This window comes from Niallia sp. XMNu-256 (assembly GCF_036670015.1).
In the GTDB taxonomy this organism is placed as follows: domain Bacteria; phylum Bacillota; class Bacilli; order Bacillales; family Cytobacillaceae; genus Bacillus_BD.
Window position 1 is genome coordinate 794556 of the sequence record NZ_CP137636.1, and the last position, 55640, is coordinate 850195.

Consider the following 55640-nt stretch of genomic DNA (forward strand, 5'->3'; position numbering starts at 1 on the left):
AATCATCCATATGACGATTGAAGCTCTGTTGGATGTTGGAAATGCTATGATTGATGGTTTTATTATGCGTGATCCTGGAAGTTATGAGGATATTATCGATATTCTAGAGGATGAAAAAGTCATTACAAGAGAGATGAGTGTAGGCTATAAACGAATTATTGCCTATCGAAAAAACTTGCAACAATTTTATACAAATATCAACCACTCCGAATTAGTAGGTGCATTTGACAAGGAGCTTCCGGTTTTAAAGTCATTTACTTCCCATGTTAGAAAATATTTAGAAAGTGCAATGGGAGTTGTTACGGCATTTATGCCAAATTAATGGAGTCTGTCATATAAAGAAAGGTGAGTATCTTGTTATTAAATACTAAAAGTACAAAAGAACAAATTTTATCCCTTTTAAAAGTAAATGGCAGTATGACCATTTTAGAGATGGCACATGAATTAGAGATCACTGAAATGGCAGTAAGAAGACATATCCAAACGTTAGAGAGAGACAAGCTGATACGTTCAGAAATGAAAAAACAAACGATGGGAAGACCATCAAAGGTCTATCAATTAGCACAGCAAGGTGAAGACTACTTTCCAAAAAAATATAAAGAGTTTAGTCTAGAACTCCTTCAAGGATTAAAGGAGGCAGGACAGGAACAGTTACTTCAAGAGATCTTAGTTAAAAATAGAGAGAAACATTACGAACAATATAAATCAGAGTTTGAAGGCAAAACGTTCTCAGAAAAATTAAATCAATTAGAAAAGATGCAAGAACATGATGGTTATATGCCAAAATTAGAGAATCAGGATGGTACGATCCATTTTAAAGAATTAAACTGTCCGCTAGTTGAGGTTGCGAAAGAATTCCCACAAATCTGCCAAGCAGAACGAGAGTCCATTGAGAGGTTTTTAGGTGCAGAATTAACAGGCATCACTTCAATGGCAGAAGGGCATAGTTGCTGTCATTACACAATTCAAGAAAAGAATAACTAGCACCCTAAAAAGGAGCCGTACTTGATTTGTATGACTCCTTTTTACTATTTTTCGATTACTAAGACAAGGTTGGAATGAATAATATGAAACAGTATAAAGGATACTTAATTGATTTGGATGGGACGATGTATCGGGGAAAGGATGTTATTCAAGAGGCAGCGGATTTTGTCAATAAATTGCATTTACATCATCTGCCTTACTTATTTGTAACAAATAACTCTTCTAGGACACCCTTACAGGTAGCGGAAAAGCTAAAAAGCTTTGGGATTGCTGCTGAAGCAGACCAAGTCTTTACAACGAGCCAGGCAACGGCCAACTACATTTATGAACAAAAACAGGATGCAAGTATTTATCTAATTGGAGAAGAGGGAATCCAACAGGCCATTTTAGAAAAAGGCTTTAAAATGAGTCCTGAACAAGCAGATTATGTAGTGATAGGCATCGATCGATTCATTACTTATGAAAAGCTAGCAAACGCTTGTTTAGCTGTTCGAAACGGGGCTGTTTTTATTTCGACGAATAGTGATATTGCGATACCATCGGAAAGAGGCTTAGTACCTGGAAATGGTGCTTTTACATCTGTGATCGAGGTTTCAACGCAAACCAAACCAATATTTATTGGAAAACCAGAGTCAATCATTATGGAGCAAGCTCTAAAAGTACTTGGAACAAAAAAGGAAGAAACACTAATGATCGGTGATAATTATGATACTGACATTATGGCTGGTATGAATGCAGGTATAGATACTTTACTTGTCCATACAGGAGTCACTACGAAGGAATTATTAAAAGGTTATAGACGACAGCCTACCTATGTGCTAGACAGTTTAGTCCAGTTGGAATTATAGCAAAAAGCACGCCTTTATTGAGCGTGCTTTCTTTACTAAAATTATTCTACATTTTCTATACGATGCGCTAATCTGCTCGAAGCAGCAGCTGCAATTGCCCCTACAATATCATCAAGAAAGGTATGACATTTTCCAGATGATTTGTCATTTAAATCTTTAAGGATGCCAGGTTTTAATTTATCAATGTAACCATAATTTGTGAAGCCAATTGAACCATAAACATTCACAATTGAAAAGGCGAGAACTTCATCCACTCCATACAACCCTTCATCAGTATCGATAATCGTTTGCAGCGGTTCGTCAAGTAATTTTTTCTCCGCTAACATATCCATTTGAATGCCAGTTATGATCGCATTTTGTACTTCTCTTTTAGAAATGACTCGCTCGACATTATGCAAACAATCTTCCATTTTTAACTCATCATGGTAATCCTTTTGTAGGAAATAAACAAGCTCGGCAATATCGGTAGTCTTAACGCCTCTTTCACCTAACCACCTTCTTGCTGTTTGTTCAGTTAAATCTACTTTTTTATTTTCGTTACTCATCTCATTCACCTATTTTCTTAAAAATATTTGTTTCAGCCTCTTTTTCTAGGGTTTCAACATTTTCTCCACCTATTCAGTATTCAAGAATGTCTCAAATTTATTAGGGTTATGACATAGATATAAAATATGAACATTACAAAAAGATTGAATATTGATTGGGAAGGAGGGTATTAAGCAATATTTTACCAATAATTTTGTTATCTGACCAAGATTTCAACTTAAAAAGGGGTGTTTGGGCATGTTTCAAAAAATTTTGAAGCAGCATTTTGGAATTGATGCAATTGAGAGTTCTGCTGTTGGACGTTATCAATCGTGTAAGAATGACCATCAACGATTTGTATTAGTACCAGTCAATCAGAAGGATGATAAAGAATTATTAGAGTTGGAGCAAATTGCAAATCATTTTATAAATGCAGGTGATTCATCTGTGGGGATATTTTTACCAACAAAAGAAAATCAACGAATTTTAGAAATTGAATCAAGTAAATATTGTGTTTTATACTGGGATGAAAAGCAGCAACGCTCCTCAACACGGATAGGTAGAAGGTTAGCAAAATTCCATTATCGGGGAAGAATGATTTCGTTTCCTGTTCAAAAAATAAGTAGAATTGGCCAATGGAAAAGTCTTTGGGAAAAACGAATCGATCAGATGGAAATGTTCTGGAAAGAGAGGATGCAACATGAGCCTGATCATGAATTTGATCGTATGTTTTTTGAGTCCTTTCCCTATTATATGGCAATGACTGAAAATGCGATTCAATATTTAGTCGACACAGAACTTGATGATGAACCACGTGAATCTGACTATGGGACCATTTGTCATATACGCTTTTCATCACAGACTTGGGGCAGTCAAGTGATGATGAAAGATCCATTTGACTGGGTGCTAGATCATTGCAGCAGAGACTTAGCTGAATGGACGAGAGAACAATATTTTAACCAATTTCAAACCTATGAGCATGAAGTTCAACGGTTTTATAGCGAATATCAAACGGTAAATCGACTAAGCTCTTTTTCTTGGAGGTTATTATACGCTAGAATCCTATTTCCCTTACACTATGTGGATTGTATTGAGGAGTATTATTCCACCCCATCAGAACAGAAAAAGCATGTATTATCAGATCGATTAGAAAAATTTCTACAAAGATCCAATGACCATGAACAATTTTTAAGATCATTTTTTCAAATGGTTAATGTCCCTGTACGACACCAAAACATTCCGAGAATTGATTGGCTTTAGTTTTTTGATTTTTGAAAGGAGAAGATCTAGTGGTTTTCTCCTTTTTATTAATTAAATTATTATAAGAATATAATTTGAAAGAGGGTTAAATTTAATCATATATAAGATTATATGGTAAAATGGGAAAATAAAGAAAAGAAAAATTTATAAATATCTTTCGCAAGAGACAACGCTTACATAGGAAATTATCCCTTGTAAAACCGTCTTATTAACACTATAATGTCTACTATAGAAATACAATTGTTCATTTAAAGAGTACATTTTTCAGAGGGAGAGGTAGTCATGAAAGAAATCTCGATCGGTTTATTAGGGTTAGGTACGGTTGGTTCAGGTGTAGTAAAAATCATTGAGAACCATCAGGATAAATTGATGCATCAGGTAGGATGCCCGGTTAAAGTTAAAAAAGTTTTAGTGAGAGATATTAAAAAGTATAGTGAAAATGGTTTTCAGGCATCCCTATTAACAACAGATGTTGATGAAATATTAAATGATCCGGAAATAGATATTATTGTTGAAGTCATGGGCGGTATTGAGCAAACGAGGGAATACTTGTTACAAGCATTTCATAATAAAAAACATGTCGTTACAGCTAACAAGGATTTAATGGCACTTCATGGAGGAGAACTATTAAAAACGGCATCTGAAAATAATTGTGATTTATTTTTTGAAGCAAGTGTTGCCGGTGGAATTCCAATTTTAAGAAGTATAACAGAGGGATTATCTTCTGATAAAATTGTAAATATTATGGGGATTGTGAATGGAACAACGAACTTTATCCTTACTAAAATGAGTCAAAATGGTGCTGCTTATGAAGAAGTATTAAAGCAAGCACAGGAACTTGGCTTTGCTGAAGCGGATCCAACTTCTGACGTGGAAGGTTTGGATGCAGCTAGAAAAATGGTAATCCTTGCAACATTAGGCTTCTCTATGGAAGTTAACTTAGAAGATGTTTCTGTCCAAGGAATTACAGGGGTAACGGAAGAGGATATCCAATATGGAAAGCAACTGGGATATACAATGAAACTCATCGGAATTGCCAAACTTGATGGCGATAAAGTAGAGGTGAGTGTTCAACCGACCTTCTTAGCTGATACACATCCATTGGCATCTGTTCAAAATGAATATAATGCTGTTTATGTTTGCGGGGAAGCAGTTGGTGAAACGATGTTTTACGGTCCTGGAGCAGGAAGCTTACCGACTGCCACTTCGATTGTAGCTGACTTAGTAGCAGTGATGAAGAATATTCGATCAGGCGTAAACGGAATAAGCAATATCGCTCCACAATATCCAAAGCAGTTAAAAACAGCTGACGAAATGTTTTCAAAGTATTTCTTACGCTTGCATGTTGCCGATGAAGCGGGTGTATTTGCAAAAATAACTTCTCTGTTTGCAGAGCATGGCATTAGTTTTGAAAAAATACTTCAATTGCCTGTTGTCAAACGCGAAGTGGCTGAGATCGTACTAGTGACCCACCATGCTTCGAAACAGGCTTATGAGGATGTATTAGTTCAATTAAATGATTTATCATCTGTTAAACAAATCAAAAGCTCGTATCGAGTAGAGAGAGGTTCTATTCAATAAAGTGAAACTTCATTAGTGGGGAGTTTCTTTCATCCCCCCACTTATCTTTTATTATTACTCAGAATTTAGAGCAAGGGTCTTACTATTCGTTAAGCTGATAAAAAACTATGGGTTTAAAGAGATAGAACGGATGTAGGTTAGATCTAGTCAGTAAAGGGACCTCATGATGAAAGGGAAGTAAGTGATTTTATAAAGGGAGCGTTTAAGTATGAGCACCAGTGACATGTTTATGATAAAGGTACCTGCCAGTACGGCCAATTTAGGCCCTGGTTTTGATTCGATTGGAATGGCACTAAACCTTTATTTAACCCTTGAAGTGGAATTAGCTGATAAATGGGAAGTAATCCCTTTATCGGAGGAAATGGAGATTTTTCCAAAAGATGAGAATAATTTTATTATAAAAATCGCTACAGAAACTGCAGTTAAATACGGAAAGATATTGCCACCAGCAAGGGTGAAGGTAAAAAGTGACATTCCATTAGCAAGAGGGTTAGGCTCAAGTGCATCAGCAATAGTTGCAGGCATTGAGCTGGCAGATTCGCTTTGTCAGTTAAATCTATCTAGACAAGAAAAATTTGAAATTGCCTCTGAAGTGGAAGGACATCCAGATAATGCCGGAGCTTCTGTTTTTGGTGGGCTGTTAATTGCTTGTCAGTCAAGTGATTCTGTTGATGCGATTGTTGAACATAACGTAGATTTTGAAATTGTTGCAGTTGTTCCAAGAGAAGAGTTACTCACGAAAACAGCAAGAGGAGTGCTACCTGAAGAGCTTTCATTTGGTCAAGCTGTGTCGGCAGGCGCTGTGTCTAATGTGTTAGTAGCGGCTTTATTAAAAAAGAACTATCGGTTGGCTGGAAAAATGATGAAGAAAGATCTTTATCATCAACCATACAGAAGAGAGCTGGTTCCACATATGGCAATAATTGAAGAAAAAGCACCCGCATTCGGAGCTTTTGGCGTTGCTTTAAGTGGTGCAGGCCCAACAATCCTTTGCTTTGTAGAACCTGGTAAAAGTCAGTCTGTTATTTCCGGACTTCAAGAGACACTATCAGATATGGATTATTTATCATTAAAAGTAGATCAAGCAGGAAGTAAAGTTTTTTCAATGAGTGGAATTTAATAAGGTGAAAAGTCTATCAGTAGGGGGTTCCTTCCATCCCCACTGATGGAAAGTCCGAGGACACAGCTTGCTGGTCACGTAGACGTTGCTGTAGGCGTATGTCATTATTTTGGAGCTAAACGGGAGTTGCCTCTCACTTATCTTCTATTATTGCAATCAGAATCTTAAGGTGTGGCTCTTACTGCCTATTTGCTGATTAAAAAAAGCGACCTTAGTGAAAAAAGGTCGCTTACCAAATTAGAATACTTGTTCTACTTCAACTATACCAGGAACTTCTTCAACAAGAGCACGCTCAATTCCAGCCTTTAAAGTAATTGTTGAACTAGGGCAGGTACCGCAAGCACCAAGCAAACGTAATTTAACAATTCCGTCCTCTACATCGATTAATTCACAATCTCCTCCATCACGAAGAAGGAATGGGCGTAATTTATCTAGTACCTCTTGAACTTGCTGAACCAATTGTTGTTGTTCTGACATATTATCGACTCCTTTCATATACACTATTATACTGAGATGAGAATGAAAAAGCTACAAATGAGAATCGAAAACCAAACAATTCCAGTAAATCTTTATTTGTTAGCCACGATGGTATTTATACATCCATAGAATACCAGACTTTAGTAGGCGGGCTACTCGTCCAGTTACCGCTTTTTCATTGACAAGGCCGAAGCCATGTTTTTTACCTAATGAGCCTAGGATCCCTTTTAATTTAATAACTGGTAGTGTTTCTGGAAGTTCTTCTCGATTCCAACGTTTTAATAGAATTTGAACAATTTGCTCACCTTGTCCTTCTGCGAGTTGTGCACTTGGTGCATGTGGAAGGCTAGCACAGTCTCCTACTACATACACATGTTCATTATTTGGAATATTATGGTGTTTCGTTAACACAACTCTTCCTTGTTTATCCTTTTCAACATCCATTTCCCGGACAATTCGATTTGGCTGAACTCCAGCTGTCCACACAATGGCGTCACTAGAAATTGGCTCATCATGATTATATAGTAGATTTTCTTCAACTCTTGTAATATTGGAGTTGCTGACAATATCTACTCCATTATTATCAAACCAGTTTTGTACATAGGTACTTAGTTTAACAGGGAAGGCGGATAAAATATAATTGCCACGGTCAAATAATTTAACTTTTAGATCAGGGCGACTTTCAACAAGTTCAGATGCAAGTTCTACGCCACTTAAGCCGGCACCAACGATGGAAACAATTGAACCAGGGGCCAGGTTATTTAATGCTTGATACGTACTTCGAGACTTTTCAATTGTCTGGATGCTGTAAGTAAACTTATCTGCACCCGGTACATTATGATACTTATCTTCACAACCAAGACCAATAATCAGGTCATCGTACGTGACATCTGCTTCATTTTCAAGGACAATCTTTTTCCCTTCAAGGTCAATCTTTACAATTTCCGCATAGATGATTTTTAACTTAGGATTTTCTGGGAATGGTACTCGTACATCTTGGTCTGAAATCGTTCCTGCAGCAAGTGCATAAAATTCCGTTTTTAGACTGTGATATGGTGCACGATCAATTAGAGTAACAGAAACATCATCAGGTAATTGAGGCAGCAAACGATCTAGAATTCTAATACCGCCATATCCGCCACCAAGTATAACCAGATTCTTCATTTATCATTTCCCCTTTTTTCGTTCATCCTTACTACGTTCTATGGAATATAATTGATGAACGATATTCTTTTAGTGAATGTAATACAAATGGATTGTGTATGGATGTTTATTTATATTAATATTATTTTATTGTGATTAACATTTTTTAAAGCGCTCTCAAAATTATATTGTAATAATAAGTTATCGCTTATAAATGTCCGCATATAAGCAAAGTATAACGAAATTGTGACAAAATAACAACAGTTTTAAGGCTTTTTTATGACGGTAAAAATATTAATATAATATTTTTAGAGTATAGAAAAAATAAAATAGATTCTATCTATAGAAAAGTATTTGTCATAATCTCTGTATGCAAGTAAAATTGACTCATGAATATGGAGTGAAAATATGAGAAACACAATCATAGAATTTTGTATTAGCAATTTAGCAAACGGATCACAAAAAGCTAGATACATTTTAGAAAGAGATCCCAACCTGGATATTGTTGAATATGGCTGTTTAAGTAACTGTGGAAAGTGTAATCATACTTTTTATGCACTTGTAAATGGTGAAGTAGTAATGGGAGAAAGTCCTGAACAACTTGTAGAAAACATTTATGAATTTATCGACGGAATCCCCCTTTAATTCATAGGGCTAAAGGAATATTTGGAATTCCACTTCTTTGCAGATTTGTTGTGAGTCAAAGTCGAAGTGTATATAATAGACTATAAGTAAAAAGAGGAGGAAAAAAAATGACTGAAACAGTTAAAATTACCGAAGCAGCGGCTCTTCAAATAAAAGATATGATGAAACAAAATGAGGAAGAAGGTTCATTTCTACGAGTAGCCGTTAATGGTGGCGGATGCAGCGGCTTAACATATGGAATGGGTTTTGTACCGGAAGCAGAAGAAAATGACCTTACTTTTCAATTGCAAGGACTACAAGTGGTTGTAAATAAAGATGATGCAGCCATCTTAAGTGGCACAGTTATTGATTACAAAGAAACTCTTATGGGTGGCGGTTTCACCATCGACAATCCGAATGCTATTGCTTCTTGTGGCTGTGGATCAAGTTTCCGCACAGCAACAGCAGCGGGTACACCTGAAGAATGTTAATAGTAAAAAAAGCGGTGCTCGCACTTGATAAGTGGCAGACGCCGCTTTTTTTCTTATCTAGCTACTTCTTTATAGGTTATCTTTACGATTTGCTCTGTGGAATTGTTAAATTCAATATTAACTAGAACACCAAATTCTCTATTTTTCCCTTTTAACCATAACTTGAATTTTTCAACAGAGTGGTTTCCTTTATTTTCACGTCCAACATGTAAATAGTCCACAACCTCAGCATTTGGATATCTCTCTTTTGTTTTTTGAACGGCAATATTGCCCCACTTTGCATAAGGCGGGGTCGGTCTTTCGGCATAAACGACTGACTCTGCATTAATGGAACTAAAACTGGTAACCACAAAGCTCATAAATGAGAAGCAAATCATGCCGAGATACAGTAATTTCTTCATGTTTACCCCCTTTTCATTATAGAGTTTGTAGACTCTCTACGTTTTATTCTTCATTAGATTTTCTTGAGACCTTTTGGTTACAGTTGTTTTTTTGCTATAAAGAATAATACAATGGAATTAAGTACCATTCCGGAGGTGAAGGGTTTTGAATAGACCTAAAGTTGTGATACTAGGTGCTGGTTTTGGCGGACTCATGGCTGTAACAACGTTGCAAAAAGAATTAATGGAATCAGAAGCAGAAATTTTTTTAGTAAATAAACATGATTATCACTATCAACGGACATGGCTCCATCAAGTAGCGGGAGGAACGATCCATCCTAACCGTGTTCGATTTGAAATAAAACCGTTATTAAATCGGAATAAAGTCCGGTTTGTAAAAGAAACAGTCTCAAAAATTGATACTCATCAACAAAAAGTAATATTTGATACTGGGGAAGAGCTCTCTTATGATTATCTAGTTGTTGCTTTAGGTGGAGAACAAGAAAATTACGGAATTAAGGGGATTAAGGAATATGCTCTTGCGATTTCAAGTGTAAATGCAGCAAGGCGTATTCGAAACCATATTGAAGATAAATTTAGAATGTATCATACCCTTAATAATGATGACGATTTGACCATTGTCGTAGGTGGTGCTGGATTAACAGGGATTGAATTTCTAGGGGAACTGACAGATTGGATACCGAAGCTTTGCCGACAATATCATGTGGATCAAAAAAAAGTAAAATGCATATGTGTTCAATCATCTTATCCATTGCAGTTATTTGATCGGGATGTAGCGGAATATGCTGTGAAATCATTGGAGAAAAAGGGTGTTCAATTTATCATTGGAAAACGGATTAAAGAGTGTAAAAAAGATGCTGTTTTAATTGGGACAGGAGCGGAAGGGGAACTTGAAGAAATAAAAACAGGTACGTTTATTTGGGCTGCAGGTGTTCGTGGGAATAAAATTATTGAAGAGGCAGGCATCGAAACAACAAATGGCCGTGTGAAAGTTCTAAGCGATTTAAGGGTACCTGGATATAATAACCTCTTTGTTATTGGAGATTCTTCCCTTGTTATTGATCAGAAAACAGGTGAACCTTATTCACCAACTGCACAAATTGCCTTACAGCAAGGAATAACTTGTGGAAAAAATATTGCTTCTCTTATTAGAAATGATAGTGAACTTGAAGCATTTGCCCCTCATATTCGTGGCATCGTCTGTGCGCTTGGTAAAAATAATGCCTGTGGAGTTGTGTATGGTAAGAAAATAACCGGATCAAAAGCACTCTCGATGAAAAAACTCATTGATAATCGTGGATTATATATGATTGGAGGTACAGCTCTCCTCGCAAAAAAAGGACGAGTTAAGATCATATAGAATGGAGAATGCAGGCACCCTCTAGTTCAGAGTGCCTGCGTTTTATTTTTAATACACAAAAATTGACGCTTTTTCAAAGATTCAGTACACTTAATTTAGTGAACAAGGAGGGGGAAAAGCGCTTTATGCAAATGAATATTGTTGTTCTTATCATATCGATGCTGCTATTTTTCGTTTTATTTTTCGGAATTGGCTTTATTTTAAATATGTTACTTCGAATGTCATGGATTATGGCTATTATATATCCCATTATCGCTTTTATTATTATTGATGATGTTCGTTTCATTGAATATTTTACAAATACAGTTACAGCGTTATCAGAATTAGGCTCACGGATTATTGGACTAGCTGCTGCAGATATTTTAATATTGGCCTGTGGTTGGGGCGGAGCAATCATCGCTGGGGTTACTATAAAATCCTTGCGGAGTAGAGGCTATCAAATGTTTTAAAACAAAATACTCCTAAAAGAGAATCTCTGAACTGTATAGAGCTTCTCTTTTTTTTGATTTTCCTTCTTTTTACTATTCATGAATAATTTTAAACTCCTTAGGAAATGAATAGTTTTGGGAGGAATGAAAAATACATGACAAAAATTAAAAAGCTAGCAACTCGTATGATCATGACCCTGCTATTTATCGGAGCTTTGCTGACAACAATCCAATCAATTACAGGATTAGATGTAAAAACTTTTGTTACTAGTTTGAATGAAAAAGTTGAGGATGGTACGAATGGAACTTATATCTCGGATAAATTCACAGAGTTAAAAGGGGCCTTGCCACCATTTCACCTAACGGTTAAAGCGAACACAGAAGTCTCGGCAGTTGAGGCAGCGACTCAAAGCATGGAGGAGCAATTAGACCTAGCTAAGTACCCTAAAAAGAAAATGATTGCAACAGGCTACACTGCGGGAATTGAATCAACAGGAAAAAGCCCTAATCATCCGGAGTATGGGATTACCTATTCGGGTGTCATGGTTAAAAGAGATTTATATTCAACAATAGCAGCTGATTTAACGGTTTTTCCAATTGGAACGATCTTATTTATTCCTGGGTATGGATTTGGGGTTGTTGCTGATAAGGGCGGTGCGATCAAAGGGAATCGGGTCGACTTATTTTTTAACACTGTAGATGATGTATATAGTCAATGGGGTAAAAAGGAAATAGACGTTTATGTGATTGAAGAGGGCAACGGGACTCTTACAGAAGCAGATCTTCAAGTGTTAAATGAAGAGGAATCCATGCAAGTATTTCGTCAGCAATATATCGATACTGAAAGAAAATAAGCCTGATAAAGGAAATGAGGCTTTCTCGACAAGGTGACTGGCAACTACATAAATAGTGAATCCGTCAAACCTTCTTGAGACAGCCTCATTTTGAGGTTAGACTCGAAATAAAAAATGTATGGCTAGTGTAAGGAAAATACCTGTCAATCCGCCAAAAAACACTTCGCTCGGTTCATGACCAAGTAATTCTTTTAATTCTTTTCTAACTTCCTCTTCTGGTTTTTGTGGCATTGATTTCACTTCGTCTACAAAATTTTTGAATTCAAATACCAACTGATTTAACACAGTGGCATGTTTGCCAGCCTGTCTTCTTACCCCTGAAGCATCATACATGGTAACAATTGCGAAAACGCAAGCAACCGCAAAGATGGGGGAACCTAGTCCTGATTCAATTGCAACACCGGTTGCCAAGGCAGTAACCATAGCGGAGTGAGAACTCGGCATACCGCCTGTGCTCGTCATCAATGACCAATCAAGCTTTCTTGTTGCAATATATTGGATGGGAACTTTAATAAACTGTGCAAACAACACAGCCATAAGTGCAGCCCATAAGGGAAAGTTTACAAACAAATCCATTTTTGATTGATCATCCTTTTTAATTTTAGTAGCCTCACCATATTGGCATGTTACATTTTAACAAGATAAAGTAATAAATGCCAGTGCTCTTATTCCCTTCGACAAATGAATATCCTTATTAACATAACTTGACGACACCCTATCATTAACTTACTCTAAAATTAGATCAGAATAACTTGCAAAAGGTGGAAAAAGAATTATTTAAATGAAGGAGGATTTACGATGTTTACTGTTCGCAGGCAACAACCCTTTACTGAAGAACATGAAAGTTTAATTATTGGGCTATTTGACAGGCCGGTTAAATTTGAGGAAAAACTTTTGGAATTAGATCATTCTTTTTCGGGACAATTGACTGAACTCGTTAAAAGTGGTGATATTTCAGCCCGGAAAGAACAAATTGCAAAAATACATACATTCGGACAAATTCCAAGCAAACGCCTCTATATGATTGGTCTTGGGAAGGAGAAGGAATCTTCATTTGAGGATATTCGAGAAGCTTTTGGGGTCGTTTTTAAAAGAATTAAAAAAGATAAATTAGAAGAAACAGCCATTTATTTAGATTCTTTCACAACGGAAAAGGTTGAAGCGCTAGATGTCGCCCATGCTTTAAGTGAAGCGTTTGCGCTAGCAACTTATCAATTTGAGGATTATAAACAAAAACCAAATGAGCCTGAAAAATGTATTGAAAGAATTGTAGTTTACACTGAAGAAGCTGATTCAGAAGAAATTAATGCCGCCTTAACGGTTGGATACGCGTATGGAAAAGGAACGAACTCCGCGCGAACACTTGTTAATACACCTGGAAATTTATTGACAGCAACTGATTTGGCAGAGTATGCGAAAGAATTAGCAGAAAAATATTCGTTTGAAGTAGAAGTTTTGGAAAAAGACGATATGATAAAACTCGGTATGGGAGCAATGCTGGCGGTAAACCAAGGTTCTGCTGAACCTCCTAAAATGATTGTCTTAAAGTATCAAGCGAAAGACGAGTGGACAGACGTCATTGGGTTAGTCGGGAAAGGAATTACTTTTGATACAGGTGGATATTCGATTAAAACAAAGGCTGGAATTGTCGGTATGAAAACTGATATGGGTGGTGCGGCTGCTGTTTTAGGAGCAATGGAAGTAATCGGAGAGTTAAGACCAGAACAAAATGTAGTGGCTGTGATTCCGTCGACAGATAATATGATTAGTGGGAATGCTTTAAAGCCAGATGATGTGATTATGTCAATGAGTGGAAAAACAATAGAAGTATTAAATACGGACGCCGAGGGACGACTAGTGTTGGCAGATGCTGTTACCTATGCAAAACACCATGGTGCCAATTACCTAGTTGATGTAGCTACATTAACAGGAGGGGTTATTACTGCACTAGGAACTGAAACAACGGGGGCGATGACCAATAATGATGAATGGTACCAGCAAGTTTTTGAGGCTTCTATAGAAGCTGGAGAACCGATTTGGCGTTTACCAATATTTGAAAAAGATAAACAGCGGGTTCGTAATAGCAAGATGGCTGATTTAAATAATTCTCCTGGAAGTGAAGGGCATGCAATCATGGGCGGAGCATTTATTGGTGAGTTTGCTGATACAACCCCTTGGGTGCATTTAGATATTGCTGGAACGGCAACAACAAAAAAAGGTGGGAATCTGGGACCATCTGGTGCGACAGGTGTCATGGTAAGAACTTTGGCGTTACTTGTTGAAAGGTTCCAATAAGGGGAAAAAGAGGAAGCGGATTGCTTCCTCTTCTTACGTTTTAACAACTTGATAGATTCTTTAACCTCTCTAACAATACTCCTGCGTCATCAGCATGAATTACTTCACCATTTGCGATGACATAAGCCTTTTCTGTACATAATTTACAATGGCTTAAACACTCAAATTCCTTCGTAACAACATTGCGTTCATTAATAACCTGATCAAAGACTGATAAGATATCTTGATCAAAAAAACGATCCAAGTTCTTCTGACAGAATTCAAGCTTTAACGATTTTCTTTTTCCAAATAGCTTTTGAAGAAAAATGCCCATTTATTTAACATCCCCTCATTGGAGCTATCCTATAATACTCTTAATATAGCAAAGATTCATACAGGGACGTCAAGAAAAAGGGCATTAAACCCAAATATCAATTTTTAGATAAGGTTTGTTCCCAATTTGTAATTACTAGCATATTAAGTAGTATAAAGAATCCTGTTTATAAGGGATTAAGATAAAGGAGGTAATGCAAATGTATGGGTATAGAAACCCTCAATATGGATACAGAAACCCTCAAAATGGGGAAAGAGGATTTTTTCTCGCTCCTTTAGTTGGCGGACTTATCGGCGGTTTTCTGGGAGGAGCTATTTCTCGTCCTTACGGGGGGTATCCCGGTCCCGCTTTTGGAGGATACCCGGGAGTATATGGAGCGTTTCCAGGGGCTTATGGAGCTTATCCACCGTACCTAGGTTATCCTTATTATTAAATAATCAAATTCAAATATGAAAATAAAAGGAACTAGGAGTCATTCACAAACTGGTGATGCCTAGTTCTTTTTTTTCTTCAAAAAAACTTAACTGAAAAATGAAAAAAGATGAGATTGATGTTAAAATATACTTAAGTTTATTTTTAAAGACTTGACATTAATTAGGGGGTGAAAGATTGGCAGAAAATCAGCAGCATTTATTTATTGATTTTGAATTTACTATGCCTGAGAAAGGAAAAAGAACGAAAGGCTTCTATCCTGAAATAATCGAAGCTGGAATTGTCGCTGTAGTTAATGGCCATATTTATGAAAGGTACTCTACCTATGTCATACCAAATCGTTTCCCAGTATTAACGGATAGATGTAAATCCTTCCTCCATATCAGCCAAGCTCAAATTGATAAAGGTGTCACATTTCCTGAACTCATTTATAAGATTTCTAGTCTAGCAAGAGATTTTCAAAATACAGTTGTTACATGGGGAAATATGGATATGAAGGTATTACGCCATAATTGCGAAAAGGCTTCATTGCCATTTCCGATCATAGCAAAGGAAATTGATCTATCTATGGAATATAAACGATTTTTTGGTGACCAAAATCAAACAGGCTTATGGAAGGCGGTTCAAGAATATGGAAAAGATGGTGTAGGGAAGCATCACCGTGCCTTGGATGACGCACTTACTACGTATCATATTTTTAAATTAGTCGAAAAGGATAAGCAATATTTACACAATCCTGATCACACGACGATTGGTGATCGAGTTGATTTTTCGCAGCTTTTTAATAAGTTTGCTTAATTAAGCCAAATCCTTAGACTGATTTGGCTTTTATTATGCATGTAAAGTGTACAATTATTCTTTAAAATAATCCTTTTCTAATGTTTCAATATTCCTCAAACTTTTCTCTGCAAACGCGGAAGAATCTTGCTCTAATTCGAGCTTAAAGTTCCTCACAGCCATTTTTAATGACGCCTCATAATTTGGAATTTCATCTTCATATGGCTTCACCATTTTTTTCGGTATATTGGCTTGTTCTAAATAGGAAAGAGCCTTTCTTTCATGGAAAAAAGGAACATCTGCATTTTTAGGGTTGTGTAGATCTCCTTGCAATGGATGTTTAATCACAGCTAAAACTTTGACTAAATAATGTTCTGGACGGATGTCAGTTAATTCCCCAATGTATTTTCCAGTTTTGTAAATCGCAGTCACTTTATCCCCGATTTGTAATGTATCCAATTTAGGAACCTCCTTAGTACAATCACTTAATCCTTATTATGACGTACAAACATAAAAAAACAAAATAATTAGAAACAATTATATTTAGTAACAGGGGTCAGAAAATTTTGATGGTTATTTAATTAACTGTTATAATATTCAAAGAACTTATTTGAGAGAGAAGGGATTTTGTGTTTTCTTATGTTTTAGGTTTCCCGTTTCTTTACTTTCCGGAAGATAAAACAGAATACATTCCGGCTCTTATTACCATAATTATTTTTAGTGTTTTCGCTTATTTTGCCTTTCGTATTTTTGGAAAAATATCCAAAAAAGAGGAACAGAAAATTCAAGAAGAAGTTGAAAAAACATTAAAAGGCCCAATGGAAGGAAAGAACAGTCAATCATAAGGCTGTTCTTCTTTTATCTTTTATCACGCTTAATCAGAGTAAGACCGAGACTCTATCTCTAGATTGTGAGTAGTATAAAATAAGATAGGTGGGGGATCAGCTGCCCTAAAATCTCCGAAATAATGATCACAGACTAAATACGCCTCCGGCAACGTCTGTGTGACCAGTTAGCTGTGGTCTAAAGCTTTCCATCAGTCGGGGGATGAAAGAAAACTTCACTGATGGAAGTTTCACTTTATGCCAAAAGTTTAATTTTATTCGCATTTGTCAACACTAGAGACGAATCGTAAGGTGGAGGCTGTATAAAAATGAAAAAAATAAGTTTATTTCTTTTGTTCCTTTTTTTAACAGGTTGTGTAGGAGAAGAAGTGACTAAAATGGATGTGAAAATGCACAATGCTGATGGGGATACACTTGGTACGATTACTCTAACCGAGCAGGCAAGTGGGATTAAATTAGATATAGACTTAAGTGGTTTGCCTTCAGGTGAACATGCAATGCATATTCATGATAAAAGTTCTTGTGAAGGACCTGATTTTAAGTCAGCAGGCGATCATTTTAATCCAGATGATAAGAAACACGGTTTGCTTCATCCTGAAGGGGCGCATGCAGGAGATTTGCCAAACATCATTGTGAAGGAAGGCGGTGTAGTAAAAGCAGAATTAAAGGCCCCTTTAGTAACATTGAAGGAAGGGAAAGCTTCTCTGTTAACAAAGGATGGGAAATCGATTGTTATTCATGACGGTAAAGACGATGGCATGTCACAACCAGCCGGGGATGCTGGAGAGCGAATTGCATGTGGAGAGATAACTAAGCAATAGAAGAGGGAAAAATGATTATAAAAAAAGACAGACCAAAAAGAAGAAGAATGATCTACTTTAGTAGAATAGAACTTCTTCTTTTTGTATTTTAGGGAAATGAAGTAAAATTGTATATAATATGAAATGGATTCATATTTACATTTAAAAGCTAGTATTTTAAGATAAAACAGGGATCAATTCTATTATTATTAACGATAAACTTATTGGAGGCTTCTCTATGAAACTAACTGAAAAGGAAATGGAGATTATCGAGATCATTGAAAAGGATGCTCGATTACCAATTGAAAGTATTGCCAAAATGACCCAATTAAGTACAGAGGAAACGGAAGAGATTATCAAAAAATTAGAAGAGCAAAGAATTATTGTCAAATATATTTCTGTTATCGATTGGGCAAAGATTGAAGAATATGCAGGTGTTCGAGCGATGATTGATGTGAAAGTAACCCCACAACGGGGAGTAGGCTTTAATGAAATTGCTGAACGCATCTATCGTTTTGAAGAGGTAAACTCTGTGTATTTAATGTCAGGGACCTATGATTTATCGGTCATAATTGAAGGTCATTCAATGAATGACATTGCACGATTTGTATTTGAAAAGTTGGCTACACTAGAATCTGTTGTTTCAACGACCACACATTTTATTCTCAAAAAATATAAGCACGATGGAATTATTTTTGAACCTGAGAAAAAAGATAGACGAATTGTGGTGTCACCTTAATGAACCAATCAACAAAGTCTTACTTATCTAAAAAAGCAAAGGAATTAAAGCCATCTGGAATCAGACGATTTTTTGATTTGGCTGCAGGCAGGGAAGGGGTTGTTTCACTCGGGGTGGGGGAACCGGATTTTGTTACTTCCTGGAATGTTAGAGAAGCGGCGATTAATTCACTTGAGCAAGGGTTTACTTCCTATACAGCGAATGCGGGGCTGATAGAGTTAAGGGAAGAAATTGCCCATTATATGTCAACAAGATTTCATGTTGACTATTCACCGCAAACCGAAATCATTGTTACAGTTGGGGCGAGTGAAGCGATTGATATTGCCATGAGAGCGATATTGGACCCAGGTGATGAAGTGATCGTAATAGAGCCATGTTTTGTTTCTTACGTTCCGATCGTTGAACTCGCTGGTGGTGTTGCTGTTCAAGTACAGGCATTAAAAGAAAATGATTTTAAAATAACGCCAAATCAAATAGAAAAGGCCATTACAAATAAAACGAAAGCGCTGCTTATTTGTTCACCTAATAACCCAACAGGCTCCATGTTAAATAAACAGGAACTAGAGGCTTTAGCCAAGGTAGCCATTCAACATGACTTAATTGTGGTTGCAGATGAGATCTATGCGGAACTTGTTTACGATGAGGACTATACTAGCTTGCCTTCCCTTAACGGAATGAAAGAAAGAACCATTTTAATATCAGGTTTTTCAAAAAGTTTCGCTATGACGGGTTGGAGGCTTGGATTTGTATGTTCTCCTCCTGAAATATCTGGTGCTATGCTGAAAATCCATCAGTATACGATGATGTGTGCTTCAACAATGGCCCAATACGCAGCGTTGGAAGCTTTGAAAAACGGACGAAATGAAGTTATCGAGATGGTTAAAAGTTACCGAAGACGAAGAAACTACATCGTACAATCCTTTAATGAAATGGGGCTTTCTTGTCATGTGCCAGGTGGAGCCTTTTATGCGTTTCCTTCGATCGAGTCAACAGGGTTAACTTCGCAAGAGTTTGCACAGCAATTATTAGAACAAGAAAATGTAGCTGTTGTGCCTGGTGATGTATTTGGGAAGAGCGGTGAAGGACATATCCGCTGTTCTTACGCAACCTCGATTGAAGAAATTCAAGAGGCTATGAAGCGGATCAACCGATTTTTAGAAAGTCTTGAAAAAAAGTAAAAAAAGGACAGCCTTAAAGGTTGTCCACAAAAAAAGGGGGGAATACTAGAAGGTCTTACATTATAAGGCTTTCCAGCTTTCTCCTTTTTTATTCATCAAGTTTAGGAAATCTTTGCTGTACGTACTCTATTATTTCTTTTGTTTTGATATTCTCTTGATCTTATGATATAATTTTTTATTGCGTATAATTGGAATTTTAATAACAAAAAACTAGGAGTGTTTTTAATGACTGAAAATATTGAAGTAGGTAGTGTTTTAACGGGTAAGGTTACTGGTATCCAAGCGTATGGAGCTTTTGTTGCATTAGATGAAAACAATCAAGGGCTTGTTCATATTTCTGAAATTACTCATGGATATGTAAAAGATATTAATGAATATTTAAAAGTGGGCGATGAAGTAAAAGTAAAAGTTTTATCTGTTGATAAAAATGCGGGGAAAATTGGTTTGTCGATTCGTGCAACAGAAGAAGCTCCTGCTGCAGCTCCTGAATCAAAACCTGCACCAAAATCACGGAAACGTCAAGCAGCAGCTATTCAAGCTGAAACAGAACCTGGATTCAATACACTAAGAGATAAACTGCAAGAGTGGATCGAACAATCCTCTCAAAACAATGATTTAATTAAGAAGTAAGGATCTGTATAAAAAAGGGGCTGACTCTATGAGTCAGTCCCTTTGACTATGTTTAGATGAGAACCCTACTACTCTGTTCTCAGTTCAGGACTACGTCCAAATCCTTCGTTTGATTTGAATAATAATCCTAAGTTGATAAGTCCAGCAAGTCCAACGAGTCCATAAACGAGTCGGGATAAGAAGGCGTCTTGCCCTCCGAAAAGGGATGCAACTAAATCGAATTGAAATAATCCAATTAATCCCCAATTTAATGCCCCAATGATAGTTAATACGAGTGCAGCACGTTGAATTCCGTTCATGCGTTTACCTCCCTTGTAATTTAGTATCGTACATTACTTAGAATTTAACTGCCCGAGAAAATTATACATTACATGAAAGTAATTTTTATAAAAATGTATACCCTTACAATTAATGAGGTTCCTTGATTATGTAATCTTTTTCCGCTAAAGTAAAAGAGAATCAATACAACTAATGGAGGAGCGTTCATGACACATATTCAATTTGATTATACAAAAGCTCTGCCTTTCTTTTCAGAGCATGAAATTACATACTTGCAAGATGCAGTGAAAGTGGCCCATCATTCCTTACATGAACAAACAGGTGCAGGAAGTGATTATTTAGGTTGGATTGATTTACCAGTCGATTATGACAAAGAAGAATTCTCTCGTATTCAAAAAGCGGCTGAGAAAATTAAAAATGATTCTGATGTCCTTATTGTAATTGGAATTGGTGGTTCTTATTTAGGTGCACGTGCAGCTATTGAAGCACTTCAGCATAGTTTTTTCAATGCACTCTCGAAGGAGCAGCGGAAAGCACCACAAATCATTTTTGCAGGGAACAATATTAGCTCAACTTATATGCATGACATAATCGATTTATTAGAAGGTAAAGATTTCTCGATTAATGTGATTTCCAAATCTGGAACAACGACTGAGCCAGCGATTGCTTTCCGCTTATTCCGTAAATTATTAGAAGAGAAATACGGAAAAGAAGAGGCCTTGACACGTACATATGTAACAACAGACAAAGAAAAGGGTGCACTTAAAACCGTTGCAGTTGAAGAAGGTATGGAAACCTTTGTGATACCTGATGATGTGGGTGGTCGCTATTCTGTATTAACAGCAGTTGGTCTTTTGCCTATTGCTGCGAGTGGCCTTGATATCGAAGCAATGATGAAAGGTGCAGCGGCGGCCCGTGAAGATTTTAGTTGTTCAGAGCTTAGTGAAAATCTAGCCTATCAATATGCTGCCGTAAGAAACATTTTATATAACAAAGGGAAAACTGTAGAGATGCTGATTAACTATGAACCAGCACTTCAATATTTTGCAGAATGGTGGAAACAACTATTTGGGGAAAGTGAAGGAAAAGACCAGAAAGGAATCTATCCTTCTTCCGCTAATTTCTCAACCGATCTTCACTCACTAGGTCAGTATGTCCAAGAGGGTCGTCGTATTCTATTTGAAACGGTTATTAAAGTAGAAAAGCCAAAACATGAATTAACGATTGATGAAATTGAGAAGGATTTAGATGGATTAAACTATTTAGCTGGAAAAACAGTTGATTTTGTTAATAATAAAGCGTTCCAAGGAACATTGCTTGCTCATACAGATGGCGGAGTTCCAAATCTTATTGTGACAATCCCTCAACTAGACGAATATACATTTGGGTATTTAGTGTATTTCTTTGAAAAAGCATGTGCCATGAGTGGATATTTACTTGGCGTAAATCCATTTGATCAACCAGGTGTTGAAGCCTATAAAGTGAACATGTTTGCATTGCTTGGCAAGCCAGGTTTTGAAGAGAAAAAAGTAGAGCTTGAGAAGCGATTGAAATAATGTAAAGAGTGCTGACTAAGAATCAGCACTCTTTTTAAGTAATGAGGATCAATTGATCTTTTTTTTCAATGGCGAATGGCTTTGGTGGATTCAAAATAGTAGCTCCGCCTCGTTTTACCCCTAATAAAGTCATGCCTTCTTCTAAATATTTCATCCCTAAGCTCGTATAGTCTTTATTCAGCTCGTCAATATCTGCCTCTTTAAACGTAATTTTTTCCTCTGACAACTGGTACAACAAGTCTAAAAAGGAAGTAACCATATCTTGAGAATTAATACTTTGATGAATGACAAAGCTTGTTAAAATGTTCGTCTGAATAATTTCATCCGCCCCAGCCCGCTTAGCATTGGCTATTTGATCATTCGTTAAGATCTCAATAATGGTTTCAACGTTTGGATTTAACCCTTTAACCGCAAGGAGGGTCAAAATGCTATTCATGTCTGCCTGCATCTCCCCTAAGTTTGTATCAGCGGTAATGATAACTTTGGTTGCGTTTTCAATATTGGCTTGAAGGAGAGTCGAATCTTGATTGGCTACCCCCTTTACAAAATGAATATTATGATTGGGCAGTGGGTTTTTAGTTAAGGAGGCATCAATCAAAGTGATAGAAACGGTTTTTTGTTTAATTAATAAGGATTGAACGACCTCTTTTGAACGTTCATTCCAGCCTACAATAATATAATGGTTCTTCCCTCGGAAAATGGCCTTTCCTTCAAGGTAATCATTTTGCCTTGTAGCGGCTGTTGTTGCTAAGGCAACAAAAAAGGAAGACAAGAATCCTGCGCTAGATAGGATTAAAAGAATTCCAGCGAGTCTACCAAAAATTGACGAAGGAAAAAAGTCTCCATAACCAACAGTAGAAGCGGTTATGATGGCCCACCATATGCCATCAAAAATAGTTGGGAAGGAATCTGGTTCAATAAAATGGACGATAATACCAAAGATAATAATTGATGAAATGGCAATGATAAACGTCCTAAGTAAAAGTGGTAAACGAATAAAACCTAAGTAAATCTGGCTAGGCAACATACTCACCTCAGGTATAAAAGATCCTTATCTTCCCATTATGAACGAGAAATAGCCATCTAAAACAAAAAAAGCTGATTCCTTTTGAATCAGTCTTTTTTTGCTTCAATTTGTATCCATTCCTGAGACCAATGAGTCATTTCCTCAAAAACCTTCTGTAATGCTAACCCCTTAGCAGTCAATCTATATTCAATTCTTACAGGAACTTCAGGGTAAACTTCTCGGGATACAATGTCTTCTTTCTCCAAGTCTTTTAAACGTTCAGATAGCAGACGGCCACTAATAGGCAACGAGGAGCTGATTGAGCAAAAACGTTGTGGTCCTAATAACAGTTGATTGATAATTAAGGCATTCCAACGTTTACTAAGAATCTCGGTTGCTTTGAAGAACTTAGGACAAAGGGTGTTTTCCCCCATTGTAAAACCACCTCTGTTACGAATAGTTAACATCATAATAATAGTGAATAAATTACTTGACGTCAACAATTTACGAATCTATACTTAGTTACATATAGTAAGTTTGTAATAAAGGTGTAATCTAAGTCGGAAGGATGAACTTTATGATCACTGAAAAAACAAAAAAACTCTTAATGAATAAAATGACCATTTTAAAGGATAACGATAAAAACGACCTTTGTTTAGTAGGACCAGTAAATCTTCCTGTTCAATTAGATGGGGAAGTTGTTATATTTCAATGGTATACATGGATGCCTCTAGAAGGCATTCCGGCAGAAAAAGAAATGATCCTCGAATCGATTGCAACATTGGATCTTGCACAGCATCAACAATCGTCCGTGTTGGTATATGGTGATTTTGAAAATGCGAATGAAGCCTTTATCAGGATGCATAGCATTTGCCATACGGGTGATATTTTTGGGAGTAAACGATGTGACTGTGGCTTTCAGCTTCGTCAATCGATGAAAATGATTGTTGAGAAAGGGAGCGGTGCTCTGTTTTATCTAGCGAATCACGAAGGACGAGGTATAGGCTTATTGTCAAAATCATTCGCCTATATTCTACAACAAGAGGGATACGATACAGTAGAGGCAAACCACGCGCTCGGTTTTCCGGACGATACTCGATCCTATGAAGAAGCAATTCGTGTCTTAAAAGGTCTACGAACTCGCCCGGTGACATTAATTACAAATAATCCAAGGAAGATTGAAGCCCTTAAAGCTCATGGACTAATGATACACGATCATATTCCATTATGGGGTGATATCTCTGAATATAATGAGTTTTATTTAGCGACAAAGGTTGAAAAAGCAGGGCATATTAAAAAAGGTGAGCTAATTATTGCAAACTAAGGAGAACAATATATGAAGAACGATTATGATTTTATGAAACTTGCTCTGGATTTAGCTGCCACGGCTAAAGGAAAAACAAATCCAAATCCGCTTGTTGGTGCGGTTATTGTAAAAGATGGCATGGTGGTAGGTTCTGGACTTCATCGAAAAGCAGGCGAACCACATGCAGAAGTGCATGCTTTTAGGATGGCAGGGGAGCATGCGAAAGGGGCCACACTATATGTGACACTTGAGCCGTGTTCCCATTTCGGAAAAACACCTCCTTGCGCACTCTTGGTGAAAGAATCTGGTGTTAAACGGGTTGTGATTGCGATGAAAGATCCAAATCCACTCGTTGCTGGCCGCGGCATTAAAATATTAGAAGATGCAGGGATTGAAGTAGAAGTAGGGTTGCTTGAAGAAGAGGCGAAAAAAGTAAATGAACGTTTCATTCACAATATGGTCCATGGAACTCCGTTTATAATTTCAAAAATTGCTATGACTCTTGATGGGAAAATTGCTGCTCATACTGGCCATTCTAAATGGGTTACAGGTGAGGAGTCCAGGAGAAAAGTCCATTATTTACGAAATGAAGTCGATGGCATCCTTGTCGGAATTGGAACCGTCCTTGCAGATAATCCGATGTTAACAACTAGGCTTCCACAGGGCGGTAAGAATCCAGTTCGGATTATTCTTGATTCGAAATTGCAAACTCCTATTGATGCAAAAATAACAGATTGTTCAGAAGCAGAAACGTGGATATTTGCAAAAGAAGGCAGTGAGCAAGAAAAGGCTAGAATGCTACAGGAAAAAGGGGTGCAAGTATTATTTGTTCCTGAGGTCGAAATGGGTCTCGATATACACCACATCTTAAAAGTATTATTTTCAAAAGGGATTACTGATGTACTTGTTGAGGGGGGAAGTGAAGTGAATGGTTCGTTTTTACGAGCGGGTCTAATTAATAAATTCCTCATGTATGTAGCCCCAAAAATATTAGGTGGACGACATTCGCTTACTCCCTATACTGGTGTTGATGTAGACTCGATGGATGAGGCTATTGCTGTTGATTGGGATACGATTGAACAAATTGGTGAAGATCTCCTCATTACAGCATATCCCAAGAGAAAGGGATAGGAAATACTTTGCAACCCTGAAACAACATGAAAAGTAAGGGTGATAAACATGAATGAATATGATTATCAGGCGGATGTGTGTATCGTAGGTGCTGGTCCTGGTGGCGCATTATTAGCCTATTTACTTGCGAGCCATGGAATCTCTGCGATTTTAGTTGAAAGGAATTCACATATTAATAAAGAATTCAGAGGCGAGCATTTAAATGAAGTAGGTGAAGACATCCTTCACAGGTACGGACTTTTTAATGAACTTGAAAAAATTGGTTTATTACGAATGCAGAAGGTAGAATATTGGGACCAAGGTAAAGTCATTAAGACCATTTTACCAACGCCAAGTATCGGTCATGTAGGTATACATGTTCCGCAAAATCATTTACTTGGTCTTTTATTAAAAAAATCCAAACCATTATCAGACTACACTCTTTTATTAAATACGAGGGTTGTCGGATTAATCAAAGAAAACGGTCATTATAGCGGGGTTACAGCAGTAAGTGATAACAAAGAAATCAGGATTAAAAGTTCTCTTATTGTCGGGGCAGACGGTCGCTTTTCGACGGTTCGCAAGCTGGCAGAGTTCCCGGTGACAAAAATCCCTCACGGATATGATTTGCTATGGGCGCGTATCCCGGCACCAAATCAATGGGAGCCAACGATCCGTATGGCTCTTATTGATGATGAACAATTGGCTTTATTTACTCAGTATGGCGGTTACGTTCAAATAGGGTGGAATATTCCTGAAGGCTCGTTTCCTGAGATTCGAAAAGGTCCATTTGAACCTTTCATCCATCAATTAATCACTGCTTTTCCCGAGCTGGAAGAGACGGTTAGAGAAAACATTCGTTCATGGCAGGACTTTATTCTCCTTGTCGTACAGAGTAGTAAGTCTGAGACATGGGTAAAGGATCGAATCGTGATTATGGGGGATGCGGCCCATACAATGAGCCCAACAGGAGCCTTTGGATTGAATAGCTCAATGAAAGATGCGGAAACTCTTTTTCAACTCATTTATCAAAAAGGGTCAATCGATCAAATCGGTGACGAGGAGTTAAAGCGGTTTGAGGAAATCCGCAAAGGAGATGTTGAGGTACTACAATCCACTCAATTTGAGAGAGAAGCATCCTTTGGTAAACAATTTGCGCTTGTATAATCCAATTCAAAAAAAGTCCGGAATGCATCGCTAAGGCTTGCTTCCGGACTTTTATGAATAAGATTGTTTATTTTCATTCCATTTAGAGAAGCTCCCTGTTCCATTACAAGATAGACATTCTAACGTCTCAGGATAAAAATATTCATTAACTATAGGTATCTGAAATCCCTTCCCATAACAATCAGGACAATTCCCCGATGATTCAGCTTGAGCGATTTTTTTCTCATATAAGTTATTTTTTAAGTTAGAGAAATAACTAAATAACCCCATGACTTTAACACTCCCATCTTTAATGTTATCTTATGCAAAAACAGGTGAGGATGTTTATAGTGCATTACTATTATTTGGCATAATTATAATTTTATACATGCCGATCCATTTCCAAAGAATGTGGTTACATAATTTTTCCCATTTATGTAAATAGTAAGTCCATCAAGTCTTTGAGGTGTTGGGCTTTGGATTTATTACAAACAAGAAAAGAAAAGAGATTGATCTGGGGGGCTTTGCTGATCATTGCCCTGTTCGTGTCCCCGCTTTTTATATTAGGGGAGAATGCTCATATTCGCGTTCATGATAATTTGGATTCAAACTTAGCCTGGTATAAAGTTTTAAAGGAAAGTGGTGAAATTTTCGGCTCGATTGGGGCGGTTATTCCACAGATCATGAATGGAAGTTTATCTAGAAACGCATTTGGTACTGAATGGAGTGGGATTGTTTGGCTTCATTCTCTATTTCCAACAATGTTGGCTTATGCCTTAAGTCAAAGTATTACAAGGGTATTTGCCTTTTTAGGCATGTATTTATTATTGCGGGATCACTTTTTAACCAAACAAGAGTGGGCGGTCATTCGCGTTGGGGCGGCTTTAACATTTGCTTTAACTCCTTTTTGGCCATCTGGGATGTTAAGCACATTAGGGATGCCGCTCGCCTTATGGGCTTTGCTGCATATCCGTAAAGGCAGAATATCGTGGCGGGAATATGCTGTTTTTACTTTGTTGCCACTGTATTCAAGTATTGTTCTGGGCATGTTCTTTTTTCTATTTGCAATGGGTGTACTATGGTTAGTTGATGTAATTAGAAAAAAGAAGCATAGATGGGCATTTTTAATCGCCCTCGTCTATATGGGTCTCATTTATATGTTAGTAGAATACAGGCTTGTCCACTCGTTTATTTTTGATGATGAACCAAATAGCAGGGATGAATATATCCATGCACGATTAACCTTATGGAGAGTTGTTCGTTTAACCTTTAAAAACTATATGCTTGGTCATACTCATGTGATGACCGTTCATACTTTAGTGATTTTACCATTATTGTTGATTGCCTTTTTCATTGTTTGGAAGAAGGGCTGGTGGAAACAAGAGAAATCATTCCTGTTTTTATTTATCCTAAATTTCCTATTATCATTATGGTATGCCTTTTGGTTTTATAAAGGCTGGGAACCGTTAACCCTTAAATTTCACTTTATGAATACGTTTAATTTTGCCCGATTCCACTTTTTGCGGCCTCTTGTCATCTATGTTAGCTTTGCTTTAGCATTAAAGATTCTATGGCAAGCTTTATCAAAGTGGAAGTCACTTATTATTTCTGTTTGTGTTGCTGCTCAACTCATTGTACTGATTCCATTTAATGAGGAAATTGCTTTTCAATCAAAACCTTCTGTGAAAGAGTTTTATGATGTTAAGCTTTTTTCACAAATAAAGGAATATATCGGCTTACCGGAAGACCAGTATCGAGTCGCTAGTATCGGTTTGCATCCAGCAATTGCTCAATTTAATGGATTTTACACACTGGACTCTTATAATAATTTTTATCCATTAAGCTATAAATATGAGTTTAGAAAAATCATTGAAAACGAGCTGGCAAAAAATAAAACAATCCGAACTTACTATGATGAATGGGGCGGACGTTGCTATCTATTTGCTGATGAACTAGGTAAACATTATATGTTTAAGAAGTCATCGAAGAAGAAACTAAAGAATCTTCAATTGCAAACAGATGTTTTTAAGGAAATGGGTGGACGTTACATCTTCTCAGCGGTCCCGATTATAAATGCGAAAGAGAATCAACTCGTATTAGAAAAAGAATTTACAACAAAAGAGTCTGTATGGAAGATTTATTTATATCGAGTGCGATAATGGCTGAACAACATGGAGGGAACGAAATGAGTGCACCTGTTGTAACACTTGTTGTGCCTTGTTATAACGAGGAGGAAATTCTACCATATACAATTAATCATTTACATGAACTAGTAACAGAGTTCATTCGGGATAGGTTCATTTCAGAAAAAAGTCGGATTTTATTTGTTGATGATGGCAGTCGAGATGCCACATGGTCGTTGATTTATAAAGCCAGTATTCAGACTGAACATATTCGCGGGTTAAAGCTGGCACGAAACTCCGGACACCAAAATGCGTTATTAGCAGGGTTGTTTGCTGCAAAAACGGTTTCCGATTGTGTCATATCCCTGGATGCTGATTTACAAGACGACATTGGGGTGGTTCGTTCATTTATTGAGAAGTTTAAAGAAGGCTACGAGGTCGTATATGGAGTGCGTGATAAAAGAGATACAGATACTATCTTTAAGCGTGTCACTGCTCAAGGGTTTTACAAGTTTATGGAAAAACTAGGCGTGCCCTTAGTTTATAATCATGCCGATTATAGACTTATGAGTAAACGAGCATTAGATGCATTGGAGCGATTTGATGAAGTGAATCTATTTCTACGAGGCATCGTTCCACTAATTGGATTTCAGTCAACATCTGTATATTATGACCGAAAAGAACGGCTTGCAGGTGAGACGAAATATCCGTTAAAGAAGATGCTTGCATTTGCTTTTAATGGGATAACCTCTTTTTCTGTTACTCCGATTCGCTTTGTTATGTTAACTGGGTGTGCTTTCTTTTTCACGAGTCTCATTTTTTTAAGTTACTTTTTAATCCTTAAATTTATAGGGGAAACGGAAACAGGCTGGACCTCTTTAATCACCTCGATTTGGTTAATTGGGGGCCTGCAATTAATGGCGATAGGTCTTATAGGGGAATACATTGGAAAAGTGTATCAAGAATCAAAGCGCAGGCCTAAATATATCGTTGATGTTGATCTCTTCAATCTTGGGATCCCACTAGCTGGTGATGATGAACAATCCCGTCAAGAAGAAGGTTCGTTACAAGTATTGCCAAAAATGAATTAATAAAAAGGCGGTTTCAAAGGTATTTATTTGCCCTTTTGAAACCGCCTTGCTTTATTTATTAATCATATTCTCGATCTAAATCACATTGTTCAAGTGGAATCAATTTTGACTTTTTCGTCCACTTATACCCCAACCATACAATTAGAAATAGAGGAAGTCCTACATAAGAAACTAAGATACCATACCAGTCAATCTCATCTCCCATAAAGGCAGGGAAGTTTTGTCCTAATATAACAATTGCACATAGAACAAAAGCGAATATTGGACCAAAAGGATAGAACTTAGATTGATATGGAAGATCCTTTAAGTCTTTCCCTTGAGCCACATAGGCTTTTCGGAATCGATAATGACAAACTGCAATTCCGAGCCAAGCAATAAAGCCTGACATTCCTGATGCATTTAGCAGCCATACATACACAACCCCTTCTCCAAAAAAGGATGCAAGGAAGGCAAGAGAACCGACAAGAGATGTAACGATTAAAGCGTTAATCGGAACGCCTCTTTTGTTTAACTTGGCTAAAAATTTAGGGGCTTTTCCTTCGCGGGCTAAATTCCACAGCATTCTTGTAGAAGCATACATGCCTGAATTTCCTGCTGAAAGAACAGCGGTTAAAATGATCGCGTTCATTACGGATGCAGCGAAAGCAATTCCAGCCCTTTCGAAAACTAGTGTAAATGGACTCATCGTAACATCGCCGCTCGCGAGATTTTCGTTCGTATATGGGATCAGTAACCCGATTATTAAAATGGCAAAAATATAAAATAGTAAGATTCTCCAGAACACTTGTTGAATGGCTTTTGGAATATTTTTTTCTGGATCTTCACTTTCTCCAGCAGCTGTACCAAGAAGCTCGGTTCCTTGGAACGAGAAACCGGCAGCCATAAACACCCCAAGGATGGCAAGAAATCCACCGTTAAATGGAGCATCTTCAATAGTAAAGTTGGTAAAACCAACCGCCTCTCCACCTAAAATTCCAAAAATCATTAAGATGCCAGTAATGATAAAGACAATAACGGTAATGACCTTAATCAGTGAAAACCAATACTCAGATTCACCAAAACCTTTCACTGAAAGAGTGTTAATGAGAAACATAATAAGGAGGCAAAGACTGCTCCAAATGATGGAAGGGGTATCTGGAAACCAAAATTTCATAATTAAGGAGACGGCTGCAAGTTCCGCGGCAATCGTAATTGCCCAGTTATACCAATAGTTCCATCCTAGGGCAAAACCGAAAGATGGATCAACGAATTTAGTAGCATAGGTACTAAAGCTCCCAGTTACAGGCATGTAAGCAGCCATCTCAGCTAAGCCTGTCATAAGGAAATAAACCATTGCGCCTATAAGAGCGTATGCTAGGAGGGCCCCACCAGGTCCTGCTGTATGAATCGCACCACCGCTTGCAAGAAACAAACCTGTTCCTATACAGCCTCCTAATGAAATCATCGTTAAGTGTCTGGCTTTTAACCTCCTCTGAAGTCCGCCACTCTTATGATGATCATGATGATGTTTTTCTGTAGATGTTTGCATGTAAAAAACCCCAATTTAAGTTTGATTTTTAATATTATCCCTCGACATTATACTAAATCACCTATAAATTTCAATGGAAAATATGTGAAGTGTAGGTAAGTAGCAGGACTTTTTGGTTACTCCTATACACTATGATACCAATATGATATCATAATGATAGTAAATAGATATTAGAAAGGGTGGCTTTTATGAGGGAAAAGGATATTTATAAGGTAAATGGATTTATTGGTGTCCTTATTGAAATCATCTTGCTTTTTGGAACAATTTTCTCTATCCTAACATTTACTTCAAGTGGCAGTATTCCTACATTGATTTTTGGAATTTTACTTCTTCTTTTATTCCTTTTATTGACAACAGGGTTTTCCATCATTCAACCAAATCAAGCAAAGGTATTTACGCTTTTTGGGAATTATTTAGGTGTGATCAAGCAAGAAGGATTTTGGTTTTCATTTCCTTTGACCGTAAGAAATAATGTATCGCTACGCGTTATTAACTTTAATAGTGATAAATTAAAGGTAAATGATCTTGAAGGAAATCCGATTGAAATTGCGGCAGTTGTCGTTTATAAAGTATTTGATTCAGCGAAAGCGGTATTTGATGTAGAAGATTATGAAGAATTTGTTCATATACAAAGTGAAACAGGGTTACGTCATATCGCTAGTCAGTACCCTTATGATAATTTCAATAATGATCTGGAAATCTCACTGCGACAACATTCAGATGAGGTTGGTGAAAAGATCTTCAAAGAAGATTGTCAGTTGCTGGTGTAGAGATTATTGAGGCAAGAATTATGCATTTGGCAAATTCTAGTGAAATTGCTCATTCGATGCTGCAAAGACAACAAGCGAGAGCAGTCTTAGCGGCAAGGAAGGTAATTGTCGATGGAGCCGTTTCTATGGTAAAATCAGCTATTGATCAGTTAAATGCAGAACAAGTGGTTGAGCTTGATGAAGAGAAGAGAAAAAGGCACAAATGGTAAATAATCTCTTAGTAGCTCTAGTTTCAGATAAAGGAAATCAACCAATTATTAATACGGGAAGCATTTATTAAGGTTGTGATATACGGTGCCGGAAAAAAAGCGCTATTTACTTCGGGTTGATCAAAATGTATATGATGCCCTTGAAAAATGGGCAAGTGATGAACTTAGAAGTGTAAATGCTCAAATCGAAATTATCCTGAAAAAAGCACTAAAAGAAGCAGGACGAACAAAAGAAGAGTAAAAGTTAGGTGCGAGACACTTCCATAAACTGGATGTTGGCTCGCACCTAAAGTTATATTTGAATAATTTAAAATATTATATAAATGTAATGAAAACGTTTTAAAAATAGACAAAATTCACTTTTGTACATGAAAGTTGGAATTTTTTATTTTTATTTTAAAATAGCTATTTACTTTTTTGGTTTTTGTGTAATAATAAGCAATATCTTTTATGGCTTTATTCACAAATGGTTCAATAATACCAAATTGTTAGAATATTACGATAGAGCCTAACTACTTAAGGGGGCGAACAAAATGAGTTCAAAAAAAATGTCAACAGGTGATATGGTAGCCATTGGGCTTATGCTCTTTGCCCTATTCTTTGGCGCAGGAAACTTAATTTTCCCACCAGCACTAGGACAAGCAGCCGGAACTAACTTTTGGCCAGCAATTATAGGATTTTTATTAACAGGTGTAGGTTTACCATTGCTAGGTGTACTTGCAATCGGGTTATCAGGTCATGATCACTTACAATCAATGGCAAATCGAATTAATCCTACTTTCTCATTAATCTTTACTGTAATCTTATATCTTTCAATCGGGCCGTTCTTTGCGATTCCACGTACAGGGACAGTATCGTACGAAATTGGGATAAAACCATTTTTACCAGCAACAACAGGTGGTTTTGATATTGGATTATTAATTTATACAATCGTATTTTTCGGTATTGTAGGGTGGTTATCCCTTAATCCTAGTAAAATTGTTGATCGTGTTGGTAAATTAATGACTCCCGTATTATTAATTGCTCTTTTGGTTCTATTAGTGGCTACATTCGTAAATCCAATTGACAAATCTATGGCACCAATTGGAGATTATATTGATAATTCATTCTTTAAAGGCTTCCAAGAAGGCTACTTAACAATGGATACACTTGCATCCCTAGTTTTTGGAATTATCGTTATTAATGCTATTAAAGCAAAAGGTGTAACAGATACGAAAAAAATTGCAAGTCTTACACTTAAGTCAGGTTTAATCGCAGCAGGTTGTTTAGGATTTATTTACTTAGGTCTAGGATATCTAGGGAATACTGCAAACTTTGCTGCAGGGGAAGCTAATAATGGTCCTACGATCTTAACAGAAGCGTCAGCTGCACATTTTGGAATTTATGGAAATATCATTTTAGGATTAGCTATTATTTTTGCTTGCTTAACAACAGCCATTGGCTTAATTACATCATGTGCGAGTTATTTCCAAACGATCTTCCCACGCTTAACGTACAAACAGTTAGCGATTATCTTTACTTTATTTAGTGCGGCAATCGCAAATATTGGTTTAAGTCAATTAATCACGATTTCAGTTCCTGTTCTAGTCGCTATTTATCCAATTGCGATCGTATTAATCTTCTTAACCTTTGCTGAACCACTTTTCAAAGGCCGTGTAGAAGTTTATCGATATAGTTTACTGTTGACTGGGATTGTCAGTGTTATTGATGGGATTAAAGCAGCGGGACTTCCTTTGGGTGGTCTATACGATTCGTTAGGTGCAATCTTACCATTATTTGATGCTGGGATGGGTTGGTTGCTTCCGGCGCTTGTAGGTGCAGTTCTTGGATATGTAATCTCTTTAACACGTAATTCTGATCCAAAGGAATTAAAAAAAGCAAACTAACATAGAAAGGTGATCTCTAAGGTTGAGATCATCTTTTTTTTGGGAATTCTAGTCTTTTGCTTCCAATTTGTCCCTTTTCAACATATACATATAATAAAAGAAACAAGGGGGAACGAAAGATGATTGAAAAACTATCAAAAAATTTCTTCCTTTCTATTTCTAAAAACGGTTTACTCAACAGAGCAGCCAAACGATGGGGCTTAAGGCTTGGAGCATCCCAAGTAGTCGCAGGGGATTGTATTGACAGCATGGTTAAATATGTAAAGGAACTAAATGACCAGGGGTTTGTTACTACCCTTGATCATCTAGGTGAGTTTGTGACGAGTAGGGCTGAAGCCATTGAGGCAACAAATCAAAACATAAAAGCATTAGAAACAATTGCAAAGGAAGGGTTAAACAGCCAATTGTCGGTTAAGTTAACGGGGCTTGGATACGATGTTGATAGGGATTTATGTATTCAAAATATGGATCGAATTCTAAATACGGCAAAGAACCATCAAATATTTGTGACGATTGACATGGAAGATTATAATCATTGTGAGGGGACGCTAGATATTTTAAAAGAGTTACGAAAAACTTATACAAACGTGGGAACGGTCATTCAAGCCTATCTTTTTCGGTCAGAACAAGATGTGAGAGAATTAGAAGGGATTCCACTTAGGTTAGTTAAAGGTGCATATAAAGAGTCAAAGGAAGTTGCTATTCAAGATAAACAGAAGATTGACGATAACTTTCTTCAATTAATAAAGCTCCATCTATTAAGTGGCAGCTTTACAGCTATTGCCACTCACGATCATCGCATGATCGAAAAGGTAATTGAGTTTGTCAATGAACAATCGATACCAAAAGATCGGTTTGAGTTTCAAATGCTATATGGTTTTAGAAAAGAGTTACAACATGAACTCATAAAAGCAGGCTATTCAATGAGAGTTTATGTCCCATATGGTAAAGATTGGTTTGCTTATTATATGCGGAGATTAGCGGAAAGACCACAAAATATCAGTTTTGCTTTAAGAGGGTTTTTTTCAAGATAAAGGAAAAAGACATTTGATTATACAAGGTTTGGAGCTTACACGATAATACATCATTAATAATTGCAATAAGAAAGGGACTTAAAATGAGAGCTGTAAAATATCTGCTAATAATCATGTTTGTATTTGTAACCGTTTACATTATTAAGGACAATAATACAGAGTCTACTCCAACCATCTATGATGTAATATCAGAGAACAAGGAAGTCCGCTTAATGATCGCGACTGACTTACACTATTTATCTCCAAGCCTTGTTGAACAAGGCGATCTATTTAAGAAGGTGTATCAAAATGGCGATGGAAAACAGGTTCATTATATTAGTGAAATAATAGATGCTTTTATTGCAGAAGTAATTAAGGAGAAGCCAGATGCACTAATATTAAGTGGTGATTTAACTCTTAATGGTGAGAAGAAAAGCCATCAAGAATTAGTGAAAAAGCTGAAGGAAGTTAAACAAAATGGGATTTCTATTATGGTTATACCGGGAAATCATGATATTAATAATTACTATGCAAGTGGATTTGCGAAGAAGACTTCCTATCCTGTTGATTTTATAGGAGAGAATTATTTTCGAGACCTATACGGACCGTTCGGTTTCGATCAAGCCATTTACAAGATCCTCATTCATTAAGTTATGTAATCCCTTTGACTGAAAATATATGGATTTTTATGAATTAGGCGAGAACACTCGTGACTTCAGTCATGAGATGAATCGGATTCGGATAGGGCTTGGCTTATGCCATGTCACCTATCTGACATATGTTCAATTTAAAGTTGCATAAAGGAACCGATATTTCATTTGAATTTTCTGACATATGTTATCGTAGAATTGAGGTGGTCATATGGCAGAAGTTAAACGTGTAGAGGGTATGTGTACTCCATTCAATACCATGTTGTATGGTGTGTAAAATATCGCCATAAAGTATTAATGGATGATAAAGATATATGATTAAGGGAAATTCTTCATCAAATTGCGACGGATAATGGCTTTGCAATCTTAGAAATTGAAAGTGATAGTGACCATATTCATCTCTACTTGATTGTACCCCGCAACATTCCATTCCATCTATTATGAAAGCATTAAAAGGTGTATCTGCGAGATTACTATTTAAGGAATTTCCCATTTTAAAAAGGAAATTATGGGGCGGTCAACTTTGGAATCCATCTTATTTTGTCGCAACGGTTAGTGAACATACAAAATCACAAATTCGGCAATACATTCAAAATCAGAAAGTGAGGTGAATTTTAAAATGATCGTAAATAAAGCCTATAAATTTCGTATCTATCCAAACAAAATACAGATTGAATTGATTAACAAAACCATTGGCTGTTCTAGATTCGTGTTCAATTTCTTTCTTGGAAAGCAGAAAGATAAAGATGCTTACTGGTATATCTGTGAAGAAATGGTACAGAATGGACAGCTCCCAGTAAATAATTGGAAAGGTGAATATTTAAACAAATATAAAACAGTTAAGTCTGTAAAAGAGTTAAAGAAACAATATCCTTTCTTGAAAGAAGTGGATAGTATTGCTTTGCAGAAGTCTGTTGAGAACCTAGCTGATTCTTATAATCGTTATTACAAAAAGCAGAACAAACAGCCACGCTTTAAGTCTAAAAGGAATCCAGTGCAATCATATACAACAAAGTATACGAACGGTAACATCGCTGTCATTGACAACTATATTAAGTTGCCAAAGCTTGGATTGGTTCGTTTTGCTAAAAGTCGTGAAGTGGAAGGGCGTATTCTCAATGCTACAATTAGACGTAACCCTTCAGGCAAGTACTTCATTTCCATAGGAGCAGAGGTTGAGGTCATAGAACTGCCAAAAACGGATTCTGCCATTGGAATTGATGTAGGACTTAAAGACTTCGCTATTCTTTCCAACGGAACAACTTACGCCAATCCACAGTTTTTTCGTACATTGGAAGAAAAATTAGCAAAAACACAACGGATTATGAGCAGACGAACAATAGGTGGGGAAAACTGGTATAAGGCAAAAATCAAAGTAGCACGCATTCATGAAAAAATCGTTAACGCAAGAAAAAATATGTTAGATAAAATCTCAACTGATATTGTCAAAAACCACGACATCATCGGTATGGAGGATTTGTCCGTATCCAACATGTTGAAAAATCATAATCTTGCAAAGGCCATCAGTGAGGTATCATGGTCACAATTTAAATCGATGATTGAATACAAGGCAAAATGGTATGGAAAACAAGTCGTAACCGTAGCGAAAAACTTTCCTTCTAGTCAGCTATGTTCTTGTTGTGGCTATCAGAATAAAGACGTTAAACATCTCGGATTGCGTGAATGGAATTGCCCAGAGTGTCACACCCATCATGATCGAGATATTAACGCTAGTATTAACTTAAAGAATGAAGCTCTTCGTTTGCTTTCGGTTTCGGTATAAAAGTTTGCATCACCGCAGGAGGCTTAATGAGTCGCTTGTACTGCTAACTGTCGGTGCGACAGGGATAGCCTGCTAAAAAACTGAGGGTTACTTCGGTGTTCGCAGGAATCTCGTTACTTTAGTGACGAGTAGTTCAAGAAACAATACATGGACAGTGTGCTATTAAACCCTGTTAAGGATGAAAATTATCTGCATATTTCTCCAATAAATAGAATTATATGGAAGGATAAAGAACTTGAAGATGGTTCTTTTTTACAAAAATTATGACCTGCTATATAATGAAACAATTAATAGAATTTAAATCACAAATTGCCTTAGAGGAGAGCGGAATATGGAAAAGCATGAACGGCCCTTAAGAGAAAAAAGCATCGTGTTTGTCGGATTTATGGGTGTAGGTAAAACGACAATCGGTAAGTGGGTTGCCAAAAAACTTTATCGGGACTTCATTGATGCAGACGAAGAGATTGAAAAAGAATTTGGCATGCCTACAGCAAAAATTTTTGAAACATTTGGTGAAAAAACCTTTCGCGAAAAAGAACAATCTCTAATAATCGGTTTAAGTGAGCAGCCGCTAAAGGTCATTTCATTAGGTGGTGGAGCATTCTTAAATGAAAATATCCGAAAAGCCTGTTTGAGTAATTGCTTAGTGCTGTATTTGGATTTATCTTTTGATAATTGGAAGGAAAGGATGGGTCTACTTATTGACAGCCGACCCGTTCTTCAGAATAAGAGTATTGAACAAATTGAAGAACTATATTATAGTCGTCAACCTGCTTACTCCCTTCATAATTCAAAAGTTGTGGTGGATAATCTACAACCCGAGGAAGTATCAGATTATATTGTAGAATCTTTGAAGTTAGCCTGGGAATTGCATAGCTAATTTCATGTTGGTAAAAGGCTGTCTCCTAATATGGAGACAGCCTTTTTGTGATAGCAAATGGTAGGATTCCTTTAAGAAGAAAAGGAATTGAAAGTGGGATTGATAATGCTGTCCCTGTCATTAAAGTTGATAAGAAACGGGCACGATTAACAGTCGACCGTGCGATCATATTAAAAAGGGAATTGATGATATACTAGTCTCATTTAGGGAAAAGGAATTGGACCCCATCGGTTTTGGTCTGCGTTATAAAGCAACAAGGTTACATCAAGAAGACCTAATGAAAAAACTGGGAACAAGAGCTCTATCAAAATTTACGATTGGATGTTACTGTTAACGTCAGAATTAAGAGTACTGGGGTTATTGAGTGATATGGAGTGAAAAAGCGGCTTCTAAATAGGTTATTGCCAAAGAGTCTTTAAGGGAGTAGGGATAACAACAAAAAAGCTAGGGAAAGAGAAAATTGCTTTTTATCGAGATTGATCCGTAAAAAGTGCTATGAAAAATAAAAATTGTTTTATCGTGATTGAAATAAAAGCTAAGCTAGGCTAAGGACTAAAAAAGTTAGCATATAAAATAAAAGTTCCTCACTATTAAGGTGGAGGAACTTTTTAAATTAAAAAAGGAGGAGCATCTTGCTCATATCTCGGGCTTAAATTTTTTAAAAGCAAAAATCTCGAAATTGAACGCTTGGACATTATCCCACCACACCATTCACAAATCTCTTTTATTGTACTTTCTGGACACTCCCTCCTTCTTGTAGTCAAGGCAAATTAATCTTATGAAAAAACATTTCTATCGAAAATACAATCACATAAAACTTGTGACAGAACTTTGTTATAATGGCTTTAATAGAGAACTAAGACCAAGGGAGAAATCCAAAAATGAAGCAACCAATTATATACTGGACTTATTTACAAGAAAATCCTTGGAATTTATATATCGCTGCAACTGAGAAAGGGCTTTGCTATGTTGGGGCACATAACGGAACATTTGAGGAGTTTCAGAATTGGGTTAATAAAGTAAAATCTAGTAGTCTTTTAATAGAGAATCAAGAATATCTCACTCCCTATGCCGTTCAAATTTCAGATTATCTTAATAGAAAAAGAACTAATTTTTCGGTCCCCATGGATTTAAAAGGAACTGAATTTCAGCAGTCCGTTTGGAAAGTACTTTGTGAAATTCCATATGGTGAGACAACAACTTATTCTGCTATTGCAACAAAGGTTAAAAAGCCATTAGCAGTACGTGCTGTTGGAACTGCTATCGGTAAAAATCCTATATTAATTACGGTTCCTTGCCATCGAGTGATAGGGAAAAACGGCAAGCTCACTGGTTATCGCGGGGGAATAGAAATGAAAAAACAACTTCTCGAGTTAGAGAGAAGTTGCTTATAAATGTGTTGCTTGTACAAAAACTGCTGGATATTTACCTTGGCATTAAATGAAGTCGGATCCTCAATGTGTGACTTTTATCATTTAAATGTAGTCTTTTTTTCATTAAGATAGATATGGGATATGGGGCTGGAAACTCTTGAATAAAAGGCCGATTTCATAAATTAGAACCTGTCTTTTAACCTTATTTTATCTGTGGTAAAATAATTATAGGTACATTCAAAGGAGTGAATGAGATGTTATCTAACATTGGAGTTCCTGGATTAATTTTAATATTAGTTCTCGCTTTAATTATTTTTGGGCCAAAAAGATTACCTGAAATGGGTCGTGCAGTGGGTCAAACTTTGAAGGAATTTAAAAAGTCAGCTAACGAATTAGTAAACGATGATGATAAAAAAGACAGCAAGGTTGAAGCAACAAAAGACTTATAAGATAAAAAAAATTATTTTAGGAAGCGAACAGTTTTTAGGACTGCTCGCTTTTTTCTCTTGGTTCACTTCTTTCAAGAGGCTAACTTTATTGCTTTTCCAAATGGAACTTTAGGGACATAATCGCTCGGCACTAACCAAATTAATTCATAATTTACCTTATCCATTTCTTCATAAATATAACCCGTTACATCTGTTATATAAAATAATGTATCGATCTTTTCTTCCTCTGCCCATTCCAGTACTAACGTATAGGAGGATTTACCGTGTGTATGATATTGGATGCTATCAGATTTCACTTGAGCAATACTTCTAATTTTGAAGTCAGCTTGAACGAGCAAGGTGTCCGGTTTAACTGTTTCAAAAAGTTTTACAATATTATTAATAAGAATGGTTTGAACTTCGTTTGTTGAAGTGTCAACTGCCAGGGCAATTTTTTTATCTTTCCGCGATTGAATCATCGATAACAATGTTTTGTGCCACTTCATCCAAAACAACCCCTTTTAAGGTACATTATTAATGAGCAGGTTCTTATTTTGATAATAATAATGAACAAATATGATGGTTTATTTTACATACGAAAAGCCCGATTAAAGAAATTGACTTTGTAAAATAATAGTTAGAAAAGGAGGACATAAGATGCCAAGTGGAAAAGAATTAGAACAATTGCCAACGAATAATACTGCTCCAAGTATGGGAGAGCATAGAGGTCCATTTGAAAGAGAAAGTCTCAGCGGTTTTGTTGATGAAGTACGAGCTACCCCTAGTAGAGCTCGAACACAAAAAAAGAAATAATCCTGTCTCGGGATTATTTCTTAGTTATTTTAAGCTGTTATGGGAATGACCTTAACGGCACAGGCCTTAAATTCCGCGGTTCCGGAAATAGGGTCATATTCATTTATCGTTAATACATTTGTTGGTACATCACTAAAGTGGAAACTCATAAAAATCAGGCCTTCTGGAACTTGATCCGTAACCTTTGCTTTTACTTTAACAACGCCTCTTCGTGAAGAAACTTCTACTAGATCGCCTGTTTCAATACCTAATTTTTCAGCATCAATTGGACTGATGTCAGCAGATTCTTCGTTCTGTCTTATTTTCACACCACTTGCATAATGCTTTGTTTGTGTATGCGTGTTATAAGATTCTAGACGTCTTCCTGTTGTTAATGTAAAAGGATATTCTTCGTCAGGGAGTTCAACAGGTTCAGTATACGTAACTGGGACAAAACTAGATGGTTGAGCGTTTTCTTCTTCAAGGAACCGTGTATGGAGAATCGTAGTTCCTGGATGTGTTTCATCAGGACATGGATATTGCAAACTATACTCCTTATCAAGTCTTTCATAGGAGATACCACCATACATTTCCCATGCAAGCGTGCGCATCTCATCCCAAATCTCTTGACTGTTATTATAGCTCATTGGATAGCCCATTCTTGTAGCTAAATCACAAAGAATCTGCCAATCTTCTTTTGTATTTGGATGGGGTTCAACTGCTTTCCGTACTCGTTGAACTCTTCGGTCCGTGTTGGTAAATGTACCTTCTACTTCGCCCCATGATCTTGCAGGAAGCACGACATCTGCTAGTTCAGCTGTTTCTGTTAGAAATAAATCTTGGACAATTAAAAGGTCAAGTTTTTCTAATAATTTTCTTGTATAGTTCATGTGAACATCTGCCATTAATGGGTTTTCACCAATAATGTAGAGGGCTTTTGCTTTGCCACTTTCTATTTTTTCAAATGTTCTTGTTTGAGTATCCCCTACAACTGAGTTGATTTTTACCTTCCATCCTTTTTCAAAGCGTGCGCGGTATTCGTTATCTGTAATACTGCCTCCTGGTAATTGGTTCGGCAATGCTCCCATATCACCAGCGCCTTGAACATTGTTTTGTCCGCGTAACGGCATAATTCCACAGCCTTCACGTCCGATATGTCCTGTAAGTAAAGCGAGGTTTCCGATATCAAAAACATTATTTACACCACAATGATGTTCAGTGATTCCTAATGTATAAGCAATCATTGCTTTATCAGTCGTTGCATATTCCCTAGCAGTATCAATGATATCTTGGGCTTGTAAACCAGTAATGGATGCAGCATATTCAGGTGTATACATTTTCACTTTTTCTTTTAAGCTCTCAAATTCCTTAGTATGCTTAACAATAAAAGCTTGATCATACAATTGTTCGTCAATAATTACATGAATCATTGCATTAATGAGTGCGATGTCTGATCCAACTTTAATAGGTAAATGACGGTGTGCGCTTTTAACCATGTCAATTTTACGAGGGTCTATGACAGTCATCTTTAACCCTGATTTGGCCGCCTTTTTAATGCGGTTTCCAATAACTGGATGTGCTTCTGTTGTATTAGAACCCATTAATAAAAGAACTTCGGCCTTATCAAAATCGTCAATTGAATTTGTTGGGGAACCACTGCCAAAAATAGTTGCCAGACCGGCAACACTTGGTGCGTGTCAAGTACGGTTACAGCCGTCGATATTATTGCTGCCTATGACCGTACGCATAAATTTTTGGGTGATATAGTTAACTTCATTTGTCGCACGAGCAGGTGCAAACGCGGTAATAGATTCTGGTCCAAAGGCAGTTTTAATGTGACTTAACTTTTCAACAATAAAATCATAAGCCTCATTCCATGTTGCCTCTACAAGCTTACCGGCTTTACGGATAAGAGGTGTTTTCAGCCTACTTTCAGCATGAACATAACCAAAACCAAATCCACCTTTGATACAAGTTTGCCCTTTATTTACAGGTGCTTCTTTATCCCCGCGGGCTTTCACAATTCTGTTATCTTCAACTTCCAAAACGAGTCCACAACCTGTTCCACAGTAACCACATACAGTTTTCACTCTTGTTGTTTCTCCCATGACAATCCTCCTATTAGTGATGGTAAAGCTTGTATATTTGATATGTATAGAATGTTTAGATAACATTCTATCCAAGCTATTATACAACAGAACAGAATTTTTCTCGGTGATAGTTGTCACAGTTAATGAAAAATGTTCTTTTGGATAATGGGTTAATTCAAGAAAAGAGTCCAATGTATTAGAGTTTTTACAGAAAATCAAAAAAGGACTTCCATTTAGAAGCCCCGCATAACATTACTATCAAATTAGTTCATCTTCAATTAGAAACATGCATCCCTGAAACATGATTTGGTACATTGTTAATATCTTCAGAAGAGTATATGGAAACGAACATTGTGCCGAAGTATACTTTCGCTCGAATAAGTACGGGTTGGTTATATTGATTTTTAAAAGTAAAATCAGGACCACCCCAGCTAACCGTAGCATCACGTCCAGGAGGCACATAGGGAACTTGTTTACTATGTGAAAAACGATTGATAACGTCTAGTCCCGAACGATCGATTGCATTAAATAGGGTAGAAGATACTTGACAAATCCCTCCGCCAATACCTTCAGCAAGTTCGCCTTTAACTATAATTGGAGCAGGAAGGTATCCTTTTTCCTTTGTTCGTTGACCAACCGTTTGATTAAAAGAAAATGTTTCTCCTGGAAAGATCACATGGTTATTGATTGCTTGGGTTGCAAGTACAATATTATGAGTTCTTTCCTTGTTTCGGCTATTAAAATAAGTGACATAATGACCAATTAATTTTGTTCTTATATTTTCGATTAATTCACTGTCCACTCTGGGATAAATAGGACGCACTGGTACTGTAATTGAAGATGAATTACTTTGGTAAAAAAAAGAATAAATTTGTTTCTGGAAAGCTTGTTTATTTAATTGAATTCCAGGTTTTTCTGAGACAACTTGGCCGTTTTCGTCAAGACTTGCATTTATTGGTTCTTTTCGAATCGTTTTGTCGAGTATATCCGTCGTGTGCTGTAATTTAATAGGATCTATTAACGGGAAATGAAGCAGAGGAAGCGACAAATCTGAACGGTTAATTGTCATAATAGGTTCATTCTCAAACAAAATAGTTAAATCTGCCATTATTTCGGGTTGACTTTTTTCAACTTGATAAGGTGGGAAATTTTCATTTGGCAGATCTTGTTGTGTAATCAAAAGGAGCCCTATCAACCATGGGAGTTTCATACCATTCACCTCTCCATTATTATGGGGAAGGCGGCATTATTTATGTAAGGCTTATTTATAAAAAAGCCACAATAATCCAGAAAATCTTATCCGATTTTCTCGATACATTGTGGATGATTATTTTTTGGTGAGTTGACGATATTGGATACTTTATATGCTTCCATTTGCTGGGTAGGGTATGGATGCAAACATTCACCTAACAGATCAGGGTCTTGAACTCTTGGGTCTAACCATAACTGCTCATGTTCTTTTTCAAGTATGGCTGGCATACGGTCATGGATTCCCTGCATCATTTGGTTGGGAGCAGTCGTAATGATAGAACAAGTAAAAATAGTTTCACTACCTTTTTTCCAACGTTCCCAAATGCCAGCCATAGCAAAGAGTTCATTTGATTTAAGATGTATTCTCATTGGGGACTTTGTACCATCTTCATGGCGTTTCCATTCATAAAAACTATCAGCAATCACGATACAACGACGATTGCGAAAGGCATCTCGAAAACTTGGTTTTTCCGCTAAAGTCTCAGCTCTTGCGTTAATCAATTTATATCCAATCTTTTCATCTTTTGCCCAGGAAGGAATAAGTCCCCAACGTAAATAACCTAAACGATTCTTTACACCATCATTAATAACAGATATAACCGAATGGGAAGGAGCAACATTATAGCTAGTTTGATAAATCTCTTCATGGATAGCAGCTTGTATTACAAATCGGTCAATGATTTCACTGAATTCAGCAGTCAATGTAAATCTGCCACACATTTGAACACCCCCAGTAACGGCATTTTAACAAAAAAACACGGGGGAAGTAAAATATTCGAGCATTGAATGTGAAGTAACCATTAATTTATGACCAAATTTTCCACCATTTACGATTTCGCTTGGCTACTGCTACTTCTCGATAGCTTTCTATCATTGATTGAAACTGTTCTTCTCTTTTCTTAATATCATCCTGTGTTTGTTTTAGTTCATTTAACGATTCTAAGATGGATTCTTGTTTTGCCTCAAATGCCTCTGTTAAACCTGCTACATCTTCTTTTGTTTCTCTTAATGTATTGGCAACTTTCTCTATTGCCTTATGATTTCTACGATCAGCTAATTTAGTTGTTTCTGTCATCTGTTCGGAAAATCTTTCGTATGCTGCTTCCGAACCTTTCAGAATCTCTTCCGAAAGAGTTTCGAACGTTTCGGAAGTATGTTCCGAAGCTTTCATAATCATATTGGAAATCTCATGAATATTTGCTTTTTGCTTATCGTTTGAACGCTGAATAGATTTTGAAATCTCTTTTACAGTCATAAGGGTAGAGTTAGATACCTCATTTTTAATTTCATCAAGCATGTTATGCTTACTAATCTGGAGTTCTTGCTTAAATTCGGTTATTAAATCTTGCTTAAAATCAGTTATGGCTGTATAAAGGGCTTCGATATTGTTAGCTTGCAATTCATTTGTCCCAACAACAGGCTGAATGGCTAATTCCTGTGAGTGCAAAGCAGGGGTTCCGATTACTTCGGAACCAGTTTCTGATACAGGCGCATTATTCTCGCCATTTAGATGCTTCTCCAATAAAGTTCGAATCATTCCCTTGCTTACATTTTGGCTGCGCATTTCTTTAATTTTATTTAAAATATTAATTTCATTTTCTGTGTAATAGCGGGCACCTTGTTGGGTTCTTGGTACAACTAATAGTCCATCTAAATCCTTTTCCCACTGTCTAATTGTTCCAGTTGGGGTATTAATCATTTTTGAAACTTCTTTAATTGAATATGCTCGTATAATCTGTCTATTGTTCATATCGACAATCCTTTCTATTCGTGTATAAATTTAATTGAGTTTTAATAATATTCTGATTGTAATAATTGTTTTCCTGCCTCTTGACAAAAGCTATCAAAAGAAGTGGTCTTTCAACAAAAAGTCCTAAACCCCATGAAATAAGCCTTTATTTTTATGGACAAACAATTGTCACATTCTTTGTGATGTTTGTCACAATTTATACATTGTTTTTCAATTATCTATGTGATATTTTCGCATTATAGGGTATTTATAGAAGAAAACGGGGAGGGCATAAAACATGAACTACTACAGTCCAAAAGAAATTACGGATGTGGCCATTCAAAAAGGAATGGAAAAAGCAACGGCATCCAACGTTTCAGTTGCAGTTCTAGGGTTTTTAGGCGGAGCTTTTATCGCGTTAGGATATTTAGCATATATTCGTGTCACAGGTACAATGCCAGCAGAGTGGGGAAGTCTAGTCACGTTTATTGGGGCATCCGTATTCCCAGTAGGATTAATATTAATCTTACTTGGCGGTGGAGAATTGTTGACAGGTAATATGATGGCTTTAAGTATTGCCTTTTTCTCTAAAAAGATAAAGCTTTCACAAGTGTTACGCAACTGGGTTCTGATCACTTTATTTAATTTATTAGGTGCAATATTTGTAGCCTATTTCTTCGGTCATTTCGTAGGTTTGACAGAAGGGGCATATCTGGAAAAAACGGTTAGTACCGCAATGGCAAAAGTAAATGATCCTTTCTGGGTTGCCTTTGTATCAGGTATTGGGTGTAACTGGTTGGTTGGAATGGCTGTTTGGCTTTGTTATGGTGCAAAAGATTATATCGGAAAGATTTTAGGAATGTGGTTCCCTGTTATGACCTTCGTGTTAATTGGATTTCAACACGTTGTTGCTAACATGTTTATTATTCCAGCAGCTATTTTTGCAGGAGAGCTATCATGGGCTGTATTTTTACCCAATATGATTCCTGTATTTTTAGGAAATATGATAGGCGGAGCTGTTTTTGTGAGCTTGTTCTATTACTTAAGTTATAAAAAAGATGAAGTTAAACGCCCTGCTACTGTTGAACAACTAGAAAAGAAAATTGGATAAAGCGAAACTTCCATCAGTGGGGGGGGTTGTTAATTCCCCACCTACTTTCTTTTATCATACTTAGTATCTTGGGGTGGGGGTCTTACTTCTCGTTAGGGCATGGTAAACCCATAAATAATAAAAGCTGTCATGATCAATCAACATAAAGTATTGTTGATTGATCATGACAGCTTTTGTTTCGTGGAATTTTATTTGAGTGTTCCATAAAAAAAGAGCGATCGCTATTAAAACCGCTCTTTTTTATCAACTTTTTTTTACTTCTTATCCGTTGTGTTATTGCGTAACTTTATCTTTTACTTCTTCCCAATAATATTGAATCGCTTCTTTACGTACTACTTCAGGACACTCCACTTCATCAGACCAATCATCATAATTATTTTTTCCTAGATGTTGAATATCCACACTGTAATACTTGTCTTTATATTTAAAAATTACGACAAGCATTTCGTAAAAGCCTGCATCATCATTTCCGAGTTCCTGAACAAATTCTAATCCATACGTTGGGTGGTCTTTACCTTCAGCAACAGATTCCAATATGACATTTTTGGGGAACTTCATTTTATTTTCCTCTCCTTGTTCGTTATAAGCGTATTTTAATATGAATGAGTGGAAAAAGAAATATCTAATTGTGTAAAAATCATGATTATTTTATGACACGTTGGACAGGTTATTGACAAATTCAGTCAAAAAGGAACTAAAAAGGAAATAGTGTTATTATATTTCGTATTATTTGACAATAATATTAACTTAGTATATAGTATAAGTGTATTAATAATTCCGTTAAGGGGAGTAGCTTTTACAGTTAAGTCGTCATTACAGAGTACAGAAGACTCTCGGCTTAATTGGCAACTGTTACGTTGTTAGCAAGACCTTACCAAGTAACTGGTATAGGTCTATTATTGTCTAATCAGACCTATATCGTAAATGATATAGGTCTTTTTAATATTAATCGGGATTATATTTTGGAAGGAGCATTGTTATGAATAGAAAAAACCTCACTTTTAAGCAATTAATTGAACAAAATAAAGAGGAACTTAAAAATAATCAGAAGGCTATTGAACGAATTGAAAAGAAACTAGACTTGAGATATATATCTATTAAACACTAAATATACTATTAAAAGGAGGATGAATATGAATCCAATATCGTTTCGTCAAGTACCTCGTTATATACAAAAGGAATTGGATTTAATTACTAAACATGTGAAACCTTTAATAAAAAAGTCTTCTACTTACGCCTTTCTTTCGATTCCGTTAATCTTATTTTCATTAACTAATCTATTTATTTTGTTTATTAATAATGGGTTAAACCGAGAAATGTGGGTGACGATCTTAATATTTGCTGCCTTTGCAGCAATAGGGATGGCTCTATCCAAAGAGTCAAGAACATTGAAAAAGGAAATACAGAAGAAGACGAATGGTTATATAATTGAACGTATTAAGAAAAGTGTCATCGTACCCGAATTTAAGAAAAGTGAATTTATTAACTTGATTAAAGCCCAGCCGATTCTTGGCTTTAATACATTTATTAACTTTTTAGAAGAAGAAAAACGATTAAATAAATTGGATCAATATATTTAATTTAGTTAAGGGACTGACGATGGAAATAAGTTACAAGTGCAAAAGCATTTGTAAATGATAAAAAAGCATTAAAAATAAGTATTGTAGGACACACACTTCTGTAATTTATAATTATGTTATTATAAAACCTATCAACTAGCAGGCGCGAAAATAAAGATGTTAAAACAAAAACCCTATAGGGATTAGGGTTTTTGTTTTGTTATTGGAAAAGTTCGTAGTTTAACTGCTTTTTTCATACTTTTAACTAAATATCCACCTTTAAAGCTCGTTGGTTCATAGGCCACGATAAATGCTCTAGGTGCTTTTTCATCGAGGATCTTCATGAGTTCCTTCTCTCGGTTTCTTTTTACAACAATGTCAAGCCGAAACCGTTTGTTGCCATCTCTGCCTTCGCCTTCAAAAAGGGTTACGCCAAAACCTTCAGCTCTCAGCATTTCACAAAGCTCTAGATCTTTCTCAAGTAAACTGACATTGTAAGTTCGATAACCAATCGCAAGTTTTCTTTCCACGTAACCACCTAAAACAACACCACCAGCGTATCCAACCGCATAAGCTATCATATTAAGATAGTTTGATAAATCTGAGAAAATGATCCCTAAGCTGATCACATAAATTAAAGCTTCTAAGCCTCCTAAAATCGAAGCGGTCCGAATTTCTCCTTTCACAACAAAGATTGTTCGTAAGGTAGTTAAAGGGACAATTACAAATTGCATGATCACAATTAAAAGCGCTTGTAGCATGCAGCACACCTCTTTTCATTATGATGGACCAATGGAGTATTTAATTTAATAAGAATAAATCATTCCTTAGTGCTATTCAAGAATAAAATAATAAAGGTAAAAAGAAAAGTTAAATAGAAGTTGTCTTGAAACATATTCAAGTTCCTAGCAAAAAAGCACGAACTGAATTGAATAAGGATAAGATTGTGGCATAAAATGATTAGGAAAAGCGCCTTGCTCCTTTGTCATAGGCGTTTATTTTAGGTAAAGGTTTTACTCTCCTTTTACATCGTATCATAGAAATAAGTTATAGATATAGTATAATAACTAATAGAGAATTATTAATAAAGGGTGGAATTATGGAAAATAAATGGATAGTAGGTATCGATATTGGTGGGACAACCATTAAAATAGCTTTCATATCATGTATCGGAGAAATTATTGACAAATGGGAAATTCCTACGAATAAAAATGAAAGCGGTAATAAAATTCCAAATGAGATTGCAAGGTCTATTGAAATAAAATTAGAGCAACATGGTCAAACAAAGGATCAATTGCTAGGAGCCGGTGCAGGTGCCCCAGGTCCTATTAATGATAACGATGGTTCTGTATATGTCGGTGTAAATATTGGCTGGAAAAACTTCCCTTTAAAAGAAGAACTTCAAAAGGAACTAACCTTGCCTGTTATCGTCGATAACGACGCTAACGTTGCGGCATTAGGAGAAATGTGGAAAGGTGCTGGGGAAGGCGCAAAGGATATGGTATGCATCACTCTTGGTACGGGAGTTGGTGGAGGAGTTATTGCAAACGGGAATATTCTACATGGTGTAAATGGTGCAGCAGGTGAGATTGGTCATATGACAGCCGTTGTAGAAGATGGTGCTCCTTGTAACTGTGGTAAATTTGGTTGCTTAGAAACTGTTGCATCTGCAACAGGAATTGTTCGACTTGCCAACGAATACTTAGAAATGCATGAAATTCCAAGCGTATTAAGAGATATAGTACCACTTACTTCTAAGGCAATCTTTGATCATGCTGCAGCAGGTGATGCACTGGCTCAACGTATTGTTGAAAAAGTTGCTTTTTACCTTGGAGTGTCTATCGCAAATGTTGCTAATGTGACAAATCCAGAAAAGATTGTCATTGGTGGAGGTGTTTCTAAAGCCGGGAAGACTTTGCTTGATCCAATAATGAAACAGTTTCGCCGCTTTGCTTTTCCGCGTGTCGTTCAAGGGGCAGATTTAGCATTAGCAATGCTTGGAAATGATGCCGGTGTCATTGGTGCGGCATGGTTAGTGAAGAATAAAATTTAAAAGTAATGATAGAAGTATAGATTATAACAAAGCTTCCTTCTGGTATGGCTAAAAATAAGAGGTAGAATATAGGAGGGTTATATATGAAAAACATAAATGGACATAGACCCCAGAATATTTTAATCAAAGGACAAGGAATCGGACGAAAATCTGCTTATGGAAAAGTCGTTATTGCCAAAAACGCGGAGGAAGCTTTAGCCAAGGTAATAGATGGATGTATATTGGTTACCATTGGTTCTGATAAAGAAATGGTTCCGGCTATTGAAAAATGCAGTGCTCTAATTGCTGAAGAAGGTGGTTTAACTAGTCACGCTGCGATTGTAGGATTAAATGTGGGGATTGCCGTATTCGTTGGAATAACCAATGCAACCCTTTTGTTAAAGGACGGGCAAGACATCACATTGGATGTAGCCAATGGGATTATATATGATGGTTTTGTAAATATAGTTCAATAGATTCATATTTCATAGATCTATCTTTTTATGGAGTTTTAAAAATCAAAAAAGTCTACTATCGCGAGGTAGACTTTTTTGATGATACCTTGTAAGATCTCTTGTCATTTTTTGCAATTAAACGTAGATAAAAATAAGTTTACATAATGGGGTCACTTATGAAGAAGCTAGCGAGTTTATTTATTGTTGCAGGGGTCATAATTATTGGAATAGGTAGTTGGCAGATTGTTTACACAAAACAAGAAACAGAAGCTTCACTTGAAGAAGCCAGAAAAGTCATTAACGCTGGAAGCGTTATAAAGACGGAAGAAAGGGAAGGACGCTTTATTCCTGAAATGGGGGAAGTGGTTGGTCTATTGGATATCCCCGCATTACAAGCTCAATTACCAATTGTCGAGGGAACCGATCCTGATGAACTGAATAAAGGAGTCGGGCATTACAAAGGGAGTTACTATCCAAATGAAAATGGGCAGATTGTTCTATCTGGTCATCGCGATACTGTTTTTCGACAGATTGGTGATTTAGTCATTGGAGATACACTAGAAATTCACATGCCTTATGGTGAAGTCATCTATGAAATCACCCATGTAAAAATTGTTGATGCTGATGATCCAACTATTATTACACTTCAAAATGATTATGAAGAATTAATCCTAACAACTTGCTATCCTTTTTCCTATTTAGGCAATGCACCGGAGCGGTATATTATTTATGCTGAAAGAGTTGAAGTATAGCGAAATATGTGTCATAAAAGAGTACCATTCTTTGAAATCCCCAAAAAATGATACTCTTTTATATGTCGGGTTGAAGGTAAGTACCTAGGAGCTTTACAAGTTAAATTCACTTAGCCTTTTTCGAATTCTCATACCGGCTGTCCAGATAGTCCACAATATGAATAATATAGCCTTCCAGCGTTTGTGGTGTGCGAATACAAGACCCCCATTCTGGCAAGCCGTGATGACAGAGTATACAATGGGTCATATGATGAATCTCTTCTATCGTAACCGGAATGTTGTCAACGTCTATAATTTTTGAAAGTAGTAGAACTCCGTACGGAATATGGCCAACCATAACGCCTAATCCATCCATTGTAATCCCACTTTGTTTACGGGTTTGCAAGCCGGATTGATCGGCGGTTGGATAAAGGAATTCAAAATCCTCAAATGTTTTTCCTGCATGGTCATATTCCATTAACTTGCCAATGTCGTGATAGAGAATACTTGTCATGATTAAATCGTAATTCGGAATAGAATCCTTAAAATTCATCATACCTTGGAGCATTGTATAGAGATGATCAATCGTATCCTTCCAAACTAACCCCTTTAAATCACCGTTTTGAAATCCGGTCCATACTTCCTGTTTATAAACTTTTTCTATTACGGTAATTAGCTTAATCACAGCCTGAAAAGGATCATCTTCCATTTTCAAAATATAGCGAGCAAATCGCATCAATCCAACCGTATGTTTCAATAAACCGCCTAAATAGTTATGGTGATATCCTTTAGCAGCAGGTCTGATTCGAAACTGACCCCAAAAACGATTCATTGCTCCATAAGATATTTCTTTGAAAGGGGACTGTAATTCATTTAAATAGGAAAAAAGCTCAACTGTTAACTCTTCTATACTTTGCCCTGTATAAGGTAAAAGTGAGAAGGGGTTAATGTTTTCTTCGCAGGGTTTTATAGCGTTGATCGTTAAAGATTTGTTGCCATTAAACTCATCTACAATTCCCTCAATATCAAAAACAGAAAAGCTCTCTAGTAATGGCCTATTCCTTTCAACTGCACCTTGGTTGTCCCACATTTTAGCGCTAATACTACCAAAGTTATTACTGAAACTCATTTTTAAAAATTGCTTATTGGTTTTAGTTAATGCAACTTGGTGATCATTTAATAGCAATCTAGCTTTTACATAATCTCCAGAAGTGGTGCTTTGTATATCAAAGAATTCATCACTATCTGGTAGTGGAGGTGGTGGAAACTGATTTAAAATTACCTGTCTTTCTGAATCGGTTGCCTCATATTCAACAGATATAAAATTATAAAAGTATGAGGTAGTGGGCTTTATCATTCTATCACTCCAATAAAGTGAGTTATAATTAGTAGATTAATATCTATTTCATTGTAACAAACTTTGAAGCTCTATGGATATAGATATGAATGAGTAGAGTATAGAAAAAAATTGAGATTTCAAAAAGAAACTCGATTCTAATTTCCGTTACCCATTTATCAGGCTTAACGAGCAATTAGACCTCCATCTCAAGGTTCTAAGTTTAATAAAAGAAGATAGGTGGGGATCAACTACCCGTAAACCTCGGAATAATGAGCACAGACTAAATACGCATCCGGCAATGTCTGTGTGACCAGCATCCTGTTTACTATCAGTAGGGTTTCTTTCATCCCCCTTAGTTACGCAGAGATTCCCCACTTGTCTTCTCTTATTTTACTCCGAATCTTGAGGTAGGAGTCTTACTCCCATGAAAATAAGCGCCAATTGTTGGTGCATCTTGGTCGTTGGTGCTAGACTGCCCGATGGACTCGAAGTACCACAGTAAGTCGACTTTCCTCTTCCAGCCGTTGAACCAGTATAGACAACTAACACCCATTTTCATCCTTGTTGGGGAAGCTATGCTTCCTGATTTGATGCCCATTAAGTCTAATAAAAATAATATCCCCATAGAAGGCAAAGATATGAATGCATTGAAAAATATTGAAAAAGAGCTAAATGTGTAAAACAACAGGAGATTTAGGGAAAGAATATAAATAAGTGTTTCAATAACACGATCATACAATGTGGAGGGGATCCAGTATGAATATTCTCATTCGCTTATTTCCATCGCAATTTTCAGTAGTAATTCAGATTTTATATTTAACAAGAAGGCTTACTTCTATCTTTAACCGTTTGATTCGAATGCCTTCATTCCTATGAGTTTTTGAGTATTCATTAGAAAGTTACGCTCCCAATGGAAAAAGAAAAAGCGAACACACGGTTCGCTTTTTCAGAAAGGCCTTAGCCTAAATACCTAGATAGATTTTTTAAGCCCACAATTTCTGCATTCTCGAATAAAAACAAAATCTTTTACTGTACTCTTAAAATGAGAGTGTCCACAATTATCACACCGACCAGATATTTTATCGGGATATTTTTTATAATCATATACGATTGAAAAATCGTACTCCTTATTTGAAGTATCTTCAGACAAAAGAAACACCACTTTCATCAGTTCATATGTATTATTATCTATATTTATTTTTGATTTTGCAAGTTTTAACGAGAATTAACGGGAGGTGCCTGTCTACTCTTATATTTGTATTTGGTTAATAAGTTACTTACAATGAACATGCATGGATAATACAATTTAAGGAGTTTTTTATTATGGAATATACTAATTTCACAGGTTTTATTGGTACTTATACAAAGGGGGAAAGTAAAGGAATCTATTCGTTTGTGCTTGATACCCAAGCTGGAAAAATTTCAGATTTGCAACTTGCTGGAGCTTTAGAAAATCCTACTTATATAACGATCAGTAAAGATCAAAGATTTTTATACTCTGTGATAAAGGAAAACACAAAAGGTGGTACTGCTGCATTTAAAATTGATCCCAATACAGCAAAACTAAGTTTAATTAATACACAATTAACAGAAGGGTCACCACCTTGTCATGTCAACACGGATAGCCAGCAACGATTTTTGTTTAGTACAAATTACCATAAAGGGACTGTCGAATCTTATTTAATCAACCAACATACGGGGGAGATTTCGAAACCTTCATCTATAATTAAGCATGAAGGAAGTGGTCCAGATGAGCGTCAAGAGAAAGCACATACACATTATGCAGGAATGACACCTGATGATAAGTATGTTGTAGTCGTAGAATTAGGAAGTGATAAACTTCTTTCATATGAAGTCAAAAATGATGGACAATTAATAGAAGTAAGCCGATTGGATATAAGCCCTGGGAGCGGTCCAAGACATCTTGCTTTTCACCCCTTAAATAAAAAAGTCGCTTATATTATGACTGAATTTAGTTCGGAAATTATTGTTTTAAACTATCAAGAAGAGAATGGAAGTTTCTCTATTATGGAGACACATAAGACAATTCCAGCTGATTTTACTGAAAATAACCAAGGAAGTGCGATACATACAAGTAGCGACGGGAAATTCATATATGTAGGCAATCGCGGGCATAATAGCATTGCTATTTTTAAAAGTGACCCTCAAACAGGTAGATTGGATTTTGTCACGCATGTTTCAACAGAAGGAGATTGGCCAAGGGATTTTGCGTTAGATCCGACAGAAAGATTTCTAATTGCTTCTAACCAAAATTCCGGTAATCTAGTTTTATTTTCGAGAGATCCAGA

At 36.5% G+C, this 55640-nt stretch carries 63 protein-coding genes and 3 pseudogenes (2 of these 66 cut by a window edge); 44 read left to right on the plus strand and 22 right to left on the minus strand.

Annotated features, from left to right (window positions below):
* The 3 genes from R4Z10_RS03925 to R4Z10_RS03935 all read left to right on the plus strand — a co-directional run.
* On the plus strand, positions 1–322 hold the 3' portion of the coding sequence (locus tag R4Z10_RS03925; RefSeq protein WP_338471924.1) for a DUF86 domain-containing protein. 119 nt of this gene lie to the left of the window's left edge; the window shows 322 of its 441 coding nt (coding positions 120–441); its start codon lies beyond the left edge, outside the window; it ends in the stop codon at positions 320–322.
* Between the two features lie 32 nt (positions 323–354).
* Entirely contained in the window at positions 355–984 is a 630-nt protein-coding gene (locus R4Z10_RS03930; RefSeq protein ID WP_338471925.1) for a winged helix-turn-helix transcriptional regulator, read from the plus strand.
* Between the two features lie 83 nt (positions 985–1067).
* Positions 1068–1832 carry a TIGR01457 family HAD-type hydrolase gene (locus R4Z10_RS03935; protein ID WP_338473158.1) on the plus strand — a complete coding sequence of 255 codons (765 nt, stop codon included), beginning with the start codon at positions 1068–1070 and terminating at the stop codon, positions 1830–1832.
* Between the two features lie 41 nt (positions 1833–1873).
* Here the strand turns inward: R4Z10_RS03935 and R4Z10_RS03940 are convergent, their stop codons facing one another.
* Entirely contained in the window at positions 1874–2377 is a 504-nt protein-coding gene (locus R4Z10_RS03940; RefSeq protein WP_338471926.1) for a phosphatidylglycerophosphatase A, read from the minus strand.
* A gap of 238 nt (positions 2378–2615) precedes the next feature.
* Here R4Z10_RS03940 and yutH point away from each other — a divergent pair, with 238 nt between their 5' ends.
* The 3 genes from yutH to thrB all read left to right on the plus strand — a co-directional run bounded on the left by yutH (position 2616) and on the right by thrB (position 6318).
* Positions 2616–3617: a spore coat putative kinase YutH gene (gene yutH, locus R4Z10_RS03945; protein WP_338471927.1), complete on the plus strand. Its 1002-nt coding sequence runs from the start codon at positions 2616–2618 to the stop codon at positions 3615–3617.
* Positions 3618–3899: 282 nt separating this feature from the next.
* The gene (locus tag R4Z10_RS03950) at positions 3900–5198 is read left to right on the plus strand and encodes a homoserine dehydrogenase (protein ID WP_338471928.1); all 1299 of its coding nucleotides are present in this window, start codon (positions 3900–3902) and stop codon (positions 5196–5198) included.
* Positions 5199–5406: 208 nt separating this feature from the next.
* Entirely contained in the window at positions 5407–6318 is a 912-nt protein-coding gene (thrB, locus tag R4Z10_RS03955; RefSeq protein WP_338471929.1) for a homoserine kinase, read from the plus strand.
* A 237-nt stretch (positions 6319–6555) separates the two neighbouring features.
* On the opposite strand, the gene R4Z10_RS03960 is transcribed toward thrB, so the two are convergent.
* Together R4Z10_RS03960 and R4Z10_RS03965 are read right to left on the minus strand one after the other, a co-directional pair.
* A complete protein-coding gene (locus R4Z10_RS03960) occupies positions 6556–6795 on the minus strand; it encodes a NifU family protein (RefSeq protein WP_338471930.1) in 240 nt (79 codons plus the stop codon).
* 99 nt (positions 6796–6894) lie between these two features.
* Positions 6895–7959 carry an NAD(P)/FAD-dependent oxidoreductase gene (locus tag R4Z10_RS03965; RefSeq protein WP_338471931.1) on the minus strand — a complete coding sequence of 355 codons (1065 nt, stop codon included), beginning with the start codon at positions 7957–7959 and terminating at the stop codon, positions 6895–6897.
* 387 nt (positions 7960–8346) lie between these two features.
* On the opposite strand from R4Z10_RS03965, the gene R4Z10_RS03970 reads away from it, so the two are divergent.
* Together R4Z10_RS03970 and R4Z10_RS03975 are read left to right on the plus strand one after the other, a co-directional pair.
* Positions 8347–8583 (plus strand): YuzB family protein, encoded by a 237-nt coding sequence (locus R4Z10_RS03970; protein WP_338471932.1) that lies wholly within the window; start codon positions 8347–8349, stop codon positions 8581–8583.
* A gap of 107 nt (positions 8584–8690) precedes the next feature.
* Positions 8691–9053 (plus strand): iron-sulfur cluster assembly accessory protein, encoded by a 363-nt coding sequence (locus R4Z10_RS03975; protein ID WP_338471933.1) that lies wholly within the window; start codon positions 8691–8693, stop codon positions 9051–9053.
* A gap of 53 nt (positions 9054–9106) precedes the next feature.
* Here R4Z10_RS03975 and R4Z10_RS03980 read toward each other — a convergent pair whose 3' ends face one another.
* On the minus strand, positions 9107–9454 hold the full coding sequence (locus tag R4Z10_RS03980) for a YqzG/YhdC family protein (protein ID WP_338471934.1): 348 nt from the start codon (positions 9452–9454) through the stop codon (positions 9107–9109).
* Between the two features lie 145 nt (positions 9455–9599).
* On the opposite strand from R4Z10_RS03980, the gene R4Z10_RS03985 reads away from it, so the two are divergent.
* The 3 genes from R4Z10_RS03985 (at position 9600) to R4Z10_RS03995 (ending at position 12096) form a co-directional block, all read left to right on the plus strand.
* Positions 9600–10814: an NAD(P)/FAD-dependent oxidoreductase gene (locus R4Z10_RS03985; RefSeq protein WP_338471935.1), complete on the plus strand. Its 1215-nt coding sequence runs from the start codon at positions 9600–9602 to the stop codon at positions 10812–10814.
* A 125-nt stretch (positions 10815–10939) separates the two neighbouring features.
* Positions 10940–11263 carry a YuiB family protein gene (locus tag R4Z10_RS03990; protein ID WP_338471936.1) on the plus strand — a complete coding sequence of 108 codons (324 nt, stop codon included), beginning with the start codon at positions 10940–10942 and terminating at the stop codon, positions 11261–11263.
* Between the two features lie 134 nt (positions 11264–11397).
* Entirely contained in the window at positions 11398–12096 is a 699-nt protein-coding gene (locus tag R4Z10_RS03995) for a 3D domain-containing protein (protein ID WP_338471937.1), read from the plus strand.
* A 96-nt stretch (positions 12097–12192) separates the two neighbouring features.
* On the opposite strand, the gene R4Z10_RS04000 is transcribed toward R4Z10_RS03995, so the two are convergent.
* A complete protein-coding gene (locus R4Z10_RS04000) occupies positions 12193–12672 on the minus strand; it encodes a divergent PAP2 family protein (RefSeq protein ID WP_338471938.1) in 480 nt (159 codons plus the stop codon).
* A 222-nt stretch (positions 12673–12894) separates the two neighbouring features.
* Here R4Z10_RS04000 and R4Z10_RS04005 point away from each other — a divergent pair, with 222 nt between their 5' ends.
* Positions 12895–14391, plus strand: a complete 1497-nt coding sequence (locus R4Z10_RS04005) for a leucyl aminopeptidase (RefSeq protein WP_338471939.1) — start codon at positions 12895–12897, stop codon at positions 14389–14391.
* A gap of 40 nt (positions 14392–14431) precedes the next feature.
* Here the strand turns inward: R4Z10_RS04005 and R4Z10_RS04010 are convergent, their stop codons facing one another.
* Positions 14432–14704, minus strand: coding sequence for a DUF1450 domain-containing protein (locus tag R4Z10_RS04010; RefSeq protein ID WP_338471940.1), 273 nt, complete (start codon positions 14702–14704; stop codon positions 14432–14434).
* Positions 14705–14903: 199 nt separating this feature from the next.
* Here R4Z10_RS04010 and R4Z10_RS04015 point away from each other — a divergent pair, with 199 nt between their 5' ends.
* Positions 14904–15137 (plus strand): hypothetical protein, encoded by a 234-nt coding sequence (locus R4Z10_RS04015; protein ID WP_338471941.1) that lies wholly within the window; start codon positions 14904–14906, stop codon positions 15135–15137.
* Between the two features lie 176 nt (positions 15138–15313).
* Complete coding sequence (gene kapD, locus R4Z10_RS04020) at positions 15314–15934, plus strand: 3'-5' exonuclease KapD (protein WP_338471942.1); 621 nt, start codon at positions 15314–15316, stop codon at positions 15932–15934.
* A gap of 54 nt (positions 15935–15988) precedes the next feature.
* Here kapD and R4Z10_RS04025 read toward each other — a convergent pair whose 3' ends face one another.
* Positions 15989–16372, minus strand: coding sequence for a kinase-associated lipoprotein B (locus R4Z10_RS04025; protein ID WP_338471943.1), 384 nt, complete (start codon positions 16370–16372; stop codon positions 15989–15991).
* A 170-nt stretch (positions 16373–16542) separates the two neighbouring features.
* Here R4Z10_RS04025 and R4Z10_RS04030 point away from each other — a divergent pair, with 170 nt between their 5' ends.
* The 5 genes from R4Z10_RS04030 to yugI all read left to right on the plus strand — a co-directional run bounded on the left by R4Z10_RS04030 (position 16543) and on the right by yugI (position 20105).
* Entirely contained in the window at positions 16543–16758 is a 216-nt protein-coding gene (locus R4Z10_RS04030) for a hypothetical protein (RefSeq protein ID WP_338471944.1), read from the plus strand.
* A 308-nt stretch (positions 16759–17066) separates the two neighbouring features.
* The gene (locus tag R4Z10_RS04035; protein WP_338471945.1) at positions 17067–17579 is read left to right on the plus strand and encodes a superoxide dismutase family protein; all 513 of its coding nucleotides are present in this window, start codon (positions 17067–17069) and stop codon (positions 17577–17579) included.
* A 217-nt stretch (positions 17580–17796) separates the two neighbouring features.
* Positions 17797–18297: an Lrp/AsnC family transcriptional regulator gene (locus R4Z10_RS04040; protein WP_338471946.1), complete on the plus strand. Its 501-nt coding sequence runs from the start codon at positions 17797–17799 to the stop codon at positions 18295–18297.
* The gene (locus R4Z10_RS04045; RefSeq protein WP_338471947.1) at positions 18297–19475 is read left to right on the plus strand and encodes an aminotransferase; all 1179 of its coding nucleotides are present in this window, start codon (positions 18297–18299) and stop codon (positions 19473–19475) included. The genes R4Z10_RS04040 and R4Z10_RS04045 overlap by 1 nt, the downstream gene beginning before the upstream one ends.
* 225 nt (positions 19476–19700) lie before the next feature.
* A complete protein-coding gene (yugI, locus tag R4Z10_RS04050) occupies positions 19701–20105 on the plus strand; it encodes a S1 domain-containing post-transcriptional regulator GSP13 (RefSeq protein ID WP_338471948.1) in 405 nt (134 codons plus the stop codon).
* A 68-nt stretch (positions 20106–20173) separates the two neighbouring features.
* Here the strand turns inward: yugI and R4Z10_RS04055 are convergent, their stop codons facing one another.
* Positions 20174–20404 (minus strand): DUF378 domain-containing protein, encoded by a 231-nt coding sequence (locus R4Z10_RS04055; RefSeq protein ID WP_338471949.1) that lies wholly within the window; start codon positions 20402–20404, stop codon positions 20174–20176.
* Positions 20405–20590: 186 nt separating this feature from the next.
* Between R4Z10_RS04055 and R4Z10_RS04060 the strand changes: the two genes are divergently transcribed.
* A complete protein-coding gene (locus R4Z10_RS04060; protein ID WP_338471950.1) occupies positions 20591–21940 on the plus strand; it encodes a glucose-6-phosphate isomerase in 1350 nt (449 codons plus the stop codon).
* Positions 21941–21974: 34 nt separating this feature from the next.
* Here the strand turns inward: R4Z10_RS04060 and R4Z10_RS04065 are convergent, their stop codons facing one another.
* Both R4Z10_RS04065 and R4Z10_RS04070 read right to left on the minus strand, forming a co-directional pair.
* Positions 21975–22964 (minus strand): NAD-binding protein, encoded by a 990-nt coding sequence (locus tag R4Z10_RS04065; RefSeq protein ID WP_338471951.1) that lies wholly within the window; start codon positions 22962–22964, stop codon positions 21975–21977.
* A gap of 89 nt (positions 22965–23053) precedes the next feature.
* Positions 23054–23380, minus strand: coding sequence for a helix-turn-helix domain-containing protein (locus R4Z10_RS04070; protein WP_338471952.1), 327 nt, complete (start codon positions 23378–23380; stop codon positions 23054–23056).
* 143 nt (positions 23381–23523) lie between these two features.
* Here R4Z10_RS04070 and R4Z10_RS04075 point away from each other — a divergent pair, with 143 nt between their 5' ends.
* Genes R4Z10_RS04075 through R4Z10_RS04085 form a run of 3 tightly spaced genes read left to right on the plus strand, consistent with a single transcriptional unit; the run spans position 23524 to position 26529 of the window.
* Positions 23524–24270, plus strand: coding sequence for a GTP cyclohydrolase II (locus R4Z10_RS04075; protein ID WP_338471953.1), 747 nt, complete (start codon positions 23524–23526; stop codon positions 24268–24270).
* Between the two features lie 12 nt (positions 24271–24282).
* Complete coding sequence (gene ribD / locus R4Z10_RS04080) at positions 24283–25383, plus strand: bifunctional diaminohydroxyphosphoribosylaminopyrimidine deaminase/5-amino-6-(5-phosphoribosylamino)uracil reductase RibD (protein ID WP_338471954.1); 1101 nt, start codon at positions 24283–24285, stop codon at positions 25381–25383.
* A gap of 48 nt (positions 25384–25431) precedes the next feature.
* The gene (locus R4Z10_RS04085; RefSeq protein WP_338471955.1) at positions 25432–26529 is read left to right on the plus strand and encodes an FAD-dependent monooxygenase; all 1098 of its coding nucleotides are present in this window, start codon (positions 25432–25434) and stop codon (positions 26527–26529) included.
* Positions 26530–26580: 51 nt separating this feature from the next.
* Here R4Z10_RS04085 and R4Z10_RS04090 read toward each other — a convergent pair whose 3' ends face one another.
* Positions 26581–26799: a methionine aminopeptidase gene (locus R4Z10_RS04090; protein WP_338471956.1), complete on the minus strand. Its 219-nt coding sequence runs from the start codon at positions 26797–26799 to the stop codon at positions 26581–26583.
* A 185-nt stretch (positions 26800–26984) separates the two neighbouring features.
* Between R4Z10_RS04090 and R4Z10_RS04095 the strand changes: the two genes are divergently transcribed.
* Together R4Z10_RS04095 and R4Z10_RS04100 are read left to right on the plus strand one after the other, a co-directional pair.
* On the plus strand, positions 26985–28667 hold the full coding sequence (locus R4Z10_RS04095; protein ID WP_338471957.1) for a DUF6044 family protein: 1683 nt from the start codon (positions 26985–26987) through the stop codon (positions 28665–28667).
* 26 nt (positions 28668–28693) lie between these two features.
* Positions 28694–29722, plus strand: a complete 1029-nt coding sequence (locus tag R4Z10_RS04100; RefSeq protein WP_338473159.1) for a glycosyltransferase family 2 protein — start codon at positions 28694–28696, stop codon at positions 29720–29722.
* Between the two features lie 58 nt (positions 29723–29780).
* Here the strand turns inward: R4Z10_RS04100 and R4Z10_RS04105 are convergent, their stop codons facing one another.
* Entirely contained in the window at positions 29781–31250 is a 1470-nt protein-coding gene (locus tag R4Z10_RS04105; RefSeq protein ID WP_338471958.1) for an amino acid permease, read from the minus strand.
* Between the two features lie 188 nt (positions 31251–31438).
* On the opposite strand from R4Z10_RS04105, the pseudogene R4Z10_RS04110 reads away from it, so the two are divergent.
* From R4Z10_RS04110 to tatA, 11 genes and pseudogenes are all read left to right on the plus strand, one after another.
* Positions 31439–32300, plus strand: a pseudogene (locus R4Z10_RS04110) (SPFH domain-containing protein).
* A gap of 14 nt (positions 32301–32314) precedes the next feature.
* Positions 32315–32470, plus strand: a complete 156-nt coding sequence (locus tag R4Z10_RS04115) for a hypothetical protein (RefSeq protein ID WP_338471959.1) — start codon at positions 32315–32317, stop codon at positions 32468–32470.
* A gap of 292 nt (positions 32471–32762) precedes the next feature.
* Positions 32763–34115 carry a branched-chain amino acid transport system II carrier protein gene (gene brnQ, locus R4Z10_RS04120; protein WP_338471960.1) on the plus strand — a complete coding sequence of 451 codons (1353 nt, stop codon included), beginning with the start codon at positions 32763–32765 and terminating at the stop codon, positions 34113–34115.
* 119 nt (positions 34116–34234) lie between these two features.
* Positions 34235–35149 carry a proline dehydrogenase family protein gene (locus R4Z10_RS04125; RefSeq protein ID WP_338471961.1) on the plus strand — a complete coding sequence of 305 codons (915 nt, stop codon included), beginning with the start codon at positions 34235–34237 and terminating at the stop codon, positions 35147–35149.
* An 83-nt stretch (positions 35150–35232) separates the two neighbouring features.
* Entirely contained in the window at positions 35233–35778 is a 546-nt protein-coding gene (locus R4Z10_RS04130) for a metallophosphoesterase (protein ID WP_338471962.1), read from the plus strand.
* A gap of 211 nt (positions 35779–35989) precedes the next feature.
* Positions 35990–36389 (plus strand): annotated as a pseudogene (gene tnpA, locus R4Z10_RS04135) (IS200/IS605 family transposase).
* Between the two features lie 8 nt (positions 36390–36397).
* Positions 36398–37561, plus strand: a complete 1164-nt coding sequence (tnpB, locus tag R4Z10_RS04140) for an IS200/IS605 family element RNA-guided endonuclease TnpB (protein WP_338471963.1) — start codon at positions 36398–36400, stop codon at positions 37559–37561.
* 331 nt (positions 37562–37892) lie between these two features.
* Positions 37893–38441 (plus strand): shikimate kinase, encoded by a 549-nt coding sequence (locus R4Z10_RS04145; RefSeq protein WP_338471964.1) that lies wholly within the window; start codon positions 37893–37895, stop codon positions 38439–38441.
* A 47-nt stretch (positions 38442–38488) separates the two neighbouring features.
* Positions 38489–38638, plus strand: coding sequence for a hypothetical protein (locus R4Z10_RS04150; RefSeq protein ID WP_338471965.1), 150 nt, complete (start codon positions 38489–38491; stop codon positions 38636–38638).
* Positions 38639–39322: 684 nt separating this feature from the next.
* Positions 39323–39835: a methylated-DNA--[protein]-cysteine S-methyltransferase gene (locus tag R4Z10_RS04155; RefSeq protein WP_338471966.1), complete on the plus strand. Its 513-nt coding sequence runs from the start codon at positions 39323–39325 to the stop codon at positions 39833–39835.
* A 233-nt stretch (positions 39836–40068) separates the two neighbouring features.
* Positions 40069–40263, plus strand: coding sequence for a twin-arginine translocase TatA/TatE family subunit (gene tatA / locus R4Z10_RS04160; protein ID WP_338471967.1), 195 nt, complete (start codon positions 40069–40071; stop codon positions 40261–40263).
* A gap of 71 nt (positions 40264–40334) precedes the next feature.
* On the opposite strand, the gene R4Z10_RS04165 is transcribed toward tatA, so the two are convergent.
* Positions 40335–40748 carry a VWA-like domain-containing protein gene (locus tag R4Z10_RS04165; RefSeq protein ID WP_338471968.1) on the minus strand — a complete coding sequence of 138 codons (414 nt, stop codon included), beginning with the start codon at positions 40746–40748 and terminating at the stop codon, positions 40335–40337.
* Between the two features lie 151 nt (positions 40749–40899).
* Between R4Z10_RS04165 and R4Z10_RS04170 the strand changes: the two genes are divergently transcribed.
* Positions 40900–41055: a hypothetical protein gene (locus R4Z10_RS04170; RefSeq protein ID WP_338471969.1), complete on the plus strand. Its 156-nt coding sequence runs from the start codon at positions 40900–40902 to the stop codon at positions 41053–41055.
* Between the two features lie 29 nt (positions 41056–41084).
* Here the strand turns inward: R4Z10_RS04170 and fdhF are convergent, their stop codons facing one another.
* From fdhF to R4Z10_RS04190, 4 genes are all read right to left on the minus strand, one after another.
* Entirely contained in the window at positions 41085–43208 is a 2124-nt protein-coding gene (gene fdhF / locus R4Z10_RS04175; protein ID WP_338471970.1) for a formate dehydrogenase subunit alpha, read from the minus strand.
* Between the two features lie 190 nt (positions 43209–43398).
* On the minus strand, positions 43399–44334 hold the full coding sequence (locus tag R4Z10_RS04180; protein WP_338471971.1) for a VanW family protein: 936 nt from the start codon (positions 44332–44334) through the stop codon (positions 43399–43401).
* An 86-nt stretch (positions 44335–44420) separates the two neighbouring features.
* Entirely contained in the window at positions 44421–45095 is a 675-nt protein-coding gene (locus R4Z10_RS04185) for an SOS response-associated peptidase (RefSeq protein ID WP_338471972.1), read from the minus strand.
* An 85-nt stretch (positions 45096–45180) separates the two neighbouring features.
* Positions 45181–46125 carry a MerR family transcriptional regulator gene (locus tag R4Z10_RS04190; protein ID WP_338471973.1) on the minus strand — a complete coding sequence of 315 codons (945 nt, stop codon included), beginning with the start codon at positions 46123–46125 and terminating at the stop codon, positions 45181–45183.
* Between the two features lie 277 nt (positions 46126–46402).
* Between R4Z10_RS04190 and R4Z10_RS04195 the strand changes: the two genes are divergently transcribed.
* Positions 46403–47215: a formate/nitrite transporter family protein gene (locus tag R4Z10_RS04195; RefSeq protein ID WP_338471974.1), complete on the plus strand. Its 813-nt coding sequence runs from the start codon at positions 46403–46405 to the stop codon at positions 47213–47215.
* 273 nt (positions 47216–47488) lie between these two features.
* On the opposite strand, the gene R4Z10_RS04200 is transcribed toward R4Z10_RS04195, so the two are convergent.
* Complete coding sequence (locus tag R4Z10_RS04200; RefSeq protein WP_338471975.1) at positions 47489–47773, minus strand: hypothetical protein; 285 nt, start codon at positions 47771–47773, stop codon at positions 47489–47491.
* Between the two features lie 421 nt (positions 47774–48194).
* Between R4Z10_RS04200 and R4Z10_RS04205 the strand changes: the two genes are divergently transcribed.
* Complete coding sequence (locus R4Z10_RS04205) at positions 48195–48323, plus strand: FbpB family small basic protein (protein ID WP_338471976.1); 129 nt, start codon at positions 48195–48197, stop codon at positions 48321–48323.
* 25 nt (positions 48324–48348) lie between these two features.
* A complete protein-coding gene (locus R4Z10_RS04210) occupies positions 48349–48795 on the plus strand; it encodes a DUF5392 family protein (protein WP_338471977.1) in 447 nt (148 codons plus the stop codon).
* 182 nt (positions 48796–48977) lie between these two features.
* On the opposite strand, the gene R4Z10_RS04215 is transcribed toward R4Z10_RS04210, so the two are convergent.
* Positions 48978–49535: a DUF2179 domain-containing protein gene (locus R4Z10_RS04215; RefSeq protein WP_338471978.1), complete on the minus strand. Its 558-nt coding sequence runs from the start codon at positions 49533–49535 to the stop codon at positions 48978–48980.
* A 338-nt stretch (positions 49536–49873) separates the two neighbouring features.
* Between R4Z10_RS04215 and R4Z10_RS04220 the strand changes: the two genes are divergently transcribed.
* The 3 genes and pseudogenes from R4Z10_RS04220 to R4Z10_RS04230 all read left to right on the plus strand — a co-directional run bounded on the left by R4Z10_RS04220 (position 49874) and on the right by R4Z10_RS04230 (position 52013).
* A complete protein-coding gene (locus R4Z10_RS04220; RefSeq protein WP_338471979.1) occupies positions 49874–50827 on the plus strand; it encodes an ROK family glucokinase in 954 nt (317 codons plus the stop codon).
* Between the two features lie 119 nt (positions 50828–50946).
* A pseudogene (locus tag R4Z10_RS04225) lies at positions 50947–51282 on the plus strand (PEP-utilizing enzyme); the annotation flags it as partial.
* 155 nt (positions 51283–51437) lie between these two features.
* Positions 51438–52013 (plus strand): class D sortase, encoded by a 576-nt coding sequence (locus R4Z10_RS04230; protein ID WP_338471980.1) that lies wholly within the window; start codon positions 51438–51440, stop codon positions 52011–52013.
* 106 nt (positions 52014–52119) lie between these two features.
* Here R4Z10_RS04230 and R4Z10_RS04235 read toward each other — a convergent pair whose 3' ends face one another.
* From R4Z10_RS04235 to R4Z10_RS04245, 3 genes are all read right to left on the minus strand, one after another.
* Positions 52120–53349, minus strand: a complete 1230-nt coding sequence (locus R4Z10_RS04235; protein ID WP_338471981.1) for a hydrolase — start codon at positions 53347–53349, stop codon at positions 52120–52122.
* A 372-nt stretch (positions 53350–53721) separates the two neighbouring features.
* Positions 53722–53880, minus strand: a complete 159-nt coding sequence (locus tag R4Z10_RS04240; protein ID WP_338471982.1) for a hypothetical protein — start codon at positions 53878–53880, stop codon at positions 53722–53724.
* A 421-nt stretch (positions 53881–54301) separates the two neighbouring features.
* The gene (locus R4Z10_RS04245; protein ID WP_338471983.1) at positions 54302–54499 is read right to left on the minus strand and encodes a hypothetical protein; all 198 of its coding nucleotides are present in this window, start codon (positions 54497–54499) and stop codon (positions 54302–54304) included.
* 155 nt (positions 54500–54654) lie between these two features.
* Here R4Z10_RS04245 and R4Z10_RS04250 point away from each other — a divergent pair, with 155 nt between their 5' ends.
* Positions 54655–55640, plus strand: the 5' portion of a protein-coding gene (locus tag R4Z10_RS04250; RefSeq protein ID WP_338471984.1) for a lactonase family protein. Its footprint extends 70 nt past the window's final position; 986 of the gene's 1056 nt are visible here — the first part of the coding sequence; it begins with the start codon at positions 54655–54657; the stop codon falls past the right edge of the window.

What these genes read in the sequence shown, in the direction of transcription:
- R4Z10_RS03935 (WP_338473158.1), top strand. Translation starts at nt 1,068, where the DNA reads ATGAAACAGTATAAAGGATACTTAATTGATTTGGATGGGACGATGTAT.
- R4Z10_RS03940 (WP_338471926.1), bottom strand. Translation starts at nt 2,377, where the DNA reads ATGAGTAACGAAAATAAAAAAGTAGATTTAACTGAACAAACAGCAAGA.
- yutH (WP_338471927.1), top strand. Translation starts at nt 2,616, where the DNA reads ATGTTTCAAAAAATTTTGAAGCAGCATTTTGGAATTGATGCAATTGAG.
- R4Z10_RS03950 (WP_338471928.1), top strand. Translation starts at nt 3,900, where the DNA reads ATGAAAGAAATCTCGATCGGTTTATTAGGGTTAGGTACGGTTGGTTCA.
- thrB (WP_338471929.1), top strand. Translation starts at nt 5,407, where the DNA reads ATGAGCACCAGTGACATGTTTATGATAAAGGTACCTGCCAGTACGGCC.
- R4Z10_RS03960 (WP_338471930.1), bottom strand. Translation starts at nt 6,795, where the DNA reads ATGTCAGAACAACAACAATTGGTTCAGCAAGTTCAAGAGGTACTAGAT.
- R4Z10_RS03965 (WP_338471931.1), bottom strand. Translation starts at nt 7,959, where the DNA reads ATGAAGAATCTGGTTATACTTGGTGGCGGATATGGCGGTATTAGAATT.
- R4Z10_RS03970 (WP_338471932.1), top strand. Translation starts at nt 8,347, where the DNA reads ATGAGAAACACAATCATAGAATTTTGTATTAGCAATTTAGCAAACGGA.
- R4Z10_RS03975 (WP_338471933.1), top strand. Translation starts at nt 8,691, where the DNA reads ATGACTGAAACAGTTAAAATTACCGAAGCAGCGGCTCTTCAAATAAAA.
- R4Z10_RS03980 (WP_338471934.1), bottom strand. Translation starts at nt 9,454, where the DNA reads ATGAAGAAATTACTGTATCTCGGCATGATTTGCTTCTCATTTATGAGC.
- R4Z10_RS03990 (WP_338471936.1), top strand. Translation starts at nt 10,940, where the DNA reads ATGCAAATGAATATTGTTGTTCTTATCATATCGATGCTGCTATTTTTC.
- R4Z10_RS03995 (WP_338471937.1), top strand. Translation starts at nt 11,398, where the DNA reads ATGACAAAAATTAAAAAGCTAGCAACTCGTATGATCATGACCCTGCTA.
- R4Z10_RS04000 (WP_338471938.1), bottom strand. Translation starts at nt 12,672, where the DNA reads ATGGATTTGTTTGTAAACTTTCCCTTATGGGCTGCACTTATGGCTGTG.
- R4Z10_RS04005 (WP_338471939.1), top strand. Translation starts at nt 12,895, where the DNA reads ATGTTTACTGTTCGCAGGCAACAACCCTTTACTGAAGAACATGAAAGT.
- R4Z10_RS04010 (WP_338471940.1), bottom strand. Translation starts at nt 14,704, where the DNA reads ATGGGCATTTTTCTTCAAAAGCTATTTGGAAAAAGAAAATCGTTAAAG.
- R4Z10_RS04015 (WP_338471941.1), top strand. Translation starts at nt 14,904, where the DNA reads ATGTATGGGTATAGAAACCCTCAATATGGATACAGAAACCCTCAAAAT.
- R4Z10_RS04035 (WP_338471945.1), top strand. Translation starts at nt 17,067, where the DNA reads ATGAAAAAAATAAGTTTATTTCTTTTGTTCCTTTTTTTAACAGGTTGT.
- R4Z10_RS04040 (WP_338471946.1), top strand. Translation starts at nt 17,797, where the DNA reads ATGAAACTAACTGAAAAGGAAATGGAGATTATCGAGATCATTGAAAAG.
- R4Z10_RS04045 (WP_338471947.1), top strand. Translation starts at nt 18,297, where the DNA reads ATGAACCAATCAACAAAGTCTTACTTATCTAAAAAAGCAAAGGAATTA.
- yugI (WP_338471948.1), top strand. Translation starts at nt 19,701, where the DNA reads ATGACTGAAAATATTGAAGTAGGTAGTGTTTTAACGGGTAAGGTTACT.
- R4Z10_RS04055 (WP_338471949.1), bottom strand. Translation starts at nt 20,404, where the DNA reads ATGAACGGAATTCAACGTGCTGCACTCGTATTAACTATCATTGGGGCA.
- R4Z10_RS04060 (WP_338471950.1), top strand. Translation starts at nt 20,591, where the DNA reads ATGACACATATTCAATTTGATTATACAAAAGCTCTGCCTTTCTTTTCA.
- R4Z10_RS04070 (WP_338471952.1), bottom strand. Translation starts at nt 23,380, where the DNA reads ATGGGGGAAAACACCCTTTGTCCTAAGTTCTTCAAAGCAACCGAGATT.
- R4Z10_RS04075 (WP_338471953.1), top strand. Translation starts at nt 23,524, where the DNA reads ATGATCACTGAAAAAACAAAAAAACTCTTAATGAATAAAATGACCATT.
- ribD (WP_338471954.1), top strand. Translation starts at nt 24,283, where the DNA reads ATGAAGAACGATTATGATTTTATGAAACTTGCTCTGGATTTAGCTGCC.
- R4Z10_RS04085 (WP_338471955.1), top strand. Translation starts at nt 25,432, where the DNA reads ATGAATGAATATGATTATCAGGCGGATGTGTGTATCGTAGGTGCTGGT.
- R4Z10_RS04090 (WP_338471956.1), bottom strand. Translation starts at nt 26,799, where the DNA reads ATGGGGTTATTTAGTTATTTCTCTAACTTAAAAAATAACTTATATGAG.
- R4Z10_RS04100 (WP_338473159.1), top strand. Translation starts at nt 28,694, where the DNA reads ATGAGTGCACCTGTTGTAACACTTGTTGTGCCTTGTTATAACGAGGAG.
- R4Z10_RS04105 (WP_338471958.1), bottom strand. Translation starts at nt 31,250, where the DNA reads ATGCAAACATCTACAGAAAAACATCATCATGATCATCATAAGAGTGGC.
- brnQ (WP_338471960.1), top strand. Translation starts at nt 32,763, where the DNA reads ATGAGTTCAAAAAAAATGTCAACAGGTGATATGGTAGCCATTGGGCTT.
- R4Z10_RS04125 (WP_338471961.1), top strand. Translation starts at nt 34,235, where the DNA reads ATGATTGAAAAACTATCAAAAAATTTCTTCCTTTCTATTTCTAAAAAC.
- R4Z10_RS04130 (WP_338471962.1), top strand. Translation starts at nt 35,233, where the DNA reads ATGAGAGCTGTAAAATATCTGCTAATAATCATGTTTGTATTTGTAACC.
- tnpB (WP_338471963.1), top strand. Translation starts at nt 36,398, where the DNA reads ATGATCGTAAATAAAGCCTATAAATTTCGTATCTATCCAAACAAAATA.
- R4Z10_RS04145 (WP_338471964.1), top strand. Translation starts at nt 37,893, where the DNA reads ATGGAAAAGCATGAACGGCCCTTAAGAGAAAAAAGCATCGTGTTTGTC.
- R4Z10_RS04155 (WP_338471966.1), top strand. Translation starts at nt 39,323, where the DNA reads ATGAAGCAACCAATTATATACTGGACTTATTTACAAGAAAATCCTTGG.
- tatA (WP_338471967.1), top strand. Translation starts at nt 40,069, where the DNA reads ATGTTATCTAACATTGGAGTTCCTGGATTAATTTTAATATTAGTTCTC.
- R4Z10_RS04165 (WP_338471968.1), bottom strand. Translation starts at nt 40,748, where the DNA reads ATGAAGTGGCACAAAACATTGTTATCGATGATTCAATCGCGGAAAGAT.
- R4Z10_RS04170 (WP_338471969.1), top strand. Translation starts at nt 40,900, where the DNA reads ATGCCAAGTGGAAAAGAATTAGAACAATTGCCAACGAATAATACTGCT.
- R4Z10_RS04180 (WP_338471971.1), bottom strand. Translation starts at nt 44,334, where the DNA reads ATGAAACTCCCATGGTTGATAGGGCTCCTTTTGATTACACAACAAGAT.
- R4Z10_RS04185 (WP_338471972.1), bottom strand. Translation starts at nt 45,095, where the DNA reads ATGTGTGGCAGATTTACATTGACTGCTGAATTCAGTGAAATCATTGAC.
- R4Z10_RS04190 (WP_338471973.1), bottom strand. Translation starts at nt 46,125, where the DNA reads ATGAACAATAGACAGATTATACGAGCATATTCAATTAAAGAAGTTTCA.
- R4Z10_RS04195 (WP_338471974.1), top strand. Translation starts at nt 46,403, where the DNA reads ATGAACTACTACAGTCCAAAAGAAATTACGGATGTGGCCATTCAAAAA.
- R4Z10_RS04200 (WP_338471975.1), bottom strand. Translation starts at nt 47,773, where the DNA reads ATGAAGTTCCCCAAAAATGTCATATTGGAATCTGTTGCTGAAGGTAAA.
- R4Z10_RS04205 (WP_338471976.1), top strand. Translation starts at nt 48,195, where the DNA reads ATGAATAGAAAAAACCTCACTTTTAAGCAATTAATTGAACAAAATAAA.
- R4Z10_RS04210 (WP_338471977.1), top strand. Translation starts at nt 48,349, where the DNA reads ATGAATCCAATATCGTTTCGTCAAGTACCTCGTTATATACAAAAGGAA.
- R4Z10_RS04215 (WP_338471978.1), bottom strand. Translation starts at nt 49,535, where the DNA reads ATGCTACAAGCGCTTTTAATTGTGATCATGCAATTTGTAATTGTCCCT.
- R4Z10_RS04220 (WP_338471979.1), top strand. Translation starts at nt 49,874, where the DNA reads ATGGAAAATAAATGGATAGTAGGTATCGATATTGGTGGGACAACCATT.
- R4Z10_RS04230 (WP_338471980.1), top strand. Translation starts at nt 51,438, where the DNA reads ATGAAGAAGCTAGCGAGTTTATTTATTGTTGCAGGGGTCATAATTATT.
- R4Z10_RS04235 (WP_338471981.1), bottom strand. Translation starts at nt 53,349, where the DNA reads ATGATAAAGCCCACTACCTCATACTTTTATAATTTTATATCTGTTGAA.
- R4Z10_RS04245 (WP_338471983.1), bottom strand. Translation starts at nt 54,499, where the DNA reads ATGAAAGTGGTGTTTCTTTTGTCTGAAGATACTTCAAATAAGGAGTAC.